The organism is Kordiimonas aestuarii, from assembly GCF_025574465.1.
Classification (GTDB): Bacteria; Pseudomonadota; Alphaproteobacteria; order Sphingomonadales; family Kordiimonadaceae; genus Kordiimonas; species Kordiimonas aestuarii.
In genome coordinates, this window is record NZ_JAOBPP010000016.1 from 1 (window position 1) to 57,671 (window position 57,671).

Below are 57,671 nucleotides of genomic sequence, written 5' to 3' on the forward strand. Positions count from 1 at the left end.
TAGGTCGTAGACTCATAATTTTTCAACCAGATACAGACTGAAGCCAGTTTTACAGCGGCGAGGAAATTCTCCGGGTTTTTGTCATAGCGCGTTGCAATGCCCCGATAGTGCTTGAGCTTATTGAAGAAACGCTCGACGAGATTACGGTGTCGGTACAGCCATTTACTGAAGGTAAAGGACTGCTTGCGGTTGGCTTTTGGCGGAATATTGGCCCAAGCTCTGCGCGCTGTGGTGAAGGCACGAAGCGCGTCGGTATCATAGGCTTTGTCAGCGAGCAAGATCGCTTCCTCCTTGATGTCCTCAATCAGATCAAGGGCCGGTTTGCTGTCGTGGGTCTGTCCAGCAGTCAGCGAAAGCCTGATCGGCAGACCATCCGCATCGACGAGGGCGTGGATTTTGGTGGTCAGTCCACCCCGGGAACGGCCCATGCAGCCATCGTCCTGATCCCCCTTTTTGCCGTGGCCCCTTGTTGATGCACACGGACACAGCTGCTGTCGATCATAATGATGTCACCGTCATGGGCTTTGCTCACCGCCTCGAACAGTCGGTCCCACACCCCGGCCTTGCGCCAGCGGACAAACCGGTTGTAGCAGGTGGTGTAGGGACCATATCTTTCGGGAATGTCTGCCCACGGCGTTCCCGCCCGAAAGCGCCACAAGATGCCGTTGATCACCCGGCGGTCATCCACCCTAGGCACCCCGCGCGGCTTGTTCGGCAGCAAAGGCTCTATGATCGACCATTCATAATCTGTCAGTTCATACCGGCGGCGGCGCATCAAAACCTCCTCAATGATTTGAGAAGCGTTGAATCATATCTTCGCCTGTTTGGGAATCCCTTTTATGAGTTTACGGCCTAGTGAGATGGGCGATAGTTTGGTATCCTGCCCGTCCGATTGGGGGAGGATTTCCATGCCCGGACCGATGTTGCCGTTGCGCGTGATTATTGTGCTGATGTTCTGTTTGTTTGTGACGGGGTGCACAAGCACTGGCAGCATTTTTTGCGACAGCGAGCATCCAGAGCCGAAAATTGCGAATTTGATGAAGGAAAGCTGCGCGGGCAACCGTCTTGCCGCGTTGCAGCTTGGCCTTTGGTTTGAGGGCCATGAGCAATACCCCGAGGCCGCCCATTACTTTGAGATCGCTTCCACGCCGTCAAGTGGCAGAAACTACCTATATGTACCACCTGCTGGTGACGTGCCGGGTTTCACTATGCCTGTAGACAGCGGTATGCACCAAGATGGTTTGGCCGAAGCTCAGTTCAGGCTGGGGCTTCTATATTTGCACGGCCAAGGTGTTGGGCAAAATGCCAAGAAGGCGGGAAAATATTTCAAGCTGGCGGCGGAGCAGGGGCATAGCGGCGCTGTAAAAGCACTGTCGCAGATCCCGAAAGCGCGTTAGCCTTTTATTGCTTGGGTCTGCAGCTGAAAAGCAATTCGCAGGCGATCGGTTCGTTGAAGAACGACTGCTTGATTTTATCAATTTCACCGGACAGGCGCATTTCCTCCAGCACGGTGCGCAGCTTTTCGACAACGGGTAGCGGCACGTCAGGCGAGGCGACCAGATATTGCTGCGGTGTGGTCCAACGCTGCACCGTATACAGATCACCAACCATGCCGCCCGTGCGCTGATACGCCCAGTTTGCGGGCAGTCCCCGCTGCATCCATAAGGTCACCCGACCTGCGTGCAAAAGCCTGGCGCCAACATCTTCATCTTCAACCAGAGTAATCGCCCTGAAACCCAGTTGGCGGGCGTTGAACTCGGCCGGGGATTCCATGCGTGCGGCAATGGGGAACTCGAGAAGATTATTTACAGGCAGGTTCGCCAGGGCAAGGTTGGTCGTGACAAGCTGCAGGTATGAAATGTTAACCGGGGCGACCCACTGGTAAAATGGCTCACGCTCGTCAAGGCGTGTCAGCGGGGCCATGAAGGCATAACCGCCTTGTTGGACAGCGGCTTGTTCCCGCTTCCAGGGGGCGAAAACAACTTGGTACCTTACTCCTGCGCGTTGGAAGGCGGTTTCAATAATTTCGACGATGAAACCGTTTTGAGTTTCGCTGTCCCCCCATGGTGCGATGTCAGGATGGAAAAGGCGAAAGCTGCGTGCATCCTCGCCTTCGGCAATCGCGCCATTGCTTGTGACGATGCCGAAGATAATCATGACGGCAGCAAGAATATATCGTCCACAACGCGAAATGGCTGTACCTCTTTGTCATTGTGCCGTGGCGCTTCATCCTGCGGGGTTCCGGCGCGGAACGTTGGATGCGGCTCGGTGGGACCTTCCCTTGCACAAAACTATAATATTTTCTGGCGCGATGCACGTGGAAGCTGAACCAGAGTCCGCGAAGGTGCATAATACATCAGCTGACCTGAAGCAACCAATCCCGGAAATTCTGCACTTTTTTCATGACCGCGCGGGCCTCGGCGTAGACGAGATAATAAGCGTTTGTGCTTTTGATGGCCTGCCCAAAGGGGGCGATCAGGCGACCGGCCGCCAGGTCGTTCGCGACATACATGAGCGGCAGCACTGCAACGCCAAGGCCAGAACGTACGGCTTCGATCATCATGGTGAAATTCTCAAACTGTGTGCCGCTGCGTGCCGGGTCGGTGTTGCGGCCCAACCATTCACCCCATGCCTGCGGGCGGGTTCTCATTTGCAGGCGTTCATAATCACCGATGTCTATCTGTTCCTTGCCCTTGAGCAACGCGGGGGAGATAACGGCGATAATCTCCTCATCCACAATCTTGTGAGCTTTGAACCCAGGCCAGGCGCCTGCGCCATATTGTACGGCAACATCCGTATTGGCGACGTGAAAGTCCTCCGGCGTCAGGCCGGTGACAATGTTAAGCTGAATATCCGGGTGGTCTTGCGTGAAGCCGCCAAGCCGGGGGATCAACCAGCGTGAGCCAAAAGTTGGTAACAGGCCCAGCGTCAACACGCGATCGTCGGCGCCCCATGTCATCAATCGCAACGTTTCGCTTTCGATCTGGGCCAGAAGGGGGCCGATGGCTATATCATACTGACGCGCGGCATCAGTAGGCAGCAGACGCTTGCGCTCACGTCGGAACAGGGGCTGTCGCACATAACCTTCTAGGTTCTTGATCTGCCGACTGACAGCGCTTTGGGTCAGATTCAGGCTTTCGGCGGCACGGGTGACATGGCCGGTTTTCATCACGGCTTCGAAACACTCAAGGGCAATCAGGCTTGGTAATTTACGTTTCATGGCACCAGTTCATGACTTTTTGTAATGATTTAAGTCCGAAATGTTACTTTATGCTGCGCCATATTGCTATATACATGCAACAAAATCATTTAAACCGAATGAGCCAAGGGAAGTTTCATGTCGAAGCCGCAATTCAATTGGGAAGATCCGCTGTTCCTTGATGATCAGCTGACGGAAGAAGAACGCATGGTGCGTGACAGCGCGCGGGACTATTGCCAGTCCAAGCTGATGCCGCGCATCCTTGAGGCCAACCGCCATGAAAAATTCGACCGCGAGATCATGACGGAGCTTGGCGAGATGGGCCTTCTGGGCGCGACCTTGCCCGAAGAATTTGGCGGTGCGAATGTCAGTCATGTGGCTTATGGCCTGATCGCGCGGGAAGTGGAACGTGTGGACAGCGGCTATCGCTCCGCCATGTCGGTGCAAAGCTCGCTCGTGATGTATCCGATTTTTGCCTATGGCACTGACGAGCAGCGAAAAAAATACCTGCCTAAACTGGCGTCGGGTGAGATGGTTGGCTGTTTTGGTCTTACCGAGCCTGACCATGGCTCCGACCCGGGCGGCATGCGTACGCGTGCCGAGAAGGTGGACGGCGGTTATAAGCTGAGCGGCACCAAGATGTGGATCACCAACAGCCCGATCGCCGACGTGGCGGTTGTGTGGGCCAAGCTTGACGGCAAGATCCGCGGTTTCATCGTGGAGCGCGGCACCGAAGGTTTCTCCACCCCAAAGATCGAAGGCAAGATGAGCCTGCGCGCCTCCATCACCGGTGAGATCGTGCTTGATGGGGCCGTGGTGCCGGAAGAAAATCTGCTGCCAAACGCATCCGGCCTTGGCGGGCCGTTTGGTTGCCTGAATAAAGCGCGCTTTGGTATTGCATGGGGCGCGCTGGGCGCAGCTGAGTTCTGCTGGCACGCGGCGCGGCAATATACGCTTGACCGTAAGCAGTTTGGCCGTCCGCTGGCACAGAACCAACTGGTACAGAAGAAGCTCGCCGACATGCTGACGGAAATCACCCTTGGTTTGCAAGCCTGCCTGCGGGTTGGCCGCCTGCTCGATGAAGGCCGTTCGGCGCCCGAGAATATTTCTCTCATCAAACGCAACAGCTGCGGCAAGGCGCTTGATATCGCGCGCATGGCCCGAGATATGCACGGCGGCAATGGCATCTCTGATGAGTTCCATGTCATCCGTCATATGGTGAACCTTGAAACGGTGAATACCTATGAGGGCACCTATGACATCCACACCCTGATCCTTGGCCGCGCGCAGACCGGCCTTCAGGCCTTCATGTAAGGCCTGGTGATTTATGGCAGGCCCCTTAAGCGGTATCCGCGTTCTTGATCTAAGCCGTGTTCTCGCGGGTCCATGGGCCTCGCAGTGCCTGGCGGACCTTGGCGCGGAGGTGATCAAGGTTGAGAACCCGAACGGTGGCGATGATACCCGCACCTGGGGCCCGCCATTTTTTGATGAAGGTGAGGCTCCGCTCTCTGCCTATTTCATGTGCGCCAACCGGGGGAAGCACTCTGTCACCATAGATATTGCCAAGCCGGAAGGGCAGGCGCTGGTAAAGCGGCTGGCGGCTGAAAGCGATATTGTGATCGAAAACTTCAAGGTTGGTGGCCTGAAAAAATATGGCCTTGATTACACCAGCCTCGCCGAAATTAACCCCGGCCTGATCTACTGTTCCATCACCGGCTTTGGCCAGACAGGGCCTTATGCCAACCGTCCGGGCTATGACCTGCTAATTCAGGCACTTGGCGGGCTGATGAGTATCACCGGTGAGGCAGATGAGCTGCCGGGCGGTGGCCCGCAGCGCGCGGGTGTTGCCGTGACAGACCTGTTTACCGGCCTTTATAGCACTGTGGCCATCATGGGCGCGCTCTATCACCGTGAAAAGGCAGGCGAGGGCCAGCATATCGATATGGCGCTTCTGGATACGCAGGCCGCGATGCTTGCCAATCAGGGGTCGTATTTCCTTGTGTCAGGTAATGCACCAAAAAGGCAGGGTAATTCCCATCCCACTATCGTGCCGTACCAGAGCTTTGCCACCAAGGATGGCCACATGATTTTGGCTGTCGGTAATGACGGCCAGTTTGCTCGTTTTTGCGCGGCGGCGGGTATGCCGGCACTGGCAGAAGACGATCGCTTCCGTACCAATCCGTCCCGCGTGGCACACCGCGACGTTCTGGTGCCGATTGTCGCTGGTATCATTGCCGGGCGCACAACGGATGAGTGGGGTGATGTGCTGGAAGCCGCAAATGTGCCCGGCGGCCCGATCAACACCATTGACCGGGTGTTTGCCAATGAGCAGGTGAAGGCGCGGGGAATCGAACTGGCGCTGAAAGCCAAAGACGGCACGCTGATGCCGTCGGTGGCCAACCCGATCCGTTATTCGAAGTCAGGTATTGAATATGGCAAGGCACCGCCGATGCTGGGCGAGGACACGGACGCTGTGTTGAGCGACGTTTTGGGCCTGAGCCAGCAAGAGCTTGCGCTGGCGCGCACCGGTAAGGTTTTGGGGTAGGTAAAAGGGCCCCGCAGGGCCCTTTCCGTCTGAATTATTCACCGCAGCTTATTACAAAGTGACGTCCACGGACTGCATGGCCGTCAGGTCCAGACCAGCCATGAAAACGCTGGAGCCATCACCGGTGTCGATCATGACACCGGCTTCACCGTCCACGGTTGTTTCCGTGCTGGCGGATATAACATCCCCAAGATTGTCGAAAGCGGCAGCCACGTTGGCAAGGAAGATTGTATCTTCGCTTGCATCAAAGTCGGCGATCACATCCACACCGTGGTTTCCGGCGAAATAGAAGGTGTCCGCGCCTGCGCCACCAGTGAGTTGATCATCACCCAGACCACCATAAATGTGATCGTCTCCTTCTGCTCCGGCGATGATATCTGCGCCGGAACCGCCAAATAGCGCATCATCGCCGCTGCCGCCATCAAGGCTATCAGCGCCAGAGCCTGCAAAGACACCATCATTCCCTGCTCCGCCCATAAGGGTGTCGGCGCCATCGCCAAGACCGCCAAACAGAAGGTCGTTACCGTCTGCTGCTATCACTACATCAGTGCCCACGCCACCCCCAAGGGCATCATTGCCGTCTGCGCCATAAACGATGTCAGAGCCTGTCCCAGCCCAGATGATATTACCCGCGTTGCCTCCGACTGTGGCTTCGCCATCATCGAATGAGCCATTGGCGTTGGCGTCTGTCCAGCCGCCGGCAACCAAGGTGTCATCACCCGCGCCGCCAAACAGCAGGTCAGCGCCCACGTTGCCGGAGGTACCAAACTCATCGCCGACAACCAGGTCGCTCCCTGCACCACCACCGATGATATCGTCACCGGCTCCACCTGAAAACAGGTCGTCATCGTTATCCGTCAAGCCAGCAAAAATAGCGTCATTTCCGGCGTCGCCGCTGATGGTGTCTTTCCCTTGGCCGCCGTTCATGAAGTCATTTCCGCTATCGCCAGAAATCGAGTCGTCGCCATACCCGCCAAAGATGGTGTCGTTTCCATCAAGGCCGGCAGAGATATCCGCCCCTGCATAAGCTGTAATGCGGTCATGACCGTCTGTGCCAATCAGTGTTTCAGCATTGGCTGTACCATTGATAATACTCATCGAACTTCTCCCTTTGAGAGTAAAGCCTGTAGGTTGGTGTTATCCGTCGTCGGAAGATGAATAGTTTAATTCAGGTGAGATTTCTGTTGGCTTCTTGAGCAGCGCTATAAGCGGATCGTAAGAAGAAAAAGGGCGTGCGGGGGCTAAAAAAAGGCAGTCCGGTTATGCCCTTGGGGGAGCAGCAGAAAAATGCTGCGTGTCGACATGGTATTTATGAGTATTTTACATTGTGGAGCGGAGAAACTAGGCGTAACCAGCGGAAAAAAAAAGGGCCCCGGAGGGCCCTTTCGGAATGATTATATCGAACCGGTTAAAGGGTGACGTCCACGTCACTCATTGTCGCCATCGTGAGGCCAGCCATGAAGATGCTGGAGCCATCACCGGTGTCGATCATAACACCTGATGTGCCATCAACCGTCTCTGCAGTGCTTGCATTGATAACATCGTCCATGGACTGGAAGTTCGCGGTAGCGTTCGCGAGGAACAAGGTATCCGAATCCACGTCAAAGTCGGTGATTTCGTCATCACCGTGCGCACCAGCGAAGAAGAAGGTGTCTGAACCGGCACCGCCGCTCAGTTCATCGTCTCCGGTACCACCGTAAAGATAGTCGTCACCGCTGCCACCAGCGACAACGTCGGTTTCGTCACCGCCATAAAGCGTATCGTTACCGTCATCGCCCTGGATATTGTCATCGCCGTCACCACCAAAGACAAGGTCAGCACCGGCACCACCATAAAGGCTGTCGTCGGAGTCAGTGGTACCAGCGTAGAGAATATCGTTACCAGCGTGCCCGAAAATGCGGTCTTCATCGTCGCCACCGCCAATGATGTCTGCACCGGCAGCACCATAGACTGAGTCAGCGCCAGAACCCGCCCAGACGGTGTTTGAGGCAGTACCGTTCACCACGGCCTCGCCTTCGTCAAACTCACCATCAGCATCGGCATCAAGCCAGCTGTCTACCACGATGGCGTCTTCGCCTGCGCCGCCATAAATAACGTCGGAACCAACATCGCCGGTTACCTCGGTCTGCATGTTGTCGCCAATGACAAAGTCATCGCCACCACCTGCGCCAAGGGTATCGTCGCCCGATCCGCCGACAATCATGTCGTCTTCATCGTCGCCTTGGCCAGCAAAGAATGTGTCGTTGCCAAAACCGGCTTGCACAGTGTCTTCGCCTTCGCCACCGGTAATATAGTCGTTACCGCTTTCACCGACGAGATAGTCTGCACCTGCGTTACCGTAAATGCTGTCATGGCCACTCAGACCACTGAGGGTGTCGTCTTCCGACGTGCCATTCAGCGTCAGGTTGCCCACGCTTGGGGTGGTCAGGTCAATGCTGCCGGATACTTCTGCCCATGTCGCATTTTCAACCGTCAGCGAACTACCATCAGGCAGATCAATGTTAAGATCGGTATCTGACTGCGCTGACGCAGACAATACTGCGCTCAATGAGCCAAACCCCAAACCCGACAGGTCAATAAGGTCACCCTCTGTGGCGTCGAAATCCAGAATAACGTTTGTGCTGTTTGCACCAACAAAGAAGGTGTCAGCGCCAACGCCGCCTGTCAGTTCGTTTGAGCCGCTGCCACCAACAATGACATCGGCGCCTGCGCCGCCCTCAAGGGAGTCGTCGCCGTCGCCGCCATAGAGCGAATCATCGCCAGAAGCGCCCAGAAGGGCGTCTGCACCGCCATAAGCATAAATTTCGTCGTCGGAAGTGGTGCCTGCCAGCACATCACCCATCAGTGTACCATGAACTGTACTCATCTCATATCTCCCTTAGTCAAGTCGCGGGGAATTCCGCCCAATCGTCCAATCGTCGTTTTGGCCGTCGTGGGATAAGGCTTACGGCAACTTGCGTGAAGTTTCCGTTGGTATGAGGGCGGCTCAGATCAAAAGCTGATCAAGGACCGGCATGCAACTGCCGATCCTCTATATTCCTTTGATAATGGGGGCGGGGAAAAATACTTGTTATTCAATGGCCTGGCATCCGGGACCGGAGGTAGGGCATTTTTATTATATTTTTAGATTCCGGGTTTGGCCGGTTATGTCCAATCGCCTTCCGTCGGGATGTTCAGTACCACGCCACAGTGTTTACAGTGCACAGCGTCGGGGTCATGACGACTGAGGCCACAGCTGTCGCACTCATGCTGTACCTTGGTCGGGCGGAAGATGGTCTGCACAAGCCGTAAAAACAGCGCGACACCAAACACCATGATGACAACAGCGACCATGCGGCCAAGGGTGTCGTCCATGGTGATGTCGCCAAAGCCGGTGGTTGTCAGTGTGGCAACGGTGAAATAGAGCGCATCAAGATAATTGCCGATGTCGTCGTTGCGGCCTGATTCAAGCACATAAACAATGGCTGTGACCACAAAGATAAAGATCACCAGGTTTACCGATGACTGGATGATTTGCTCGTTCGCCTTGAACCATGAAAACTCGCGCCTCAGTGCATTGAGCATATGATAGGATCTGAGAAGGCGCAGCATACGCACGACCCGAAGGAAGCCAAGGTTATCGAGGAATATCGGTGCGAGAAGCGAAAAGATGACGACAAGGTCGGCCAGGGTGTCGAATTTGAATATAAAGCGCAGCCTTGATTTTGTGATCAACAGGCGCGCCTGAAATTCAAGGAGAAGCACCAGCGCAATGACAACATCTGCCACGCGTACAAGGGGCCCGGACTCCAGCATGGAAGAGAAGATGAAAAACGCAATGGTGATCAGGTCAAAGACAAGAAGGCCAAGGCGAAAACGGTGAGCTTTGTCGCTGTCGCCAAAATATAGAGCCCTGATCTTTTCTTTCACGCTATGTCCTTCCTTTGCGGTTGCCTGTAGGATCAGGCCATTTTGTTAGCGTTAAGTTAACGCCTGACCCCGCATAGTTGCAAAGCACTATATTGGGTGGTTGCCATGTTGGCTTGTTTTGAGCCGTTTATCACATATTGGCAAGGGCTGCGTTCAGGTGCCCTGTTGCCCTCCCGGGAGGATTTTCACCCCTCGGAGGTGCGTGACTTTATGGGGCGCATTGTTATTGTCGAGCGTCTCAGCCGGTCCCACTTTCTTTCGCGTCTTGTTGGAACAGAAATTGTTACCCGACTTGGCCACGAGCACACGGGCAAAGATTTTCTGAACCTTTTGCAAACGCCGGAGAGCCGAGAAAACCAGCTTGCCTTCTATAACGCGATGCTGGACCAGCCGTTCGGTTCGTGCGGGGAACGAGACATCGTCACCAACAAGGGGACTTATCACGCGAAGGTGCTGGTCTTGCCCATTCGTCATGCCGCCAGCCACGCGGGTGAGTTTTTTGCCGTTTTTGAGTTTGATCAATCTCTCTTTCTATTGTCGGGCATTCAATTTGAGCACTTTGGCGCGCTGCGACACCATACCATATTGGATCTGGGTGCTGGCGTACCCGACGCGTACGCGTGTTTGCCTTCAGAGACATTGCCAGCTTAAAGTTCGGTCAGGGCTGGACGCAGCGTAAACTCTCATTATGATGACGGCGTTCGTCTAAAGCAAATATAGACAGTTGAAAAACAAGGGAGCTAAGCATGCAAGTGCTGCGTAAAGTCGCCATGGTTATGGTGGCCTTCTTGGCCTTTACCCATGTAGCAGTGGCCGAGAACAAAGACCCCATCATAATTTATGATACCCAGTTCCACCCCACACTTGCCAAAAATGGCATGGTGGTCAGCCAGGAATATTATGCCAGTGAGGCAGGACTTGAGATTCTGCGTGCCGGCGGTAACGCTGTGGATGCGGCAGTTGCCACCGGTTTTGCGCTTGCGGTGACGCACCCGCAGGCAGGCAATCTTGGCGGCGGTGGTTTCATGATGGTGTATCTGAAGAGCGAGGACCGGGTCATCGCGCTTGATTACCGTGAAATGGCACCCGCGCGGGCGCACAAGGACATGTTCCTTGACGAAGCGGGTAATGTTGACAACAACCGCTCCCGTTTCAGTCTTAAAGCCAGTGGTGTGCCGGGCACTGTGATGGGGCTCACGACCGCACTGGCGACATATGGCTCCATGTCGCTCAAGGACGTGATGGCGCCGGCCATTCGTCTTGCAGGTGAAGGTTTCCCCATGACATGGTCGCTGTATGACAGCCTCGGCCGCTATGAGAAGCGCCTGAAGGCTGACCCGGTCAGTGGTGCCAACTATTTCAAGGCTGATGGTAGCCGCTATGAGCCGGGAGAGACGTTCAAACAACCTGATCTTGCGCATACGCTTTCCCTGATCGCGGACAAAGGCTCCGCAGGTTTTTACGAAGGCCCGGTAGCTGACAAGCTGGTCGCGGCGATGACGGCCGGTGGCGGCATCATCGACCATGAAGACCTGAAGAACTACAAGGCTGTCGAGCGGCAGCCCATCACAGGCACCTACCGTGGCTACAAGGTGGCAACCATGCCGCCGCCCTCCTCGGGAGGGGTACACGTTGTTGAGATGCTCAATGTGCTTGAGGGTTGGGACCTCAAGTCGCTTGGCCATAACAGCGCGGCATACATTCACCGACTGACCGAGACGATGAAATATGCCTACGCGGACCGATCCAAATATCTGGGTGACCCGGATTTTTACCCGGTGCCGGTGAAAGCGCTGACAAGCAAGGATTATGCGGCAGCGATCAGGGCCAAGATAAACCTTGAAAGCGCTACGCCGTCGACCGAGATTGGCCCTGCTCCAGACCTCGACCGCGAAAGCCACGACACCACTCATTTTTCGGTGGCGGATAATCAGGGCAATATGGTTGCCAGCACTTATACGCTGAACTTTACCTATGGCAACGGCAAGTCGGTTGAAGGGGCAGGGTTCCTGTTGAATAACGAGATGGATGATTTCTCTGCCAAGCCGGGCGTGCCAAATGCGTTTGGCCTTCTGGGCGGAGAAGCCAATGCGATCGAGCCAGGTAAACGGCCGTTGAGTTCCATGACGCCGACATTGTTGTTCAAAAATGGCGAGCCTTACATGGCAACCGGCAGCCCCGGTGGGTCGACAATTATCACGGTGGTATTGCAGGCTGTGCTCAACGTCATGGAGTTTGATATGAATGTTCAGGCCGCGATCACGGTTCCCCGTATTCACCACCAGTGGTTCCCGGACCGGCTGTTTATGGAGCCCGGTCATTCCGTCGATACACGCCGTATTCTTGGCAAGATGGGCCACAATGTCAAAACCGACCCGAGGGAAGCCTTTGATAGCGTCCTTGGGTCCGCACAGTCTGTTGTGCGGGGTGAGAACGGCCTTTTGATGGGGGCGGCTGATCCACGCCGTCCGGGGTCACACGCGGCAGGCTACTAAGCCCGGCTTTGCTGCGTTAGTAAAAGAAAAGACCACCAGCTGTGCTGGTGGCCTTTTTTATTGACATGTTTCGGCATGGCTTATTCAGCCGGTGCCTTCTCACCACGGGGGCCAAAGCCGAGAAGCCTTTTAACCCGGTTTTTACCGCCAGCAGCCGCGCGGCCCAGATCATCCCCGATTGAGTAAAGAGCAGGGACCATCAAGAGCGTTACGAAGAAGGCGATCAGGACACCAGATGCCAGCGCAACCACAATGGGCTGCAGGAAGGCCGCCTGGATCGACCGTTCCATCATCATTGGCACAAGACCGACGAAGGTGGTAACGGACGTCAGCAGGATCGGGCGGAAACGTGCAACGCCCGCTTCCACAATCGCCTCGACTGGCGCCATGCCACGTTCGCGCAGCTTGTTGCAGTAATCGACAAGCACCAGGTTGTCGTTCACCACCACACCAGCGGCTGCGGCCACACCAAAGTAACTGAAAATGGCCATGGTCATATCAACTGCGAAGTGACCAAAGATGGCACCCACAAAGGCATAAGGCATAGCTACCATGATTGCGATCGGCTGCCAGTAACTACGGAAGGCAATCGCCAGCATCATGTACATGACAAAGAGCGCCATGCCGTACAGCTTCATGACTTCCGCGATGAAACGTGCTTCACCTTCGGCTTGGCCAATCGCGCCGCGGATGATACCCGGGTACTTTTTCTCCCATTGGGGGAAAAAGTTTGCATTCAGGTCTTCCATCACCTGACCGCGGATATTTTCCTTCATGTCCGCGCTGACGCGAGCCGCGCGATTACCGTTCCAGCGCTGGATACGCTTGATGCCTGGGGCATATTCAAGCTCTGCCACCGCCATCAGCGGGACTTCTGTATTGTCGGCTGTACGAACACGGAAGTCTTTGAGGCTTTCGATCGACCGGCGGCTTTCACGCGGGTAGCGAACCATGACTTTTACGTCCTGGCCTTCACGCGGGATACGCTGCACTTCTTCACCATAATAAGCCTGACGGACCTGCCGGGATACGTCAGCGAGTGTAAGGCCCAGTTTCTCCGTGCCCGGCTTCAGGGTGATGCGGATCTCTTCCGACGCCCCCTCAAGGTTGTTGCGAACATCATAGAGCGCTTCATAGGTGCGCAGTTGGTCTTCCAGTTCACCGACAGCTTCACGCAGCAGGTTGAGGTCCGGATGACGGACCGACAGCTCAAAGCCCGCGTCATTATCGTTCGTGGTATAGCGAACCGAGACTTCCTTCGCGTCAGGAATGTCACCGATCAGCTCCCGCAGGCGGATGGACGCATCCTTGGCCGACATGTCACGCAACTCAGGTGGTGCAAGCTTGACGATCGCCAGTACACTGTCCCTGCGGGACCGGGTATACCAGTTTTCAATCAACTTGCCTTCGCCGCCTGTGCGCTCATTCACTTCGTCAACAAGGGCAAGTTCGCCTTCCTGCAATTGGGCAAGAATGTCGAGAGCCCGATTGTAGGATGCCCCTTCAGGCAGGACCACGTTGACGGTGATTTCATCGGACTCGATCTCCGGCATGAAGCTCTTTTTCACGTAGCCGGTGCTAAAGAGGCCAAAGCCAAAAATCAGAATAGCAATGAAAGCGCTGAAGGTAATGTAGCGGTATCTCACCGCTGCTTGTGCAATGCCGCGATACCGGCGCTGGGCAAAGTTGGTGATGCCGTCTGCGATTTTTTTCTGCAAGCGACCAAACCGGCCCAGCTTTTCACGTGGTTTGAGGTGCGACAGGTGTGCGGGCAGGATCATCAGGGATTCTACAAGCGAGAAGACCAGCGCCATGATTACCACCCAGGTGATGTGGCGGGTAAACTCGGACGTGGAACCATCGATGAAGATCCATGGCAGGAAGGCGATAATCGTGGTCAGGACCGCGAATATCACCGGTTTAGCTACCAGTTGAGTACCAAAGACGGCCGCGGTAATACCGCCGCCTGTGCGTTGGCTTTCGGTGTGGATACTTTCGCCCACCACAATGGCGTCATCCACCACGATCCCCAGTACGAGCAGGAAAGCGAAGGTAGACAGCATGTTGATGGAGATACCAAGGCCCGGCAGCAGGATAAACGCCCCGGCGTATGCCGTGGCAATGCCCATCGCAACCCAGAAGGCTACCTTGGGGCGAAGCGTCAGCATCAGCACGATGACAACAAGGATAAGCCCCATGAAGGCAGATCCGCCAATGGTGCTCATCCGGCTTTGGAAGGCCTCGTTGTTATCGGTCCATAGCGTCAGTTTGGCTCCCTGTGGCAAACTCTCCTGACGGTCGGTGATCCATTTATTGATGGACTCCGACGCCTTGACGATATCCATGCGTTCGGTTGTCATCACCTGCAGAAGGACGGCAGGCTCACCGTTCAAGGTTGCGAGGATTTCATTGTCCTCGAACCCGTCAACCACGTTGGCAACATCGCCCACGCGAATGGTGGCACCACCTTCGGTCTGACGTACGATGATATTGTTAAAGTCCTGCTCGGTATCCGCCATATTGCGCGCAGTAATCTGGTATTCCCCAGCTTCTGTACGGACAGATCCACTCGAGGTATTGAGCGAGTTGGTACGGATCACCGCGGCAACATCGGCAAAGCTCAGGTTATAGCGGCGCAGGGACTCTTCCGATACCTCGATCGAGACTTCCTCACGGCGCACGCCAAAGAGTTCGACGATTGACACGGCAGGTAGTTGCGCTGCTTCGCGCCGCAGCTTTTCTGCCAAACGCTTAAGCTCACGCTCGCCCAGGTCACCGTGTACAGCCACTCGGATAAACTCGTCCCGGTTTACCCACTGGGAAACCCGCGGCGGCTCGATATCGCGTGGCATGCTGGAGATGGAATCAACGCGGATTTTCACGTCATTCATGAACTGGGTGAAGTCGACGCTTTGTTCGGCAAGGATGTAAACTTCCCCGAAGCCCTCGGCAGAGGTCGAACGCACCCATTCGATATTGTCGAGGTCACGCACGGATTCTTCAATCCGGGCGACAACCTGTTCTTCTACTTCCTGTGGGCCAGCGCCCGGCCAGCTAACGGAAATCTCAAGGCCGGGGAAACGGATCTGTGGGTCCATCTCCCGTTCCATTGAGGAGAATCCTGCGATGCCGGCCAAAAAGATACCGACCATCAACAGGTTGGCAGCAACCGCGTTGCGTGCCCACCATTCAATAAGCTTATTCATGGTTGCCTCCCCTAGCGCGAAGCGCTGTCAAGATCGTTTTTGGCGCTACGGGTGATCGGCACTGCCGACATTCCTTCATGTGCGCCACGTACCGGAGAGGTTACAACTTTTTCACCCGCTGCAACACCGGCCGTAACCATGACATGCTCGGCAGATGTTGACAGCACGTCAACAGACCGGATTTCTAGCTTGTCATCCTTGATCACATAGACCTTGTTTTCGCTTCTGAGGGCGTCCCGTGGCATCACGAGAGCGCTTTGTTCCTTCACACCCTCGATTTCGGCGGAAACAAAGAGCCCGACAGCAAGAGGCATGCCGCGAGCGGAGGTTTTACCATACGGGTCTTCGACCTCAGCAACCGCATACATCAGGCGTGTCTGCTTATCGACGGAGGCATGAGTGCGAACGATGCGGCCTTTCCAGACGTGTTCACCGCTACCAAGGTTGGCGCGTACGTTCACTGCCGGTGCGTTGTCGCCCGAGGCAACAAAACCGATCGGCAGGTTCAGTTCAGACAGTTGGCTGTCGGTCAGCGGCAGGCGGATTTCCACTTTGTCTGTCGCAAAGACACGGCCAAGTTTGGCACCAACGGTGACATATTGGCCCACACCTGCGGTGCGTTCCAGAACACGGCCTTTGAACGGAACCTTGATCTTGGTGCGCGACAGATTGAGCTTGGCATTGTCAAGATCAGCTTCAGCAGCCCGCAGTTTGGCCTGGGCTTCGGCTACCTGTGGCTGGTTCAGCGCAAGGGGAGTTGGCTCCCCGTCTTTCACCCAGTCCTGCCACTGCTTGCGCTTGATGCGTGCATCAGCCATTTCCTGCTCAAGCTTCACCTTAGCTTCGGCAAGCCGGGCTTCCGCGCTGGTCACGGTAAGCTGATAGTCGGCGTCCTCGATCTGAATGAGAACCTCATTCGGGGCAAAGCCGGCACCTTCAGCAAATGATTCGGAGATAGAGACGATGCGGCCAGATACCTGCGGCACGAGATCAATCTCTGTTTTAGGGCGAACTTCCCCTTGGGTCCTGACAGAAAGCACGACGTTTTCAGCCCGCACCTCATCCACATAAAGGGAGATGGGACGCGCTACTTCTTCTTTCTTTTCAGGGGCTTCTTTAGCTGCAGCTAGCACCATAACGGAACCAACTCCAGCTGCCAGCACCAGAACGGGTGCGACTAGCTTAAGTATTTTCCTCACTGTCATCCTCGCGTTTTGCTATGTGGCTTTGCCACTTTAGTTCAGTGGCTTAAGCCACTTTTAGTTATCGATACTCGTATATATCAATCCTATATAGTTGTCACGGCCTTATTTTAAAAGGGGTGACCTGAAACCAAAGCTCCATTCGCTGTCTTGGGGATTGTGCAACAAATAAATTTATAAACCTCTAAAGACTGTGGAATTTTGTTCTGTTTTTAGGGCGGATACGGTTTTTTGCGGCGATGAGGTAAATGGGAGGCGAGAACCGCTTAAATAAAATTTTAAGTGTGTTATGGGTGAATAAGGGGAAATTTGTTCATGGCGCTTGGCATCTGCACGAGCGACGTCTTTGGGCATTGCAATTTTGCTTATTAAAACTATGCTTTTAGCCGAATTGCGCTGGGGGCAGCTTAGGGGACAATGTTTTGGGTAGAGATAAGCTGTCTTTACTGAGGAAATCCGCTGACATGAACGGTAAGGAAGCACTGCTGGACGCCCTGGCTGAAGGTGTCATGGTGCGCGATGGTAACCAGTTCGTCTTTGCGAACCAGACCTTGCTCAGGATTCTTGGCTTTACCGATACGATGCAGGCTTTTCTGGCGGGCGGAGTTGACCGGTGGGTTCATCCGGAAGACCAAGCCACCGTGCGAGAATATTATGAAAAGCGTATACATCGCGGCGTAGCGCCCGAGAGTTATGAAGTACGCCTTGTTCGCGAGGACGGTGAAACCCGTTGGGTGACCTGCCGGGCGAGTGTGATTGACTGGGACGGCAAGACCTGTGTGGCGGGATGTTTCTATGATATCACCGAGCAAAAAGCCAAGGATCGCGAGTTTGAGCGCGCAGACAGTATTTTCCGCAATATCTTCCGCCTGACGCCTGAGGTGATGCTCATTTCTCGCCTTGCGGACGGTGAAATTATTGACGTGAACCCGGCGTTCCTCAATGTATTTGGTCGGCGCCGGGATGAGGTTATCGGCCATACAACGTCCGGGCTTGATATCTGGGCGGACCAGACCTTCCTTGGCCGCTTTGTCGAGGAGCTGAAGATGACGGCGTCGATGACCGATGTGCCGACCACCGTCAAAACGCGTGGCAACCTGATCCGCCATTTCCGTATTTTTGCCCAGAAAGTGGATGTTGAGGGGGAGCCGATGCTGCTCCTCATCGGCCGCGACGTGACTGAAGACCTTGTGCAGGCGCAGGAGTTGCAGCGCTCGAAGGATACGGCGGAGCTGGCCAACCGGGCAAAATCTGAGTTCCTCGCGAACATGAGCCATGAGCTCAGGACACCGTTGAATGCCATCCTCGGTTTTGCCGAAATCTTGCGCGATGAGATGGTGGGCCCTCTTGGCAGCCCGCGCTATAAGGAGTATGCGCAGGACATTCATGAAAGTGGCACGCACCTATTGTCTATCATTAATGATATCCTTGATCTCTCGAAGGTTGAGGCCGGGCGGCTTGAGGCTTACCTGACGTGGATCAATCCACTGGAAAGTCTTGAAATGTGCATGACGCTTGTGCAGCAGCGAGCGTTTGAAGCGAGTCTCTCACTTGAACATCACTTTGATCAGACGGTACTGATTGAGGCCGACGAGCGCCTTATCAAGCAGATTGCCCTTAACCTGCTCTCTAACGCCATCAAGTTTACTGAGCCCGGCGGCGGCGTCTCGATGAAACTTGAGAAAACGGGCAACGGGGGTCTGTGCCTCAGCGTCACCGACACGGGCATTGGTATGACGGCAGAGGAGATCAAAATCGCCAAACGTCCGTTTGGTCAGGTGGACAGCAGTCTGAGCCGTCGCCATGAAGGCTCAGGCCTTGGCTTGCCGCTGGTTTCCGCCTTCTCGGAAAAGCTGAATGCGACCATGACGATCGACAGCCGTCCCGGTTATGGTACGCGGGTCAGCATCGTCTTCCCGCCGTTCAAAGTGAAGGCGCGTGAGCAAGACGAGTGAACACTTACCGCAAGTTTACCGCGTGTGTTCAACCTCCACTCGTAGCCTTCTTATATTTTCTACAGTAAGTGGTGGATTTTTCACCTTTCCGCCTTATCGTCATGAACTGGATGAGGAGGAGGGGTATTTATGGCTAATCTTGAGACGGTCACACGACTTTTTACAGATAAATCAGCGCTTGGCACCACGGATATCAACGCGCGCGAGGAAGACCTGGCGCTGGAGCCGGGTGAAATACTGGTTTCGATCGACCGTTTTGGCCTTTCCAGCAACAATATCACCTATGCGGCGCTGGGGGACTGGTTGAAATATTGGAAGTTTTTCCCCACCGGCCAGGAAGGTTGGGGTCATATGCCGGTCTGGGGATTCGCCGACGTTGTGGCTTCGACCGTCGACGGCGTTGCACCCGGTGAGCGTTTTTATGGATACTTTCCGATTGCCAGCCATTTCCGTCTGCGGCCTGACCGTGTCAGCGCGCGTGGCTTCTATGATGGCATGCCACATCGGCAGGAGCTGGTTTCAGCGTATAATTTCTACATGCGCTGCAGCGCGGATGTCGGCTATTCGCCTGATATGGAAGACTATCAGATGCTGTTCCGTCCGCTTTTTATCACCTCGTTCATGCTGGCTGATTTCCTGACAGATAATAGCTACTTTGGCGCGAAGCGCCTCTTGATCTCCAGTGCGTCCAGCAAAACGGCGTATGGCACAGCATATTGCCTTGAAGGGCAGGACGATGTGGAGGTAGTGGCCCTAACGTCGGCCCGCAATGCAGACTTTGTCGAAAGCCTCGGCTGTTATGACAAGGTGGTGTCCTATGATGCGCTTGAGGCGTTAGACAAAAGCGTGCCCACCACCTATGTGGATTTCTCCGGCGACAATGATCTTCGCCTGCGGGTGCATAAATACTTTGGCGGCGGCCTTGTATATGACTGCTTTGCGGGCACGGCAGCGCACGCCGAAACCTTTGACCCGGGCGAAGTGCCGGGACCGGAGCCGCTGTTCTTCTTCGCGCCGGTTCAAATCAAGAAACGCAACAAGGACTGGACCCCGCAGGGCGTGACGGAAAAATACGGAGCGGCGGAACAGGCGTTTTACAAACGTGTCAGCGAGGGCGATAGCCCATGGATGGAACTTGCCAAATACAAAGGCATGGAAGGCGCGCAGGACGTGATAACCACCTTGTTTAACACAGGCGGCGACCCACGGCACGGCATGGTGGTCAGGCTTTAGGCCTTCTCGCGCGCGACCGCCCGCCACCCGATATCGCGGCGACAAAAACCATCAGGCCATGTAATGGTATCCACAGCGGCATAGGCCCGGGCCCGTGCTTCTGTCACGTCTTTGCCGGTGGCTGTCACATTCAGTACGCGCCCTCCCGTTGCCAGCAGTTTCTCTTCCTCGCGTTTTGTACCTGCGTGGAAGATATGCGCCCCGGTTTCAGCCTCAGCTGCGGCCAGGTCGCTGATTTCGGTGCCTTTTTCATATTTGCCGGGATAGCCCTTGGCTGCCATCACTACCGTGAGCGCCGCATTGTCTGACCAATCAGCAGTATGGCCGTCGAGTTCGCCTTTGGCTGCCGCGATCAGAAGCGGGACGATGTCGGACGTCATGCGCGTCATCAGCACCTGGCACTCAGGGTCACCGAAGCGGCAGTTATACTCAATCAGCTTTGGCCCTTCATCAGTGATCATCAGCCCCGCAAAAAATACACCCTTATAGGGGTGCCCCATGTCGGCCATGGCCTTGACAGTGGGGTCAATGATTTCAGTCATTACGCGGTCGCACATGGCGTCGGTCATCACAGGGGCGGGTGAATAGGCACCCATGCCACCGGTGTTGGGGCCGGTATCGCCTTCGCCCACGGCCTTATGGTCCTGTGCGGTTGCAAGCGCGAGGGTGTTTTTACCATCCGACAGGGCAAAGAAGCTGGCTTCCTCGCCGGTCATGAATTCCTCGATCACCACCTCGGCGCCCGCGTCACCAAAACTACCGGCGAACATGTCGTCGATGGCGGCGTGGGCTTCCTCCACGCTTTGCGCGATGATAACACCCTTGCCAGCCGCAAGACCATCGGCCTTGACCACAATGGGAGCGCCTTGTTCGCTGGCATATGCCTTGGCGGCATCTGCGTTATCGAACCGGCCATACGCGGCGGTGGGGATGCCGTATTTGGCGCACACGTCCTTGGTGAAACCTTTGGAGCCTTCAAGCTGCGCCCCGCCCTTGGTGGGGCCGAAAGCCAGGATGCCTTCGTGGTCGAGGTCATCCACAAGGCCCGCGACCAGCGGCGCCTCTGGTCCCACAACCACAAAGTCGATCTCCATCTCGCGGCAGAAACTGATCACAGCGTCATGGTCTCTCATGTCCAGGTCCACGCATGATGCGACGTCCCCGATGCCTCCGTTGCCTGGCGCGCAATAGAGCATGTCCACCATGGGGCTTTGCGCGATTTTCCAGGAAAGGGCATGTTCGCGGCCGCCGGAGCCGAGGACGAGAATATTCATATTTTTCACCTGTCATATGGTGGGTTGCTTGAAGGCTGCTCCCTTGTATCATAGGTTCCCTGTCACTCAAGCCTGAAGTGGCGGGTGCGACAATCGGAATAGGGATCACGCATGTCAGACAATTGGCCGGAAATGCCGGGAAGTGAAACCTCCTCAGCCAGCAATGCCTATGAGTTCACGGTGTGGGAGCTTTCAGGTGCGCTCAAACGCTCGGTCGAGGACCGCTTCGGCCATGTGCGGGTGCGCGCGGAACTGTCGGGGGTTAAGCGTGCGGCATCGGGCCATGTGTATTTTTCGCTCAAGGATGACAGCGCAGTGCTGGACGGTGTGTGTTGGCGCGGCAGCGCGCAGCGGCTCGCTTTTGTGCCTGAAGACGGCCTTGAAGTGATCTGCACCGGCAAGCTGACTACATATCCCGCGCGGTCCAAATACCAGATGGTGGTTGAGAATATGGAACCGGCTGGTGCCGGTGCGCTGATGGCGCTTCTGGAGGAGCGTAAGAAAAAACTGGCGGCTGAAGGCCTGTTCGACCCGGCGCGCAAGCGGCCCATTCCTTTCCTGCCCAAAGTGATCGGCGTGGTGACCTCACCCACTGGGGCGGTGATTCGCGATATTCTGCACCGCTTGAATGACCGTTTCCCGCGTCACGTGCTGGTATGGCCGGTGCTGGTGCAGGGGGAGGGGGCGGCGGCACAAGTCGCAGCAGCCATCAAAGGCTTTAACACGATGGACGGCGGCGGCGCCATGCCAAGGCCGGATGTGTTGATTGTTGCGCGTGGCGGCGGCTCGATTGAAGATCTGTGGGCTTTTAACGAGGAAATAGTGGTGCGTGCGGTAGCGGAAAGCGACATTCCGCTGATCTCCGCCGTGGGGCACGAAACCGATACTACCTTGATTGACTATGCCTCTGACCTGCGGGCACCAACCCCTACGGGTGCGGCGGAAAAAGCTGTGCCGGTGCGCGAGGACTTGCGGGTCTATATCGCTGACCTCGGGCGGCGGCTGTCGGGCCTCAAGGGCGCGATGATCCGCGACCGTGAAGAGCGCTTGCGGGGGCTTGCCCGCGGCCTGCCGAGCCCGAAGGATATTCTTGGGCTTGCGCAGCAGCGCTGGGATGACCTGTCGGAGCGCCTGCCACGCGGCCTTATGGCCGTCGCGCAGATCAAGTCAGCGCAGTTGAACCGGCTGGTGGGTGGCCTGAGTGTGGGACGCCTCCGGCAACTTGCAAGCTATCGCGGTGAGCAGTTGAACGCCAGTGCCAGGCGGCTTGAGCCAGCCTATGCCCGGCGCCTTGACGACCTGAGCCGTCGGCTCGAAGCCTCTGGCCGTATGTTGGAAAGCCTGTCGTATGAGCGTGTGCTGGACCGCGGTTATGCGCTTGTTGAAGACGCCGGTGGTAAACCGGTGACAAAAGCGAGCCAATTGAGTGCAGGTGATCGGGTCAAGGTGCATTTTTCAGATGATGTCAGTGATATGCAGGTCGTGGGAGAAGGCACCGTGCCACCGGCACCGCCGTCCCCCAAGCCAAAGGAAAAAGCTTTCACAAAGCCCAAGCCACAACCCAGGCCGAAAGATGATGGGCGACAGGGAAGTTTGCTCTAAGTCTTTTGAAACACGCCGTAATTTTGCCGCCTTTAACCGCCAGATGGAGTGCTATGAAACAGCTGCTTACACAACTTTTCGCCTTTGTTTTTTTTGTTGCCAGCGTTGGTTTGCCAGCGTCTGCGGTTGAGCTTTCGGGCACTGCTGCGCAAGGTGGCATGCTGTGGGGGCAAGTGAAGCCGGGTGTGAGGGTCAGCCTTGATGGCGAGCGTGTGAAGGTCGGGCCTGACGGCTACTTCGTAATTGGGTTTGGCCGCGACGCGGCGGCCACTGCGACGCTCACCGTCATGCAGGTTGACGGCACCGGTGAAGAACAGGTGATCAAAGTCAAGGCCCGGCAGTTTGATATTGAACGTGTGGATGGCCTGCCGCCGAAAACCGTTACACCACCACCTGAGTGGCGCGAACGGCGTGCGCGCGAGACAGGCATGGTGCGCGAAGCTCGCAGCCACCTGACCGACGCGCTTGCGTGGACAAGAGGTTTTATCCGCCCGGCGGAAGGTCGGTTTTCCGGCTTTTACGGTAGCCAGCGTATCCTGAACGGCGAACCAAGAAGCCCGCACTATGGCCTGGATATCGCCGGATCGGTTGGTACTCCCATTGTGGCGCCGGCGCCCGGGGTCGTGCGCCTCGCGGTCCCAGACTTCCTGCTTGAAGGCGGCATCATCATTATCGACCACGGTTTTGGCGTGACATCAACGCTCTTTCACATGAACAGTGTGGACGTGAAGCTAGGTGATACGGTAGAGCAGGGCGAGCAGATTGGTACCATTGGCCAGACGGGGCGTGCAAACGGCCCGCATGTTGACTGGCGCGTGAACTGGCGCAACGTGCGGCTTGATCCGATGTTGCTGATTGCACCGGAGCCGATGAAAGGCCCATTTTAGGATAGGTAGATGAAGAACATTCTTCTAGGCGCGCTTGCAGCCATATGTTTGAGCCAAGTCTCATTCGCACAGGATGAAAAGCCGTATAGCGTTGATGGCTATGTTGGCGTCACCAGCGATTATCGCGACCGGGGCCTTAGCCTGAGCGATAAGGACCCGACCATCATGGCATCCGTCGGTTTATATCACGATAACGGTTTTTACGTTGGCGGCGGTGTCGCAGCGATCAGTGAAAGTGCGGGTGGTGATGCGAAGGCAAATCTCTACGCAGGGTATAATTTTGATGCGGACGGTTTCACCTACGATCTGTCGGTGGAGCTTGACAGCATCCACGGTGGTGACAGCAGCTATTATCCCGAGATAACAGGCACGGTTTCGCGCGACTTTGGCCTTGCGTTTATTCGCACCGGCGTTACCTACGCCGTTGATGGCCGTTGGAGTGCCCCGGACAGCGACAGCTTTTATGTATTCGCCGACCTTGAGGTGCCGGTGCCGACGATCCCTGAACTGACCATAATCAGCCGCCTTGGTTATGATATGCGGCAGGACCGTGCGAATCTTTGGGACTGGGGGATCGGCCTTTCGGCGTTCATTGACACTTTTGAGCTGACCTTGATGTATGAAGATAGCTCGCTCAATGGTCCGCGAGGCAGTGGGGCCATCATTGGTGGCCTGAAGTTTTACTTCTGATCCGCCTTATGCTCTTGCTGCTTTTCCGCAACGTCGCTGATGGTACGGTCAGCCGGGAATGACAATAGTACCACGGTGCCAACCTTTTTGACCGAACGCAGGATCAGTGAGCCGCCATGTAGCTCCATCAGGCTTTTCACCAGCGGCAGACCAAGGCCTGTGCCCTCATGCGAGCGTGTTGCTGTTGTGCCTGCTTGTCCAAATGGCGTAAGGGCGATTTCAAGCTCTTCAGGGTTCATGCCGATACCGTCGTCTTCAACCTCAATGCAAATACCCCCATTATCCACCTGGAAGGCCCGAAGGTTTATCTTGCCACCCGGCTCGGTGAATTTGACGGCATTGCCCACGATGTTCAGCATCACCTGTTTGCACAGGCGGCTGTCAGCTTTCAGGAGGGGGAAGCCCGGTGGGACATTCGATTTCAAGCTGATGGCCTGTTTGCTCGCGCGCGGCGCAATGAGCCGGGAGACATCCTCAAACAAGGAAGGCAGGGCGATGATCTCATCACGGACAATCAACCGGCCTGATTCAACTTTCGACAGGTCCAGAATGTCGTTGATGATGTCGAGAAGCAGCCGCCCACTTTCGTGGATGTGTGCGATATAGTCTTCATACTGTTTTGCGCCGACATCGCCGTAGACCTTGTGCTGCATCATCTCTGAGAAGCCGAGAATAGCGTTAAGCGGCGTCCTGAGCTCATGGCTCATGTTGGCGAGAAATTCGGATTTGCTTTTGTTTGCCATTTCCGCATGGCGCTTGGCCTCGGCCATGGCCCTGTTGTGGCGCCGCTGCAGGACCAGAAGTGTGGTTGCTCCCGCGGCCACCAGGAACACCAGCGTGAACAACAGCCTGCTATAGGCATTTTCAACGTCCAAGAGGGCGTTTTCGGCTTTCTGTTTTTCGACCATGGTGACAATGCTTGAGCGCATGTCTGTCACGCTGTTCTGGAAGTCCGCGAACTGCGCGTTCAACAGTCCGCGCCGGGCCTTGTTCAATACCTCGAACGCGTCAGCGTGCCGGCCTTCCGCCTGCAGGATATAGGCTTCGGTCAACTGGTCATTGGCTTCAATGCCCTCATATTTCAGGTCCGGGTATTCTTCGTACATATCCAGCACGGTTTTGCGGTAGATGCGCGCTTGTTTTGCGTCTCCCAGCCGGGCGTATCCTGTTGCCAGAAGGTCATAAAATTCCACATCGAAACCGGGCTCGCCTTTGTAGTTGTTGATCGCCTCCAGCGACAGCTTGATGGTCTCATCATAATTTTCCGCGTCGTATGCGAGCCACGCCAGGCCATAAAGAGCGTGATATCGCCCCTCAACGTGGCCGGTTTGTTTTAAGACGACATCAAGCCCCTCATAGTAACGCCGCGCGAGGTCATTCTCGCCGATGTCGCTAAGCGCGCCGGCGATATTGAAGAGGATGGTTTCCCGGTCGAGCGGAATATTGTGCCTTTGGGCAATTTCCAGAGCGCGGGCGTAATTTTCAACAATCTGGTCGATCTCTTCGACGCCGGTATAAATATAGGCCAACGTCAGGTGTGCCAGCAGGCGCATGCGGTTGCCGCGCTCGGTGTCCGGCAGGTCGCTGGCGGCGAGTGTCATGGACAGCAGCCCTTCAAGCAGGTCACCAAGGTCGGGCCCAAGCGCCGCCATCGAGGAATCGGTCAGGAAAACATCAAGGGTGTCGCCCTTTTCCAGCGCAAGTTTTTGCGCCACCTCGATGAGTGTTTTAGCCTTGATGATCTCGCCATTCAGTGAGTGATATTCCGCTTCGCCAAGCAGCCCATAGACCTGAAGTTCGGGATCAGCAATTTTCTCGCCGAAAGCCTGTGCGGACAAGGCGGTGGCCAGCAGGCCGTCCGCGACTCCCGTATCCATATGGTAGAAAATCAGTTCCTTCAGCAGGCGGGCGCGAGTTGCGTCTCTTTCGGCGGCCTGAAGGCCTACCCGGATGTCTGCGAGTCGCAGGTGTGCATCAAGCGTCTGCTCCATAACAAGTGCGGGAAGCAGTGCCATGGCACGTGCGCGGCCAGCGTCACTCAGCCTTGTTGCTGCCGTTGCGGCTGCCGACAAGGTGATCGCGGCAAAAATCACTGCGACAAGGCGCACTAGTCGCCAACGATCAGGTCTAGACATACACCCTACAATCCGTTGCGCCCCCAAAGGATTAAGTAAACCCATATTCCACAAACCAGCGCCGTCGTAAATGGTGTAAAACGGACGTGCATGCCTTGAGCTTTTGTCAGGCGGCGACGTGGCACCATTCAGCCAGCGCGGGTTCCACCCGTTCCATGATAGCGGGTAGCAGGGGAGGGCAGCTTGCCACGATATGATCGTGTAGCGGCTTTTTGCGGTTGAACATCAGGGCCCGGCCTGTGCCGGTGGACAAGTGGCCGCCGGCTTCCGCGATAATCAGGTCCGCAGCCGCAACATCCCAATCGTTTTTAGGGCGCAGGGTCACGCAGCAATCAAACTGTCCGTCGGCAATCTGGCAAATGCGCAGCGCGATGGAATTCGCCTGCTCGGTAAGCATCGTATCGGGCCACGGTGTGGGCCACAGTTTTTTGGATTTGAAGGCGGACGGGTCGCCCATCATGCGGGCGCTTGTCAGGTCGTCCTGTGTCGATACGCGTATATTAAGGCCGTTTTTGGTGGCGCCGCGTCCAGCTTCGGCAAAATAGAAGGCATTTTTCACCGGGGCATAAAAAGCGGCGATGATCGGTTTGCGGTCCTGCACCAGCGCGACTGATATGCCCCAGTCGTCACCACCCGATAGGAACGCCCGCGTGCCGTCGATCGGGTCAACAATCCACAACCGACCACAGCGCAGCCGGTCGGCATGGTCTTCTGTTTCTTCCGACAGCCAACCGTACCCTGTGCGATTTTGCATCAAGGTTGTACGCAGGAACTCGTCAACCGCGAGGTCGGCCTCGGACACAGGGTTGTTGGGTGATTTGTCCCATTGGTGTATGTCACGGGCAAAATAGGAAAGCGCGATACGGCCCGCTTCTTCTGTTACGCGGCGCACAAGACGAGCATCGTCTGCCAAATTCCAGGGGCAGGTTGTCTCGTCAAATGCCTCGGCGCTACTGCTCACCCTTGCCTCATACATCCAGTTCAAGTGTGATGCCGGTTCTTCAGGCCCCGGCGATCATCATGCCATCAATCCGGATTGTCGGCGCGTTGGTGCCGTACCGGAACTCCAAGTCCGATGCTGGCACAAGATGCCTGAACATTTCCTTAAGGTTTCCGGCAATCGTGATTTCGCTAACCGGACCATCAAGCTGGCCATCCTTGATGCGGAAGCCCGCCGCGCCCCGGCTGTAGTCACCGGTGACACCGTTGACGCCCATGCCGATAAGTTCGGTTACATAGAGGCCGTCTTTGATATCCATCATCAGGTCATCGGGGCTCAGTTCACCCGGGTTCATGTAAAAGTTGCTGGTGGAAATGCCGGGCGGAGAGGAGGTGCCACGGCTGGCATGCCCGGTGACCTCAAGGCCCAGTTGTTTGGCGGCGGCCGTATTCAATAGCCAGCTTTTCAGCACGCCATCCTCCACAAGGTTCTGCTTGCTCACCCGCACGCCCTCACCGTCAAACAGCTTGGACTGCAGGCCGCGTTTCCTGAGCGGATCATCGCTGACTGTAACGTCGGGCGCAAAGATTGCCTCGCCCATCTTGCCCTTCAGGAAGCTTGAGCCACGGGCCACACTTGCGCCGTTGATGGCACCGGAAAGATGACCAAGCATTGAATTGGCGACGCGCGGTGAAAACACCACCGGCAACTTGCCGGATGGCATGCGCACAGGGCCAAGGCGGCGTACCGCGCGCTCGCCAGCTTCGCGGCCAACCCAGCTTGCACTCATGATATCGTTGAAATGGCGCGCGGAGGTAAACTCATAATCGCGCTCCATTCCCGTGCCCTCGCCAGCAATGGCGGAGGAAGAGACCGAGAAGCTACTGCCCTGGTAATGGCCCGAGAAACCATGGCTCGTGGCCAGCGTTATGGCCCAGGATGATGCGCTTGCGCCCGCGCCTGCGGAGTTGGTGACGCCGTCCACCGAGCGGGTTGCATCTTCGGCTTCGCGGGCCAGGTCGGTCAATTCTTCCGCACTTACTTCGGTGTCGTCATACAAGTCAAGGTCCGCAAGGGGCCCCCGGTGCAGCCGGTCCTCCGGCGCGAGACCGCAATAATCGTCATCAGGCACAGCTTTCGCCATGGCGATGGTGCGTTCAATAAGCGCCTTGAGGTTTGCCTCGCGGCGATCGCTCGTGGAAACGCTTGCTTGCTTGTGACCGATAATCACCCGCAGACCGATATCCTCGCCCTCTGAACCCTCAACGTCTTCAAGCTTGCCTTCACGCCAGGATACCCCGCGAGACCGGGCATCAACGGCAACTGCGTCGGCTGCGTCGGCTCCGCCTTTTACCGCTTTTGAAACGAGGTCGGAAAGAAGGTCGAGCGTGCTGTCAGTCATGAAGTATCCTGAGGGCAAGAAAGTGAACATACATACGCGCGCCAATAAGCCACAGATGGCGCGTCTGTTCAATGTCTTCTTGGTCTGGCGTCTGCGGCGTCTACTTCAGGTGCTTCTCAAAAAAAGCCAAGGTGCGCGACCACGCAAGTTCTGCTGCCTCGGCGTCATACCGCGGCGTTGTGTCATTGTGAAAGCCGTGGTTTGCGCCGTCATACATATGCATTTCATAGTCTTTGCCATTGGCTTTGAGTGCGGCTTCATATGCGGGCCACCCTGCGTTCACCCGTTCATCCAGTCCGCCAAGATGGATCAGGAGCGGGGCCTCGATGCCGGGTACGTCTTCCGCCGCCACGCCGCCACCGTAGAACGGCACAGCTGCTTTCAGTGTCGGGATTTTGGCGGCTAGGCGGTTTGAGACGCTCCCGCCAAAGCAAAAGCCCACGCAGCCCACGTTGCCGGTGCAGGCCTCATGCTCCTGCAGGAAGCTGACCGCGGCGGCAAAGTCCTCGACCATGTCATCGCGGTCGCGTTCACGCTGCATGGTGCGCCCGTCGTCGTCATTGCCGGGATAGCCCCCCAACGGATAAAGAGCGTCCGGGGCAAAGGCGATATAGCCTGCTACCGCCACCCGGCGCGCAACGTCACGGATATAAGGATTAAGCCCCCGGTTTTCATGGATGACCACCACGCCCGGCTTCTTGTTGGTGGACGATGTGGCAGTGGGCGTGACGAGATAGCCCATCATGTCGCCTGCCCCCATGGGAGAGCGATACGGCACATCCATGGCCGTGATACGCTCGTCTCCGGGTTTTACCTGTTCTGCGAGGGCATAATTGGGCAGCACACTTTCGGCCAGAGCGGCAACAGTGAGCCCGCCGACGGCGTAGGCGCCAAGTTTCTCGAAGAAAGCGCGACGCGACATCAGGCCGTGGGCATATTTGTCGTAGATGTCCAGTACTTCCTGTGATGGTTTGATGATCTGGTGGCTCATGGCACATCCCCCGATTTGCAGATATGGCCTGCAACCTACCATAAAGGCATGGTCTGGCGACAATGACATTCTCGGGAGGTGGCGGCGTGCCCGCTTGACGTTATGGGTGCTGCATCTCATGTTGCTGCGGCTTTCAACTTACAGCACTCAACTATCAGGATATAGTTATTCCATGACAATCACCATTCTTCCTGCTCAAGCACACCATGCCGCTCATCTGCCTGAGGTTGAGCGGTCTGCCGGTGAAGCGTTCGGGCAAGTGCCGGGGCTGGAATGGATTGCGGATGATGCCGTGATGAGTGAGGCCGCGCATAGGTGCGCTATCGAAGCGGGCACCGTGTGGGTGGCCGTTGGCGCTGACGATAAGGTTTTGGGGTTTCTCAATGCAGGGCAACAGGAAGAGATACTGCACATCTGGGAAATTGCGGTTGTGGCCGGCATGCAGGGGCGGGGTATCGGGACGCAGCTCCTGCGTCAGGCCGAAGGGCATGCCCGCTCATTGGGGCTGGTGTCGGTGACCATGACCACTTTCAGGGATGTAACTTTTAACGCACCCTTTTACAGGCGACAGGGGTACAGAGAGTTAGACGCAGATGCGCTGCCAGCGCATCTGGCGGAGATATTGCGCAATGAGGCGGCGGCGGGTCTGCCGGTGAGTCGTCGCTGCGCAATGCAAAAAGCGGTGTGATTAGCGTGCGACATTCTTGCGGGCAATAACGGCCTCTGCCTGGCCTGTCTCGCCGAGCATGGTATAAGCTCTGGCAACACTTTGGCGGAATACTGGCGTTTTGGTTGCCGTGGCAGTTTCATATAAATTCACCACATGCTGCCAAGCCGTCCGGGCCCCGGCTTCATCGCCAGCGCGCATCAGCATGTTGCCCTTGAAGAGATAAAGCTCGCTCGCGTGTTCCAAGGCGCCGGGAACGCTGAGGTAGCTGGTATCCTCTCCTTCAAAATGGGCGGCCGCCTCCCGTAACAAAGCGCTCGCGACATCGGCATCGCCATGCTTGTCGGCAAGCTGTGCTTTCAACAGTCTTGTGCGGTGGGCGCTCAGGCGCCGGTTTGCGCGGCTCATGTCGCTTGAGATCGCACGCATGATCTGGTCATCAGCGATAGCCAGAATGTGACCCGCTCGGGTGAGGTCGGGCGTTTTCATGAGCACGGCGGCATAGTTGCGGTAAACATCTGCGGAGTCCGCAAGCCACATGACATTGGCAGGGTCTTGCGCCGTCAATATATCGAACTGGCGCTTTGATTCTTCCAGCATCTCGATGGCTTTTTCTGTGTTGCCTTGCAGGTCTTCTATCTGGGCCAGCCGCTGCTTGGTCATGGCTGCGCGGCGTATGATGCGATAATTTTGCGGCTCTCTCTCGAGAATGTTGGCGTAGATGGTGAAGCGGTTCAGGAAGGCCTCTTTTGCCTCAACATTCCGGCCTAGGGCGAGATATGTATTGGCCAGGTGGAAATAGCTACTGCCAAGGTTGACCCAGTGTTCTTTGACATCGGGCAGGTTTTCGACCACCAGCCGTCTCAGTGCGACACTGCTCTTGCAGTTTTTAAGGGCTTCTTCCGGTTTGCCGAGCGGGATATATTGAAGATAACAAAGATTCGCCTCTGAATCGGCGACCTCTTCTTCCCAATTATCCTTGCCGAGCACCCGGTGTACATCGACAGAGGATGGTTTGGTTTCCAACCCGATGCGGGTCAACCGAAGGCGCTCGGTGAAATCGCGTTCTGCGGCCAGATAATCACCCTGGCGCTGGCTTAGATAGCCGGTAAAAAACAGGGCAGTCTGATAGCGGCCGATGGCGGTGGCGTCATTGGGGTATTGCTCAAAAAGATCCTTTGCCCAGACTGCGGCGGTATCAAAATACTGCCTGGCACGGGTGCTTTCTCCCTGTCGTTCCAGAACCTGCCCAAGTCGAAGGTAGGACGCAATCAATTCCGCCCGTCGTTTCATGCTCATGTTTTCAAAGCCGATTCCGTTGAGCTGGTCGACAATTTTGGATGACGTGCGTTCCAGCACAGAGAGAGAGCCAGCCGTGAGCAATTCGTCATACACAGCAGACATGATGAAGACAGTAAGGCCTTCGAGTTCTTCCATGGTTTTGCGCGCTTCCGCGCTTTTGAGGTTCGCGAGCTTGAGCGCCTGTTCGGCATCGTCCCGGGCGCGGGACGCCTCAAAGGCGAGCGCTCCCATTGCCGCGAAGCCGAGGGATGCTGCTGCGGCAAAAGCGGTTATGCGGCGGTGCCTGCCCTGGTTTTCCCGGCGCACAAGATCGTTGAGGCCAATGCCAAGCATGCCGGCAACCAGTTTGAACAGTGCCTGACGTTTGCCATCGCCGTCTTCCCGCGCATCGGCTGCCAGGCCTTCGACTGCTAAGCCGCTTCTTTGCCCGCTGGTGGTGAACTTCAATCGCAGAGCTTCGGGGAAACACTCTTCCTCCGGGTTTTCGGCAAAGGGCACGCCAGCCACAATGAGGCACAGGATATTACTTTCGCCGCGCAGGCGCTTGAATTCAGCAATTTCGCGGTTGACCAGCTTGGATTGCGCAGCTTCAGGGGAGCATATAACGATCATGAACTCCGAGTCCGCAATCGCTTCAAAGATATGGTCGGTCATATGGCCCGTTGCAGGCAACTCGTCACGGTCTCGAAAAAAACGCCCAAGGCGCTTCTCAAGCGGCGCGCTCGGATGCTTTTTTCGGATGTGATCCGGAATACGGTAGTTCTCAAGCGCCCGCAACAGCCAGGAAGACCACTCGTCATCTCTATGGCTGTAACTTATGAACGCTCGATATTTGTAACCACTCGTAACACCAGTTGTCATGACAGCCCCCTTGTCATGGAAATCTCTAGGCAACATCGACGGCAGTATCCTCAAACATTCACCGACAATACAAAGCATTGGGTTATTTTTTCGTTACCAAGACGAAATAGGCAACAATTTTCGTATAATTATTGGCTTTTGACTTGAACTAACCGGCCGTTCCCTCCATTTCTGAGTAGAAGGGGTTTAATGACAATATTGCTTCTTTTTGTATTGGGGGTGGTCTGGTGTCTGCTGCTTTGGGTTCTACTGAGGTGGGGGGCAGGGTTTAGCGAAGGCCGCTTCTGGCGTGCCTATGTCATACCCGTGCTGGCGTCCCTCGATGTTTTGCCGTTGTTCACGGAATATCTCACCTATTATGACTTCCAGAAATATTGTGACGTTCATGCTGGGATGGTTGTCAACCGGCCAGTTGTGGCGGATGCCCTGCTTGTAGACGCCTGGTATGAGTTCACGGTGGATATATTCCGGGCCCAAGCTGTGAAAACGGTATTTTGGGAGCCGCGGAATAACGATGGGCCAATTCGTTTTCGGGATACTGCCTGGAAGGCGATTCCAGAACCAAATTTAGCGACGTGTCAGCTCAAGAAATTGGTTAACGGCGCAAAGATGAACTCCTATCTGGAAACCTCATATGAAGCACTAAAGGCCGAGGGTATTTGTCTCATTCCCGCACATTTAAACCGGGTTCCCCGGTATCAACTTGTAGTGAAATTCAATGCGGATCGTTTTATTAAGACAGATGAGTATCTCGATACCCCGAATACGATCGACAGCAAGTTGGTATTAATTGATACGTACTCTGGTCAAACGATGTCTGAATACCGCAACGTTAGCACTCCAACCGGCAGCTTGCTGAAAGGCGTGTTGGGCCGACATTGGTCAAGATATTCCTGTGAAGAGCACACGACTCTCATGGGGGCCATGATTTGGGACAAGCGCCTGCAGGTTACGGAATTTCTCGAAAAAGCGTTGTTACCCTTGCCGGAGGATTGATTCTATTTCCAGATGGGCTTGCCATCACCGGGAATGCCAAGGCTTTCCCACAGCGTGTCTACTTTCGCAACGACAGTGTCTTCCATGAAAATTTCGCGGCCCCATTCGCGGCTTGTCTCATTGCCAACCTTGTTGGTGGCATCCAGGCCCAGTTTGCCGCCGAGGCCTGATTTGGGGCTGGCGAAATCAAGGTAATCGATCGGCGTGTTTTCCACCGTTACGATATCGCGCACCGGGTCCATGCGGGTTGATATTGCCCACATGACATCCTTCCAGTCGCGCGCGTTAATATCGTCATCCACCACGATCACGAACTTGGTGTAGACAAACTGCCTGAGAAAAGACCACACGCCTTGCATCACGCGCTTGGCGTGGCCCGCATACGCTTTTTTCATGCTGACCACCGCGATCCGGTAGCTACAGCCTTCAGGTGGCAGCCAGAAATCGGTGATCTCAGGGAACTGTTGTTGCAAAAGCGGGATAAATACCTCGTTGAGCGCCTCGCCCAAAATGGCGGGCTCGTCCGGCGGGCGTCCGGTATAGGTGGAAAGGTAAATCGGCTTCTCGCGCATGGTGATGGCGCTGATGGTGAAGACCGGGAATTTCTCGACGCTGTTATAATAGCCCGTGTGGTCGCCGTAGGGGCCTTCGTCGCGGTAATCGTCAAGGCTCACATGGCCTTCAAGCACAATCTCTGCGGTCGCCGGCACTTGCAGCGGCACGGTTTTGCAGTCAACCAGCGGGACCTTTTTGCCGCGCAAGAGGCCCGCGAACTGATATTCCGAAAGGGTGTCAGGCACGGGCGTCACGGCAGCGAGAATAGTACCGGGGTCTGCACCGATGACAACTGCCGCGGGGATGGGCTCCCGCTTGATGTCTTTCCAGCGCTGATATTGCTGCGCGCCACCCCGGTGCTTGAGCCAGCGCATCAGGGTCTGGTTTTTGTTCAGCTTCTGCATGCGGTAGATGCCGAGGTTATAATTATCCTCGGCCTTGTCGCTTGGGCCTTTGGTTACCACTAGCGGCCATGTGATCAGTGGTGCGGGTTCGCCCGGCCAACAGGTCTGGATCGGCAGTTTGTGGAGGTCGATATCATCGCCCGTGAGCACCACTTCTTGCACTGGGCCGTGTTTCACCCGCCTCGGCCGCATCGACAGCACCTGTTTCGCCAGCGGCAGCAGGTCAAGCGCATCCTTGATGCCGCGCGGTGGTTCCGGCTGACGCAGGAAGGCAAGGATTTCACCGACCTTCCTCAGCTCATCATGTTCCCGGTTCATGCCCCAAGCGACACGCTCAACCGTGCCAAACAGGTTCACCAGCACCGGCATGTCCGAGCTTTCGCCGCGCTCATTCACCACATTCTCGAACAGGATCGCGGGGCCACCAGCGTGCAACACGCGGGTCTGGATTTCGGTCATTTCAAGCTCGGTTGACACCTGTTCCGTCACGCGGACAAGGCGGCCCTCCTGCTCAAGCCGGTCGATAAAATCTCTGAGTGAATCGTAAGCCATAGAGGCACTTATAGTGTGCACCCTTGTTGCCGCCAAGCGGTTAGTCTCGGCTTGCGGTAAAAATACGCACCGGCATCGCACCGCCGACATAATAGGCCAGTTCGGCAGGCTCTGTGATGTCAAACAGCAGGATGTCTGCGCGCTTGCTAATTTCCAAAGTGCCGCGGTCGTCACCAAGCCTCAGCGCGCGGGCGGCCCCAATGGTGATGCCACGCAGCGCTTCCTCAGGCGTAAGACCAAAAAATGTGCAGCCCATGTGCAACATCAGTTGCAGCGACAGCACGGGGCTTGAACCGGGGTTGGCATCGGTTGCCAGTGCCATTGTCACCCCATGTTTGCGGAGCAGGTCAATGGGCGGCTTTTTGGTGTCCTTCAGGACATAAAACGCTCCGGGCAACAACACGGCAACCGTGCCCGCACGGGCCATGGCGCGCGCGCCTTCATCATTGGTGTGTTCAAGGTGGTCGGCCGACATGCCGCCGAATTTTGCGGAAAGTGCGGCGCCAGAGAGGTCGGACAACTGGTCTGCGTGCAGTTTGACCCTGAGGCCGTTTGCCGTTGCGGCCTCGAATACCCGTGTGGTTTGTTCCGGCGAGAAAGCAATACCTTCACAGAAGGCGTCCACACAGTTGGCGAGTTTTTCGCGTGCCACTGCGGGGATCATCTCATCGCACACAAGGTCGATGTACCCTTCCGGCGCATCCTTATACTCGGGCGGCAGGGCATGCGCGCCAAGGAACGTGGTGTGGATATCCATATCGGCCATTTCGCCCGCACGTTTTGCCGCGCGCAGCATTTTCATCTCATCCTCAAGTGTGAGGCCATAGCCGGATTTAATCTCAACCGTGGTTACGCCCTCCATTTTCAGCCGCGCGAGGCGCTTGGCGGCCGACGCCGCAAGTTCGTCCTCGCTCGCGTCCCGTGTGGCGGTGACGGTGGAGAGGATGCCCCCGCCGCGCTTGGCGATTTCCTCGTAAGTTACACCGTTCAGGCGTTCTTCAAATTCGCGCGCGCGGTTGCCGCCATAGACAATATGAGTGTGGCAGTCGGTAAAGCCGGGCAGGGCCCAGTGGCCGCCTGCATCGATTTCTTCCTGCGTGTCACCGCCGGTAAATTCTTCCGTGGGTCCAACGTATGCGAGTCGCCCGCCTACCGCCGCGATCACCCCGTTAAGGACAGCACCATAGGGCGCGCCGCCTTCCGTCATCGTGGCGATATTCACATTGCGGATGACCAGGTCATACATGGGTTTAGCGTCCTTCCGGCTCATCATGGTCGCGGGTTTATCACATCTGTCGCTTGACAGAAAGTCTCACTTGTACAAACTTGTATATACAAGTTGGAGACAAGCATGCAAAAACATTATTTCAAGGATGGGTTGATCGGGGCTGGCTGGGCGTCGGACATCTGCATGCATGTTGGCGCGGGCGGACTGATCACCAAGCTGGAAACCGGGGTGAAGGCACCGAGCGGTGCCCCCACACACGCCACCGTGCTGCCGGCGATGCCAAACCTGCACAGCCACGCCTTCCAGCGCGCGTTCGCAGGCCTTGCCGAATTCCGGACGCCGGGCGAATCCGACTTTTGGAGTTGGCGGAATGCCATGTATCATTTTGCCGCACACATGACCCCTGAGGCGGTGGAGGTGATCGCCAGCGCGCTTTATATCGAGATGCTGAAGGCGGGATACTCGGCGGTGGGCGAGTTCCACTATCTGCACAATAGCCATGTTGATCAGGCCCTGGCGATGTCGGATGCTATCATTACAGCAGCGAAACAAACTGGTATTGCGCTGACGCACCTGCCAGTTCTCTACCAGACTTCGGACTTTGGCAGCGTGCCAGCAAACAAGAGCCAAGCGCCCTTTCTGCATGCGGACGGGGAGTACGACCGCCTCTTGAAAATTCTCGCGCCACGCCTGAAAGGGCCGCACAGGCTGGGTCTTTGTTTCCACAGCCTGCGTGCGGTGCCAGAGGACGCGTTCGACGCCGCCATTGGGACAATGAACGAATTGGATGATACGGCCCCGATCCATATTCATGTCGCGGAGCAGATGCGCGAGGTTGAAGCCTGTGTGAAGGCAACCGGTAAGCGCCCGGTGGAATGGCTGCTGAACAACCAGCCTGTGGATGAGCGTTGGTGCCTTATCCACGCCACCCATGTTACCGAGGACGAATGGCGGGGTGTAGCTGAACGCGGTGCGGTGGTGGGGTTGTGCCCGGCCACGGAGGCAAACCTGGGGGACGGCATCTTTCCGGCGGCAGGGTTTAGCGCAGTCGGAGGTCGCTTCGGCATCGGGTCCGACAGCCATATCAGTATCGACCCGCGCGAGGAACTGCGCCTCCTGGAATATGGTCAGCGCCTCTCCCGCCATGCCCGCACAGTACTCACAGCTTCTGGCGGTGGCCACACGGGCGAATTCCTGTGGTCACAGGCGACCAAGGGTGGCGCGCAGGCGCTTGGGCAGCCGATTGGAGAGATTGCTGTCGGCAGGCGCGCTGACCTTATTGTGTTGGACCGCACCAGCCCTACATTTGCCGCCAGCACGCTCAGCCAGATGTTGGATGCCTTTGTCTTCGTAGGCCAGCCAAACCCCATCAGCGACGTGATGGTCGCAGGGGAATGGGTGGTGAAAGCTGGCAGGCACGCCAAGGAAGAACATGTTTTTGCGCGTTACAACGACCTCGTCGGTCGTATCGCTGCGAAGATGGAGGACGCGTGATGACCCCGCCGCTGCCACGCTACGAACAGGTCAAGCGCTTTATCATGGACGGCATTGAGGCTGGTTCTTATGTCGCCGGCGACAAGCTGCCGAGCGAGAATGAGTTGGTGCGTGCGCTCGGCGTTTCCCGCATGACGGTGAACCGCGCGCTCAGGGAGTTGACGGAAGAAGGCCACATTCTGCGCCGTGCGGGCATGGGCAGCTTTGTCGCTGACCGCCGTATGCGCGGGCACGCGGCAGATATCCTTAGCATCCGGGACGAGCTTGCCGCGCGCGGTGAGGTATGGTCCGCCGATGTGCTGGCGCTTGAAGCGCGGGCACTGCCGGAAGATATCGCGGCCGAGTTCGGCTGGCAGGAACGGGCGCATGCCTATTACCTGTTGGTGCTGCACAAGGGGGATGGCACGCCGATGGAGCTTGAGGAACGCTGGGTAAACCCCGATGTCGCGCCTGAGCTGATCGCACAGGATTTTACCGCTGAGACACCAACGGATTACCTGCTGGCGGTCGCACCGCTTCTGCGCGCCGAGCATGTGGTGCGTGCGGTGGGTGCCTCTGCCTTTGAGGGCAAACACCTTGAAATTGACCGTGGTAGTCCGTGTCTTGAGATCGGCCGCCGCACATGGACCGGGGAACGGGTCGCGAGTTACGCACGGCTTCTCTACCCCGGTGACCGGTACGAGCTGACGGCGCGTTTTTCGCCCGTTGGTGCCACTAATAACAGTTAGAACACCCGTCAAGAAGGGACAGACGCAAATGAAAAATCGCCCGGATATCCACGCGCCGCATGGTGCAGATCTCACATGCAAAAGCTGGGCAACCGAAGCGCCCATGCGCATGCTGATGAACAACCTCGACCCCATGGTAGCGGAAAACCCGGAGGAACTGGTGGTTTATGGCGGCATCGGCCGGGCCGCGCGCAATTGGGACTGTTATGAGGCGATTGTCTCCACCTTGAGGGGGATGGAAGAAGATGAAACCCTCCTGGTGCAATCCGGCAAGCCGGTCGGCGTGTTCCGCACCCACATCGATGCGCCGCGGGTGCTGATCGCCAACTCCAACCTCGTGCCGGCATGGGCGAACTGGGATCATTTTAATGAGCTCGATAAAAAGGGCCTGATGATGTACGGCCAGATGACCGCGGGTTCGTGGATCTATATCGGCAGCCAGGGCATCGTGCAGGGCACCTATGAAACCTTTGTCGAGATGGGCCGCCAGCACTTTGGTGGCAGCCTCAAAGGCAAATGGATTTTGACCGCAGGCCTCGGCGGCATGGGCGGCGCTCAACCACTGGCGGCCACCATGGCGGGCGCAAGCTGCATGGCGATTGAATGCCAGGAAAGCCGCATTGAATACCGGCTGAAAACTGGCTATCTCGACACCCGCGCGGACACGGTTGAAGACGCTTTGGCGATCATCGAGCGCGCGCACAAGGAAGGTACGTCGGTCTCCGTCGGTGTGCTCGGTAATGCCGCTGCAATCCTGCCGGAAATGGTCAAAAAAGGCATCCGCCCCGACGCGCTGACGGACCAGACCTCCGCTCACGACCCGGTGAACGGCTACCTGCCGATCGGCTGGACAGTTGAAGAATGGTTCACGAAGCGCGAGACTGACCCCAAAGCCGTGGCCGCCGCTTCCAAACCTTCAATGGCGGTGCATGTGCAGGCGATGCTTGATTATCACCGCATGGGTGTGCCGACGGTTGACTATGGCAACAACATCCGTCAGGTCGCGTTTGACGAAGGCATGAAAGACGCCTTCGACTTCCCGGGTTTTGTACCGGCCTATATCCGCCCGCTCTTTTGCCGCGGTATCGGTCCGTTCCGCTGGGCGGCGCTTTCGGGTGACCCGGAAGATATCTACAAGACCGACCAGAAGGTGAAGGAGCTGATCCCCGACAACCCGCACCTGCATAACTGGCTTGATATGGCGCGCGAGCGTATCCAGTTCCAGGGTCTGCCCGCGCGCATCTGCTGGGTGGGGCTTGGTGACCGGCACCGCCTTGGCCTCGCGTTTAACGAGATGGTTAAAAACGGGGAGCTAAAAGCGCCGGTCGTGATTGGCCGTGACCACCTTGATAGTGGCTCGGTCGCGAGCCCGAACCGGGAAACCGAGGCGATGAAAGATGGTTCTGACGCCGTGTCTGACTGGCCCTTACTCAACGCGCTTCTCAATACCGCGTCTGGCGCCACATGGGTCAGCCTGCACCATGGTGGTGGTGTTGGTATGGGCTACAGCCAGCACTCGGGCGTTGTGATCCTGTGTGACGGCACCGAGGCTGCCGCGAAGCGTGTGGGCCGTGTGCTGTGGAACGACCCGGCAACAGGTGTGATGCGCCACGCTGACGCAGGATACGAGATCGCGCAGGACTGTGCACGGGACAAGGGCCTCAACCTGCCAATGCTGACAAAGTAATTTGGCAAAGTAAGAGAGTAGGGCAGTTTATGAGCAAACATCAGATGGTCCGCAAAGCGGGCGAGTTCAGCCTTCAGGACCTGAGGCATATCTATGAGAAACCAACTGAGCTGGCGCTTGACCGGTCTGACCAGGGCCGGATCGAGGAAGCCCGCAAAACGGTGACAGACCTCATCAGCCGAGGTGAAACCGCATACGGCATCAACACCGGCTTCGGCCTGATGGCAAACACGCGCATCAAATCGGCGGATGTGGAACGCCTGCAGGAAAACCTTGTGCTCTCGCACGCCACCGGCACGGGCGAGCCACTGAAGGATGGCGTCGTGCGGCTGGTGCTTGCGCTCAAGTCCACGTCGCTCGCGCAGGGGCACTCGGGCGTGCGGCCCAAGCTGATTGACGCGCTTCTGGCACTCCTTGCTCACGAGGTCTATCCAGTGATCCCGGCGAAAGGGTCTGTGGGCGCGTCGGGTGATTTGGCGCCGCTTGCTCATATGTCTGCGGTGCTGCTGGGCTACGGCGACGTGCGCAAGGACGGCAAGGTGATGAGTGCGAAGGACGGTCTCAAGCTCGCGGGGCTTGCGCCCATGGCGCTGGAGGCCAAGGAAGGCCTCGCGCTTCTCAACGGCACGCAGGTTTCAACCGCACTCACGCTCGCGGGCCTTTTTGAGATCGAGAATGTCTTCGCCTCCGCCATGGTCGCGGGCGCGATGAGCGTGGACGCGATGAAAGGCAGCGATGTGCCCTTTGATGCACGCATCCATGCTGTGCGCCGCCAGCAGGGGCAGATCGACACCGCCGCCACCTACCGCGCGCTGCTCGATGGATCGGAAATTCGCCACAGCCATGATGATTGCGAAAAGGTACAGGACCCTTATAGCTTAAGGTGTCAGCCACAGGTGATGGGGGCAGCGCTTGGTGTGATGCGGCAGGCGGCTGAAACCCTGCTCACCGAAGCAAACGCGGTAACCGACAATCCGCTCATTTTCCCCGAGGAAGGCGATATCCTCTCGGGCGGCAACTTCCATGCCGAACCTGTGGCGATGGCCGCAGACATGCTGGCAATCGCGGTATGCGAGATCGCGTCCATCTCCGAACGCCGCACCAGCCTGCTCGTCGACCCCAAGATGTCTGGCCTGCCAGCATTCCTCGTCAAGGACGGTGGCCTCAATTCGGGTTTCATGATCGCGCAGGTCACGACGGCGGCGCTCGTAAGCGAAAACAAGACCTACGCCCACCCCGCCAGTGTCGATTCGATCCCGACATCAGCAGGGCAGGAGGACCATGTATCGATGGCGACCTTTGCCGGACGCCGCCTGCATGACATGGCGGAGAACGCGGGCGCAGTGATCGCCATCGAACTTCTCGCGGCGGCGCAAGGGGTTGACTTCCACCGGCCGCTTCGGTCCAGCGAGACGCTTGAGAGCGCGCATGCGCACATTCGGGAACTGGTGGATTTTTATGAGCAAGACAGGTATTTTGCGCCGGATATAGAAGCCGTGCGTCGCTTGGTGGCGGCAGGCACCCTCAACCGATTTGTGGATACCTTGCTGCCTTCGACCCACCTCGGGAGCATACAATTTTGAGTGCCGTTTATACATTGAGCAGGGGGCACAGCCCCCTTATCGTTTCCATGCCGCATAGCGGTGAAGCACTGGGCCCGTTTGCCCCGCGCATGACGGACGCCGCGCATCGGATCGCGGATACAGACTGGCATTTGCCGCGCCTGTACGCCTTTCTGGGTGATATGGGCGCGACGGTGCTGTCCGCGAACTATTCCCGCTATGTGATTGACCTGAACCGCGACCCGTCGGGCAAAAGCCTTTACCCCGGCCAGAATGTGACCGAGCTTTGCCCCACCACCACCTTTGCGGAAGAGCCGATCTACCGGCAAGGCGAAACGCCGGGCGTAGCGGATGTCAGCGAGCGGACCAAAACATACTGGCACCCGTATCACACAGCACTGACGGCAGAGATCGAGCGCGTGAAGGCGGAACATGGTTACGCGCTGTTGTGGGATGCGCATTCCATCCGGTCCCACGTGCCGCGCTTTTTTGAAGGATGTCTGCCAGACTTCAACCTTGGCACCAATGAGGGCGCATCATGCGATGCGGGGCTGGCGCAGCAGGTATACACCGCAGCGAAAGGGGCTGAGAGCTTTACGAGTGTGCTCAACGGTCGTTTCAAGGGCGGTTACATCACCCGGCGGTACGGCAACCCGGCTGAGGATGTGCATGCCATCCAGCTGGAGCTGGCGCAAATTACCTATATGGATGAGAGTTATCCCTTCGCCTACCAGGACGATATTGCGGCCAAGGTTGCGGCCCCCATCCGCCGCATGATGGAAGCCATGCTGGCGTGGCGGCCTGAGGTTGCCCGGCTCAGATCCAGCGCCTGACACGGGCCTTATATGCCAGATAGTCCTCGCCGAACGTCTCGGTCAGCATGCGCTCCTCGCGGCGGATGAAGTAGTGCTGGATAAGGCCAATGAAGACGATGACCGGGATCACCGGCGTCCAGCCGCCGGTAAGCGGCCACAACCCAAGAAGCAGCAACGCCATGGCGACATACATGGGGTTGCGGGTGTAACGGTAAGCACCTTCGGTAACCAGCTTGTGCGACGGCTCGCCCGGAAAGAATGTCGTGCCCGCAGCGATAAAGCGGTTCTTCTCCCGGAACGCCAGCCACACGGCAAAGGCGCATAGCGGCAGGCCGTAAAAATGCGCGAACGACTGCCCCGTCTCCATCCGCCCCAGAGTATGCATCGCAATGGCTGCCAAAATCATCAGATGCGGCGGGAATATGCGGTAGGGGTTGTGGTGTTTGTCAGATGGCATTATTTGTCTCCTCGCTCAACTCGCCCAGAACATTCGCGATCAGCTTGTCCATCAGGCCATGCGCCGCGCCAATATCGCTTGCGGGGATGCCACCAAACAAGGTCTCCAGTAGCGTGGCTTCGGTTTGTTTTATCTGTTCAAAAAGCGCACCGCCCTTGTCGCTGAGCGTAATCAGGTGGGAGCGCCGGTGGGCGGGGTTTGGGCGTTTCTCAATAAAGCCCTTTTCCAAAAGACTGTTCATGCGCACCTGCATGTTCTGCCGGGACACAATAAAAAGACGCGCGAGATCAGGGACGGTGGCGGGGCCCCAACCGCGCAGCCGTTCCAGCATGGCGCGCTCGGCCGCGCTGATGTCAAACTGCTCGCAATACTGATCGCTCAGCGCACCCAGCAGTTTGAAGGCACGGCGCAGTTTCCATGTCAGCAAATAGCGCGGATCCTGATGAATGTCGGTCACGTCTTTCTCCTATATTGACAAATAATATGTCATTATGACAACTTAATTGTCAATATGTATTATGAAGTGATGAGCGCTGATCCGGCGTTGAAGTTGTACCAGCCCCGAAGGGTTGGCAGGACCTTGAGGGTATCAATTCACCTTTGCCTGCAGGGCGTGGGGATCAAGTCAACCGAGCGGTGCGGGGCGAAAAAAATCACGAAACTTGTCCAGCGGTCGCGGCTGTTTCCGTCGATCCGGCGGCCAGGGTCTTCGCCGGAGGACACGGCGCAGGCGATAGCGTCACAGTCCTGAGCGTTGAAATCGCAGATCTCGATTTTCTATTCGTCTAGAGCGCTGCTAAACTCGGGTGCACATAAAGCCCTGGCAGGTGAAACATCCTGCCAGCGTTCCAATTTACCCGGCTTCCTGGTTTGGATAGGAGGTGCCCTACTTGGCGAACAGCTGGCTTTGGTCCTTGAAGGCTTTGAATTCAAGCGCGTTGCCGGCGGGGTCGAGAAAGAACATGGTGGCCTGTTCGCCCACCTCTCCCTCGAACCTTATGCCGGGCTCGATGATGAACTCGACCTCGGCGGCCGCTAGCCGCGTGGCGAGCGCGTGCCAGTCATCCCATTCGAGCACCACACCGTAGTGGAAACTGGGCACGGCTTCGCCGTCCACATCGTTGTGGTCCGGCTGGCCGACGGGCGTGCCAAGGTGCACGACAAACTGATGGCCGAAGAAATCGAAATCCACCCACCGGTCTGACGAGCGGCCTTCAGGGCAGCCCATCAACTCGCCATAGAAGGCCCGTGCGGCTTTGAGGTCATCCACGGGGACGGCAAGATGAAAAGGCTGCACCATGAGGTCTCTCCGTTATTTTTTCATCAGGTCCATGACCGCGATGGTCATGGCTTCAACACCTGCCTTGATTGAAGGCTCGGGCGCGATCTTGAACAGCGGTGAGTGGTGGCCGGAAATCGCAGGTCCGCCTTCCTTGGCTGCGTCGATCCATTCCTGCGGTGTGCCGCCAACATAGAAGTAGAAGCCCGGCACGTCCTCGTCCGTCATGGTGAATTCGGAGAAATCCTCCGCGCCCATGCCGCGCTGTACGTACGGCAGCAACTGGTCTTCGCCCATTTTCTCCTTCAGTGCCTTATCAAGACGGACGGTCAGTTCGTCATCATTCACGGTGGTGGGCGCGCTGGTGAGCGAAAGCTCGACCGTTGGCAGCATGTCCTCTGGCAGGCCTGCCACGCGACCGGTGTTCTCGGCAATGCGCTTGATACCCTGCAGCAGTTTTTCGCGCACGGCTTCGTCGTTCGAACGCACCGTCAGCGTTAGTTTCGCTTCGTCCGAGATGATGTTGTTTTTGGTGCCTGCGTGGAAGGTGCCCACGGTAACCACGCCCGGGTCAAGCGGGGAAATCTCGCGCGAGACGAGGGTCTGCAGCGCATTCACGATCTGCGCGCCAATCACGATCGGATCCTTGCCCATGTGCGGGGAAGCGCCGTGGGTGCCCACGCCGTGCACGGTGATGTGCACGCTGTCCGAGCTTGAGAACATAATGCCGCTTTTGTAGACAACCTTGCCCGCAGGGACACCGGAAGCGACATGCAGCGCCAGCGCGTAATCAGGCGTGCCGAAGCGCTTGAAGATGTCATCCTTGATCATCGCCTTCGCGCCGGAGATCACCTCCTCCGCCGGTTGGCCCACCAGCATCAGGGTGCCCGACCATTCATCCTTGTGCTTCACGAGGCGGCGGGCGGTGCCGATAAGGCTGGTGATATGTACGTCGTGCCCGCAGGCGTGCATCACCGGCCTCTCGATGCCGTGCATATCCACCTGAGTGGCTTTGGACTGGTAGGCAAGCCCGGTGTTTTCCTTCACTGGCAGGCCGTCCATATCGGCGCGGACCATCACCAGCGGGCCGTCACCGTTTTTCATCATCGCGACAAGGCCCGTTTCGGCGACGCCGGTGGTGACATCAAAGCCCAGCGCTGTCAGCTCATCGGCGATCTTGGCTGCCGTGCGTGTCTCGCGGAAGGAAAGCTCCGGATGTTCGTGAAAGTCTACAAACAGCTTTTCAAGGTAGGGGTAATCGTCCGCGACCTCGTTTTCCAGATCAGCGGCGAGCACGGGTGCACTCATGGCTGTGGCCATCAGCAGGGCCGCGGCGTGTTTCAGGTATTTCATGTTTCTGTCCCCCTTGAGCAGGTTTTCTAAAGTCGTCTTCTGTTTGTTGCGTTATTTTTCACTTCCGGGCGATAGTTGTGCATATCCGCCCCCGGCTTGGCAATGGGGCTTCTCGCGCCATGCCGTTTCACAGCTGAATCTAGGGGATTTTCACCGCGCGGCGAATTTTTTTTCAGCCCCGTGAGATTGTGTCGTTGACTCGGGGGGGGCGCTTGGGTATTCACGGCGGCGGAGAGGTGGCCGAGTGGCTTAAGGCGCTCGCCTGCTAAGCGAGTTGGGGCTAACGCCCCTCGCGGGTTCGAATCCCGTCCTCTCCGCCACTTTCCCTATCTGTTAGCAGGCACAGGATACGGGGCACCTCATGCAAAAATGGGGTGTGGTTATTTATCTATGCGCTGCGGCGTCATTGCCCGGCATACCCCACTAGACGGTCAAGCGGATGATAGACTGCGTCGCGGGAATATTTAGCCTGTGCAAAATCGATCATATGTTGTGCGATTTTTGTGCGGTAATTCTCATCGGTCATCAGGCGATAGCTTAAAAGCGCAGCGTCTACCGGAGCACTGAAGCGAAGGGGGGGGATAAGGTCCTCCGCCAGATTTTCCGCGCAGAGGCATGGCAGGCCGTGCCGAGCAAACAAGGCATGTTTGTCGATTGCTTCAATCCCGCTTTCCGGCGGTATAACCGCCATGCAGGCGCTGTTAACCTGCGCATTGATCTGCTCTTCCGATTGCATTGATATCCATTCAACCCCGGCAGCGGGCGCGAGGCCGAGGCTTGAAAAAGCATCGGGCAACCGCAGGACCAGATGCGGGCAAAGTTCAAAGATAACCGGCCATATGGTATCAATGAAACGTGCCGTAACGGCAAGGGTGGCACTATTGGGTTCAAGGCACATCAGCATGCCGGGCCGATCCTTGAACCAGGCGTCAGGCCTGAAGCCTTGTCCGGCGGAAATGCTCTCAACCGGTATGAACGCTTTTCCTGTGTCCCGCGCCGCTGGATACGCATATGGCAGAAGGCACTCTGGCTCGGGGCCAGCATGCTGCTCGGTTGGTGACGCGGAGAAAAATACCAGACCCGATTTCCCGGTGTCGCCGGGCGGTATTGTTTCGGGGTCAAGGTCCGTGTCGGTGAGCACCATGCTGTATTCTTTGGGAAAAATACGGGTGACCGACATATGCTGGTGCCGGCTGGTCCAGGGAAGTAGCCGGATGGAACCGCCAAGGCTCAATTCCCCTGCAGAGAAAGATACCTCGTTGTCCCGTACACTCGCATCAACGGGGATGCCCCTGAAAGCAAAATGGCGCAACAACTTTATAACGCGCCTGCGTTTATGGTTCAGCACGTTGTCCGGCAAAGACTGGAGCAGAAGAAGGGCGTTTTTTTTCATTCCGGTATCTTCTCGGCTTCCAGCGCGTCTTTGAAGGCCACGCGGTCAAAAATCTCGAGATTGCCGCCATGTGTGGCGTTGCGGATAAATCCTCCCTGCAACCGCATGAAAATGTCCGCAGTAAGAAAAGAGTCCGAAATGCTTCTGAGCTCCGGCGGGCTCCACGGTAAGCCCGCCCGGTAGTTTTTGATAAAATGATTACCGTCCCCCATGGCGCTTCTGTTGCGGTCGTCACATTCGCTATCGCGGGAATAGACAAAACGGAAGTCGGTTCCGTACAGATAGAATTTTCGGACGCCCATGTAAAAGGCAAGCTGCATCGCGGCAAAGACACTGGACCCGCCCGCGGTGACATAGGTTGAAGCGTCAGGAGAAAACACCGACGGGAAGCATGCCAGTTGCCTGAGCCAAGTGAAAGGTGCGTCGACCTGTGGTCGGTTGGCACTTGCAAAAAATACCGGGGCAACGGCGTTTTGTGCAATATCTTCGCTGAAATCGATAATCATCTGCTCATCGCCGCACAGGACATAACTTGGTCTGAAATCTGTCTTGTCATAGGCAAGGTGAAGCCGGTTGAAGCCGAAGGTCAACGCGCTGGAAAGCTGCTCGAGATCCTTATGGCGAACACTTGGGCCATTGCCGATAAACCAGGCGGCCTTTCCCTTGTGGATGTCTTTGAAACTTTTTACCCCTGCGTCGCCTTTGCCCGCAAACAGCACGTCCTTGTCGGGAAAACTGATGTTGCAACCCAGGGAATGAAGGGCAACAGGAGCGTTTTTTTCGAAGGTCTTCTTGTTGATGAGAAGATCGCGCCCCTTGATCTCCAACACTCGGCTGTCGGGGGTGGAACTTTGCTGTGATATGCTTGGCTTGTGGAACCACCACAGGACGTCAATGCCCTCGTTCTCGCCACGGGTGGTGGTCAGGATATTGCCTGAGACTATATCGTAATCCGCTCGGGGAGGGGCTGAGTACGTAACCCCATCATGCTTCGGCTTGCGGATGGTCAGCGTAGTATCTTCGGGCTGCGTATCATCAGGTAGAATTGCCATGACCTGAAAGAGAGTCCACGTGCCGTCGCGTGCAAGGCAATCAAAGGATATATTGTCACAAACCCTCCCCGAAGAAGTACACAAAGTGGCTGTAAGGTCATTTGGCTTGATAGCGCCCCAATGGATCAATCGGGCGAGGAAAAAGCGGCTGAGCGGATTGAATACGGCGTGTTTGTCAAGTTGCTCAAAGCCATGCAATGGCCGTGAGCCATGCGCCCCGGCCAAGTCAAGGATGACACCGGCAGCGTCGCCAATTTGCCCTTCGGCAAAACTGATGTGACGATCAAACAAATCGCTGTAGGCGCTAAGGGCGCTATTGGAAGCCGTGGCTTCGTCGTCGTCCTTGGTGAGCAGGCAGAGGCTGGCTCGCGCGAAAGTTTTGCGTATGCTGATAGCCAACGGCAGCAGGCTGGCGTCCAGCAGACAGATCACGGATGGGTTTTCTGCCTCAATCTCACTTGCCAGCCGCTTTTTAAGGGACAGGACTTCAGGCAGGACGCCGGCGTCGCCATAGCGTGCGAGAATTGAATGGCTGAAGGGGTGACACATAGCAAGCCCAACGGGCACCGAATGCGGGAGTAACTCGAAAATCCTGACAGACGCCGCAGTATTGAGTGCCGACCATAATTGACCTGTGTCCTGCTCCGGTCCGCATGCCGGAAATGTCGGGCGGCTGGTCAATAGCAGGATGTTCATAAGGTCAGCAGTCCTTGCTTGCGGTTCAAACCTGATCAGATGTCAACGACGAGCCGCATATATACCAAATACCAGGCGCATTGCCCGCAAGGCATCGTCCGACGTGCCGGATGATACCGGCGTGTCCGTTTTGACGGCCTCCAGGAAAGCTGCCACTTCCAGTTCCCAGCTGTGATCGTCGTCGAAGAAGATTTTTTCCTCTTGCGGCGCCGGGCATAACCCTGTGTTGGCCGTCATGTTTTTTCGGGCATGAACAAGGATTTCCTCACCGTAGGAGCGAGTTGACGAGAGGATGCCCTCAAGATTGATGTAGCCGTCTTCCAGACAAAGCTCCAGGCTGAACTTGTGCCGCCACTGTGTCGCTGATGAATGAAGCATGGCAACTTGCTGCGTGGGTGTGCGCAACAGCGCAAAGGCATTGTCCTCGAGGGATATTTTCCAGTGCATGGTCTGGACAAAACTTTGGATATCGTTGAAGTCACCGCCGAGGAAGTAACAGAAGAGGTCAAGCATATGGATGCCCTGATCCAGTAAAATGCCGCCGCCGGCTTCCTCCGGGTCATTACGCCATATTTGTTCAAAATCGGCGCCTCCCATTTTGCCATAGACACCTCGCGCCCAAAGGACTTTGCCGTAAATCCCGCTGTCGACCATGTTTCTCGCTTCCATGACCGCGTAATGAAAACGGTGATTGAAGCCAAATTGCAGTTTCAGGTGCGGATTTGCCCGCTCGGCAGCCATGATCCGCTCAATATCAGCAATGGTCCGCCCCGGCGGTTTTTCACAAAATACGTGTTTACCATGCTCCAGTGCGGCACAAACGATGTCTGGGGCAAATTTGTTTGTGGTGGCGACAAAAACAACATCAATATCTGGCGCGCTGACCAGCGCATGGTGATCGGTTTCAACCCGGATATCAGGAAAGTCAGCGCACTTTGATGGGTCAATATCTGCGGCGGCCACAAATACAACATCATCCCTGGCGGTCAGCACACGTGCCCGTGTCTTGCCCACCTTCCCCATGCCAATAATGGCGGCACGAAGGGGTAATCTGCTGCGAGAGAACGCAGATGAGGCGGGGGTTGTGTGGCACGTAGGCATCTAGTTTTTAACCCCCACGGCCAGCATATGGGAACTCAGGAGGCTTTTTTGTAAAAAACCCTGAAACTGTTCGCTGGCAAAATCATTGCGATTATTGAGAAAATACTCCGTGAACCTGTCAAGCTTCAGATGTTTTTGAGCCCTGATGCGCTTCACAATCTGGAGGTCTAGGTGTCCTGGCGTGGACAGTTCGCCAACACTAAAACCCGCACGCTCCATAAGTAACGACATGCCTTCCACCGTGAACAGGTTCATATGCTCAGCGGGCTTGAGGTCCGAGTGCTGCCAAAGTGTCAACAGGTCATACCCACTGCCAGAGCGTACCGAGAGTATGAGGTGCCCATTTGTGCTCAGTTGCTGGTAAACCTTGGCAATCGCGGTGCCTGGGTCAGGGAGCCGTTCAAAAATATCGAACGCCGCAGCTATTGCATATTTTCTATCACCTTGAGGGTCGACATCATCATGCCAAGGAGCAGGCTTGGAATGAACCGGGGTGATGGCATCTGCGGCGAGGACCTCGGCCAGCATGGTATGTTTGGGGGCTAACAGCAGAATGCCGTTCTCACGGTGGTCGCTTTTCTGCAACAACGGAATCAGTTTGTCGGCTTGTTTTCTGGCTTGATCCTTTCTGAAGGGGGCAAGCGCTGTTTCGTGGTCTGCGGACTGTATGAACCGGCCATAATCGGATTGCTCATAATATTCATGCAGCATGTTGGCGGTGGGGCGGGGCGACATGTAAAGTGTTTGACAGACTTGGCACGATTGGAAACTGAAGCCTGATCTGGCAAAGGCGAACTCCCGTTTCGCGGCAGCGCAGGCCGGGCAGTTGCTTTGGATAAAATGATTTTGCTGCTTCAGGAGCGAAGCCTCCGCCAACCGCTGTCTGGCGGAAAGCTCCGCGAAAATCTCCGGTGGATGGATAAGGCTTTCATCGGTAATGCCAACAATCGTTGTTCTTTTCACCGTTATCCGCTCCTTTCCTGCCTGTGCTGCTGATTGTGGCTGATGCCAAACAGTGCGGTCGCTACATCCAGGTCTTCCTGTGTCTTGATCACATGCCCTGCCATGCGGTTAACGGGAAAATAGCCGACGCGGCCAGCATAGGTGGCGCATCGTCCCGCCGTATGGGCCGCGAGGAAGGAAGCATACCGCCATCCTGTGATCGCCCATACGATCCGTTGGACAGGGACCAGATCCTGCGAATTTGTCTTTTCGTTGAAACTGAAGTTAACCGGCCTGCCTTCGTGCACACATTCCAGGTTTTCCTCTACCACGCTCATAAACGCATCATGCCCGCCATCTGTCATCGCCACGACGAATTGGCGTATCTCTGCGGCGGTCAGGAGCGGCGCGATGGAATGAACCTGAAACAATAGATCGCACGTGTGATTGTGCAGGAATTCGGCAACGAATTGCTCGCTGGTTGCGTCATTGTCGCCAAGTTGCTGCGGCCGTTTGTGAAACCGCGCACCCTCGGTTTTTGCAACCGGCGCAAAGGCGTCGTCTTCGGAGTTGATCCATACTTCGTCGAAGATGTTGGCTTCCAGACAACGGCGCACAGCCCAACTGATAAGCGGCATGCCATTAAAGGGCTGCAGGTTCTTATGCTTGAGGCGCTGACTACCCATCCTTGCTGGGATCATCGCAATTCGTTTGCTCATTCTTTTGCCTTTCCAGGCGTTTCCATGGTCAGAAAGTGCGTTCTTCAACAAGGGCCAAAGACATTTCCTGATGCCTCAGGTATTGCATGAGTATATGCATGAGAGATTGGTGGATATCTTCAATGATACCATAATTGTCGCAATCAATATGCAGGTTGACGTCAGCGAGGTTGCGGCTTCTCCCGCCGCCAAAGCCGGTCAACGAAATCACTTGGTTTTTCTTCGATTTAGCTACCTTCACGGCACGTACAATGTTCTCTGAATCACCAGATGAACTGACCGTCACCAATATATCAGCGGGGCGCAGCATACTGTCCAGTTGGTACGCGAAGATCTCCTCAAAACCAATGTCATTTCCAATGGCCGTGATGACCGGGCTTGTGCTTGCCAAACTCATGATCCGGGGTGCGAGGCTGGTGTCGGACCTGAGCGTTTTCAGTGCATCGCAACAGAAATGGTTTGAAATTGATGCAGAACCACCGTTACCGCAGACAAAAATCACGCCGCCGTCCCGAATGCAGTCGGACAGGACGGCTGCTGCTTTATCAAGCTGTTCAGGTTTGACGGTGGCTGCGGCTTTTTGATGTTCGTCAAAATAGGCCGAACAATAGGCACCGGCAGTACTGTATTTTTGGGATGGAAACTGTTTCATGGCTGCGCTCTTAAATTATTCAATGAAATTCACCGCATCGATTGCGCTGTCGAGGCCATTGATGGCCGCCCGTCCCATGGCTAGTACGGCTTCTACTGAGCTGCCGCCGATGTGGGGGGTGGCGACGAAGTTGGGTAGTGACAGAAACCGGTCATCATACATTGGTTCCGACGCAAAAACGTCAAACGCGGCTGCGCGCAGCGGGTTTTTTTCAAGTACCTCAAGCAGTGCTTGCTCGTCCACTATTCCGCCGCGCGCCGTGTTGATTAGAATAGAGCTCGATTTCATGGTTTCTAAGACGTCGCGCGAAAACAGGTTACGGGTTGTGTCATTCAGGGGTACATGAAGGCTGATAATATCCGCCTGTTCAACAAGCTGCGCGAGTGACACCTCCCGCGCATCATGCTCTTGGCAAAACTCCCGCCTTTCAGCGATATCATTGACGAGGATACGGCACCCAAAGGGTTGCAACAGCTTGATCAGGTCTTTTCCGACATTGCCGCACCCGACGACCCCCACGGTCTGGCCGGAGAGCAAGCGGCCGCTGTGTTGCCGCCATCGCCCCGCTTTGATTTCACTGGTGGCGTAGGGAATTTGGCGAAGCATCGCAATCGCAAGGCTGATGACAAGTTCCGCGACCGAGCGACGGTTCACACCCGGGGTCCAGCCCAGCCGGATACCGGCATCGGCAAGCGCGTGCAGGTCGATCTTGTCCAGGCCGACACCATATTTTCCAACGACCTTGAGCTTTGGCAGGCGCGCGATAATCTGGGCATTTAGTACTTCAAGGGCAACCACTGCTTTCTCTGCGTTGCCAATAAAGTCGATGAGTTCGTCGCCAGACAGGCTTGCGCCCTCGTCGTTGAACCGGGTGTCCGGGTAACGGGCCAGCAGTTCGGCCCGAAGGACAGGATGGGCCGAAAACGAACGGGAACAGACGGCAACGCTTGTCATATGAGGCATTCTTCGTTGGCGACGGTGGCCCGCAGCAGGTCAGGGCTCCCGGCGGTTACATGCAAGGGGCTGTCAGCGTCTGGCGCGCCACTCACGCGAAAGTCGCCGCGCGCCGCCTTCAAAATCGCGAGGCCCGCAGCAACATCCCACCAGAAAATACCATCCTCATGATAAAAATCTGCACGGCCGGACGCCACATAGGCCAAAGACATGGCGGCCGAGCCGATCATACGAACTTTTTTCCACCTGCCGAGGCCATGTGCAAACCGGGATAGTGAGGTTGAATCAAAGTGTCCACCAACCGGCAGGCCGGTCATCAGGCATGATTGGTCCACCCCACGCGCGCCCGAAACGGTTATGGGGTGGCCGTTACAGCTTGCAGGGCTATTTTCACCGCCCAAATAAATCTCGTTGTGTGCGATGTCGTAAATAGCACCAAAAAGGGGCGTCCTGCCGCAGCACACTGCGACCGCGATACAAAAGGCCGGCTGACCCCGCCAGTAATTATAACTGCCGTCAAGGGGGTCAATAACCCAATACAGGTCAGCTTCAGAGGGTATGCCACCGGTCCACCCGGTCTCTTCACTGAAAGCGGGCATTGTCAAAAGCGTCTGCAGATCGCGCACTAGGTCTGCGTTCAAACTTTGATCAGCTTCCAGTTTGATATCCCGTCCGGCGTTGTAGACCGCCTGGCTCAGCGTTTCCCGCATCCGCATGCAGCGCTTTCCAGCGTTTTGCAGAATGGCCGCAACCGACTGTGAGAATTCTGGGGGGAAATATGTCATCTTGTTGAATTATATTGAGTTAATAGAAAAATTTAACTTAATTCTATCGCATGCTTTATTGGGATGAGGCAAGCGAATACCCTGTCGTTCATAGCTAATTGGGAAATACTCTGATGATGGCGCCAATTTCAGAAAAGCTGGCTGGGCCCTGGTATGACGGTGGGTTCGTTGAATTGGAGCTGGGTGAGAGACCCACGACCCTTTCAGCGGCGGAAATGATGCAGGATCAATTTATAGCCGGGCTCGGTCTGGTCGCTGCGGGCTGGAAGCTTGGGGCGTCTAACATAGCGTCCCAAACTGCGTTGGGCCTGCCGCGACCTTTCTCTGGTTTGCTGCCTGCGGACCGTGTTTTTGCCAGCGGGGCCACCGTCGACGTCTCCGGCTGGCGGCATCGCGGTGTTGAATGTGAGCTGGCGGTGTCGTTGCAGCAGGATATCGAGCCGGGCACCGGAAAAACGTTAGGCCGGGATGAGACTTTGTCCCTGCTTGGGCCTGTGCATCCGGCGCTTGAGATCCCGGAAACACGTTTTAAAACACTGGCAACCACTGAAGGCCCGCTTGCTCTTGTCGCAGATAACGGCGCCAGCGGACGTACAGTGATAGGGCCCGCCAGCGATATCATGCTTGGGCATAAGGGGGTGGACTTCCCGGTGGAGCTGACGGTGAACGACCGCCTGATGGTAACCGGAAACGCTGAGGCGTTGATCGCCGACCCGCTCGACCTTGTCACTGATCATATAAACCGGATGCTGGGGCGAGGCTATCGGCTCAGGCGGGGAGAGTTTGTGCTTTTGGGAAGTCTGACGCCCTATCAAACCATCGATGCCGACGGCGAGATCAAGGCTGATTTCGGTGCGGTTGGCACGGTCCAGATTACGTATTTTGGTGTATCCGGCACACCAGCCAACAGGTGAAGGCTGTGCCCTGTCGCATCACTTGTTTAATTTGACGTCAACAGAACGACGCCATAGACTTCCTGCGACCGTTGCGGTGAGGGCGTGATTTGTACCAACGATCTGAGATTTAAAGGTTTTTTCATATGCAGAACTGGGCCATTGTCTGCGGGGCGATACGTTCACCTATCGAGTTCAATATTACGATCAACGCCGCAATGGAGTTTCGTAAGCAGGGCCTTTTGCATGGCATCATCGTCTCCACATGGAACGATACCTTCCGCGAGATGCAAGGCCTGAAGCAGGATCTGGTCAGCCGGGGCATCATTGTTGTCGAGGTGCCGGGCCTGCGCGAGGGCGGAAACGGACAAACCTTTCGGCAGCACCGGCTTTTTGAGGCTGGCATAACGCACTGCCCGGACGGTGTGGCTGTTTTGAAACTGCGGTCTGACAAAGCGGTGCACCGTCTGCATTATTTTGTCGAGCGTCTCAGGACCGGCCCGGTGCCCACCTTGCCTTGTCAATCGATCTTTCAGGTGATGAAGGCGAAAATATCGGTTCAGGCGGCTTCGGTCTCCATGCCGTTCAATCATGCGGACGTTGTTTTTTTCGGACTGAAGGAAGACCTTCGCCGGCTTTGCCATATGGACCAGTTTTATGAATGGGCTTTTTATCCTGGCAGCATGAACGCGGAGATTCGGTGGTTTTCCCGGCCCTTCCTCCGCGAATTGAAAATATTCCGGCAGTTTTTTGAGTATTTCAACAGCCGGACCATCTCGCGATATGTGATCGAGATGGCGGAGGCTGGCAATTTCGATGCGATTCCCGACATGGTGATGGATGTTATTGCTGCCAACATTTTGTGTGTGTACTTTAATTTCGACATCGCCTCGCCGGATACTGGCAGTGACCGGGTTTCGGTCCGGCAACTCTTCGGTTATGGGGGAAGCTCAACGTCGAAGGTTATTCCCATGACCATGACCAAGCAGGCGGCCTGCTATAGCAACCATGCCATTGAGGCAATGGCTCAGGAACATTTTCCTGACGAGGACGGCGGGAGCCACATGAAGGCTGCGTTCGCCCGGCTGCGAGACGCAGAATATGCCGGCCGGACGATACCGCTCGCCGAGTTGAAGTCTATCCGGCAGATATATTTTCCCGATACAGAATTTGATAATAGCGCGCAGTCCCCCCTGAGGCTGGCCTCTAATGTGACCTGGGTTGATGCTCCCGCGACGGAGGACCCGCTTGCCGTCCATCTGGAGAGGGCTGTGTCCGCAGGAGAACCTGACGAAGACCACGGCTTTGTCCAACGGTTCATTACCGAAAACGCCGTCAAAACAGATCTTGCGACGCTTTATTATACGATCGCTCAAAAATACAGGACAGGAGACGATGTCCCTGTCAGTGAAAGACACGCTCACTATTGGTTGCGCCTGGCGGCGGAGGGGCGCTATCGTCCTGCGGAAAAAGCTTGGGGGGATGTCCAGAAAAGTAGTGGTGAATTTGATTCAGCCGCCCAGTGGTACCACAAGGCGGCCCTTCGCGGAGACGTCGCGGCTCAGAAGGAACTGGCTGTGCTTCTTCGGGATCATAAGATTACGTCTGTCAGCGAAAGCTGGCAGAAGTGGATGGAAGTTTCTCAGCAGAATGGTGGTACCGGTGAGCTGCCATTATAGGTTTTAAACAACAACTAATCATCCGGGCGCAGATGTAATGTTTTCGCCCGGCCGAAGCGATTGAGAGTTATTTTATGAACATGTCAAAAGACGCCTCCCTGGAACGTTATTATGGCTTCAGGGAAGTGGTGGGTTGCACGACCGCCCCACAGGCGGCACTTATGGCCTACTTCCTGAAGGCCTTGAACGACACAGGTGTGCGTGGTGATGTGTTGGAAATCGGCGTTTATCGTGGCCGCTCATCCATGCTGTTTGGCTTGTATCTTCACGGCCGCCGGCGCTTACATCTCGTTGACCCGGGCTTGAAGGGCGATGTGCTTGAGGAGCTTACACGGAACTTGACGGACATCGCACCATCGATGGACTTCGAAAGGGACGTCATTATCGATATGCGCATGTCGCAAGAACTGCAGTATGACTATGCGGTGCAGAACCGCGGCCAGTATGCCTTCATTCATATAGACGGTGGGCACTCCATGCTTGACGTATACAGGGACCTGCAGCAGGCGGAAAAAATGCTTGGCGAGAAAGGCATCGTAATTTGCGACGACTTTTTTGCTGCTGGTCGACCCGCTGTAACGGAGGGGGTGTACAAATACCTGCATGATCATCCCGGCGTATTTAAAATTCTGCTTACCGGTTATAACAAGGCAGTCCTCGCTCGGGCGGACCGGTACGAGGAGTGGTGGGTCAGGATCATCAACAGTCTTGGTGAGTATCTGGAGAGCAATTGGCGACCAGTGCAAATACATCTTTATAACTCTCCTCTTGAGTTTCCAACGCTCGGCCTTTCGGAGCGTACAAAGGAGCAATGCCCATTTGGTGGCTATTTTGAGCGGGAAGAAAGCCATGCCCTGATCGCGGCATTGTCGAAAGCCGTTGGGGCACAGGGTAACAAGTGATCGCATACCGGATCGACTTCACGGGCCGGGTGACCGCCAACACAAAGGATGCGGATTTTCCAGATGCAAAAACGGGATTGCCCCAATTATGTTCTCATTTGCGGGCTGCTACGCGACGAACTTGAGTTCAGGATCACGGTCGCCCAGATGGTCGAGGCAACAACGGAAGGTCTGCTTGACGGTATCGTGGTTTCTACCTGGTTTGGCGAAGTCGATGCCATCCCCGGGTTGCGCGCAGACCTGGCCAGGCTGAGAATTGTCCTGGTTGAAAGTTATCCGCCCAAGTTCAAGATTTCCG

The 57,671-nt window shown here is 56.4% G+C and carries 49 protein-coding genes and 1 tRNA gene (1 of these 50 running past the window's edge); 22 read left to right on the forward strand and 28 right to left on the reverse strand.

Features of this window, described 5'->3' with window-relative positions:
- Positions 1 to 775 (reverse strand): IS5 family transposase gene (locus OEU85_RS04735; protein ID WP_262689381.1). Its coding sequence is split into 2 segments (ribosomal slippage), with 776 coding nucleotides annotated over them: positions 1 to 460 and positions 460 to 775; the frame shifts between segments, so codons are not numbered across the junction. This gene is flagged as partial in the annotation.
- 85 nt (positions 776 to 860) lie between these two features.
- Between OEU85_RS04735 and OEU85_RS04740 the strand changes: the two genes are divergently transcribed.
- The gene (locus tag OEU85_RS04740) at positions 861 to 1,397 is read left to right on the forward strand and encodes a tetratricopeptide repeat protein (RefSeq protein ID WP_262690301.1); all 537 of its coding nucleotides are present in this window, start codon (positions 861 to 863) and stop codon (positions 1,395 to 1,397) included.
- A 4-nt stretch (positions 1,398 to 1,401) separates the two neighbouring features.
- On the opposite strand, the gene OEU85_RS04745 is transcribed toward OEU85_RS04740, so the two are convergent.
- Both OEU85_RS04745 and OEU85_RS04750 read right to left on the reverse strand, forming a co-directional pair.
- Positions 1,402 to 2,157, reverse strand: coding sequence for a substrate-binding periplasmic protein (locus tag OEU85_RS04745; protein ID WP_262690302.1), 756 nt, complete (start codon positions 2,155 to 2,157; stop codon positions 1,402 to 1,404).
- Between the two features lie 199 nt (positions 2,158 to 2,356).
- Entirely contained in the window at positions 2,357 to 3,220 is an 864-nt protein-coding gene (locus tag OEU85_RS04750) for a LysR substrate-binding domain-containing protein (protein ID WP_262690303.1), read from the reverse strand.
- A 117-nt stretch (positions 3,221 to 3,337) separates the two neighbouring features.
- Between OEU85_RS04750 and OEU85_RS04755 the strand changes: the two genes are divergently transcribed.
- Complete coding sequence (locus tag OEU85_RS04755; RefSeq protein WP_262690304.1) at positions 3,338 to 4,513, forward strand: acyl-CoA dehydrogenase; 1,176 nt, start codon at positions 3,338 to 3,340, stop codon at positions 4,511 to 4,513.
- A 13-nt stretch (positions 4,514 to 4,526) separates the two neighbouring features.
- Positions 4,527 to 5,744 carry a CaiB/BaiF CoA transferase family protein gene (locus tag OEU85_RS04760; protein WP_262690305.1) on the forward strand — a complete coding sequence of 406 codons (1,218 nt, stop codon included), beginning with the start codon at positions 4,527 to 4,529 and terminating at the stop codon, positions 5,742 to 5,744.
- A gap of 51 nt (positions 5,745 to 5,795) precedes the next feature.
- Here OEU85_RS04760 and OEU85_RS04765 read toward each other — a convergent pair whose 3' ends face one another.
- The 3 genes from OEU85_RS04765 to OEU85_RS04775 form a co-directional block, all read right to left on the reverse strand.
- Positions 5,796 to 6,842, reverse strand: coding sequence for a calcium-binding protein (locus OEU85_RS04765; protein ID WP_262690306.1), 1,047 nt, complete (start codon positions 6,840 to 6,842; stop codon positions 5,796 to 5,798).
- A 310-nt stretch (positions 6,843 to 7,152) separates the two neighbouring features.
- The gene (locus tag OEU85_RS04770; protein ID WP_262690307.1) at positions 7,153 to 8,610 is read right to left on the reverse strand and encodes a calcium-binding protein; all 1,458 of its coding nucleotides are present in this window, start codon (positions 8,608 to 8,610) and stop codon (positions 7,153 to 7,155) included.
- A gap of 278 nt (positions 8,611 to 8,888) precedes the next feature.
- The gene (locus tag OEU85_RS04775) at positions 8,889 to 9,653 is read right to left on the reverse strand and encodes a potassium channel family protein (RefSeq protein WP_262690308.1); all 765 of its coding nucleotides are present in this window, start codon (positions 9,651 to 9,653) and stop codon (positions 8,889 to 8,891) included.
- 105 nt (positions 9,654 to 9,758) lie between these two features.
- Between OEU85_RS04775 and OEU85_RS04780 the strand changes: the two genes are divergently transcribed.
- Both OEU85_RS04780 and ggt read left to right on the forward strand, forming a co-directional pair.
- Positions 9,759 to 10,304: a PAS domain-containing protein gene (locus OEU85_RS04780; RefSeq protein ID WP_262690309.1), complete on the forward strand. Its 546-nt coding sequence runs from the start codon at positions 9,759 to 9,761 to the stop codon at positions 10,302 to 10,304.
- Positions 10,305 to 10,399: 95 nt separating this feature from the next.
- The gene (gene ggt / locus OEU85_RS04785; RefSeq protein ID WP_262690310.1) at positions 10,400 to 12,148 is read left to right on the forward strand and encodes a gamma-glutamyltransferase; all 1,749 of its coding nucleotides are present in this window, start codon (positions 10,400 to 10,402) and stop codon (positions 12,146 to 12,148) included.
- An 80-nt stretch (positions 12,149 to 12,228) separates the two neighbouring features.
- Here the strand turns inward: ggt and OEU85_RS04790 are convergent, their stop codons facing one another.
- Both OEU85_RS04790 and OEU85_RS04795 read right to left on the reverse strand, forming a co-directional pair.
- Positions 12,229 to 15,354, reverse strand: coding sequence for an efflux RND transporter permease subunit (locus OEU85_RS04790; RefSeq protein WP_262690311.1), 3,126 nt, complete (start codon positions 15,352 to 15,354; stop codon positions 12,229 to 12,231).
- Positions 15,355 to 15,365: 11 nt separating this feature from the next.
- On the reverse strand, positions 15,366 to 16,553 hold the full coding sequence (locus tag OEU85_RS04795; RefSeq protein ID WP_262690312.1) for an efflux RND transporter periplasmic adaptor subunit: 1,188 nt from the start codon (positions 16,551 to 16,553) through the stop codon (positions 15,366 to 15,368).
- A gap of 467 nt (positions 16,554 to 17,020) precedes the next feature.
- On the opposite strand from OEU85_RS04795, the gene OEU85_RS04800 reads away from it, so the two are divergent.
- The gene (locus tag OEU85_RS04800; RefSeq protein WP_262690313.1) at positions 17,021 to 18,511 is read left to right on the forward strand and encodes a PAS domain-containing sensor histidine kinase; all 1,491 of its coding nucleotides are present in this window, start codon (positions 17,021 to 17,023) and stop codon (positions 18,509 to 18,511) included.
- A gap of 129 nt (positions 18,512 to 18,640) precedes the next feature.
- Positions 18,641 to 19,744, forward strand: a complete 1,104-nt coding sequence (locus OEU85_RS04805) for a DUF2855 family protein (protein ID WP_262690314.1) — start codon at positions 18,641 to 18,643, stop codon at positions 19,742 to 19,744.
- On the opposite strand, the gene purD is transcribed toward OEU85_RS04805, so the two are convergent.
- Positions 19,741 to 21,018: a phosphoribosylamine--glycine ligase gene (gene purD, locus OEU85_RS04810; RefSeq protein WP_262690315.1), complete on the reverse strand. Its 1,278-nt coding sequence runs from the start codon at positions 21,016 to 21,018 to the stop codon at positions 19,741 to 19,743. The genes OEU85_RS04805 and purD overlap by 4 nt on opposite strands.
- 111 nt (positions 21,019 to 21,129) lie before the next feature.
- Between purD and xseA the strand changes: the two genes are divergently transcribed.
- From xseA to OEU85_RS04825, 3 genes are read left to right on the forward strand one after another with little or no spacing between them, the layout of a single operon-like run.
- Positions 21,130 to 22,620, forward strand: a complete 1,491-nt coding sequence (gene xseA, locus OEU85_RS04815; protein ID WP_262690316.1) for an exodeoxyribonuclease VII large subunit — start codon at positions 21,130 to 21,132, stop codon at positions 22,618 to 22,620.
- Between the two features lie 53 nt (positions 22,621 to 22,673).
- On the forward strand, positions 22,674 to 23,507 hold the full coding sequence (locus tag OEU85_RS04820; RefSeq protein WP_262690317.1) for a M23 family metallopeptidase: 834 nt from the start codon (positions 22,674 to 22,676) through the stop codon (positions 23,505 to 23,507).
- 9 nt (positions 23,508 to 23,516) lie between these two features.
- The gene (locus OEU85_RS04825; RefSeq protein ID WP_262690318.1) at positions 23,517 to 24,197 is read left to right on the forward strand and encodes a TorF family putative porin; all 681 of its coding nucleotides are present in this window, start codon (positions 23,517 to 23,519) and stop codon (positions 24,195 to 24,197) included.
- On the opposite strand, the gene OEU85_RS04830 is transcribed toward OEU85_RS04825, so the two are convergent.
- The 4 genes from OEU85_RS04830 to OEU85_RS04845 all read right to left on the reverse strand — a co-directional run bounded on the left by OEU85_RS04830 (position 24,188) and on the right by OEU85_RS04845 (position 29,665).
- Positions 24,188 to 26,332: an ATP-binding protein gene (locus OEU85_RS04830; protein ID WP_262690319.1), complete on the reverse strand. Its 2,145-nt coding sequence runs from the start codon at positions 26,330 to 26,332 to the stop codon at positions 24,188 to 24,190. The two genes, OEU85_RS04825 and OEU85_RS04830, sit on opposite strands and share 10 nt — an antisense overlap.
- A gap of 106 nt (positions 26,333 to 26,438) precedes the next feature.
- Entirely contained in the window at positions 26,439 to 27,293 is an 855-nt protein-coding gene (locus OEU85_RS04835; RefSeq protein ID WP_262690320.1) for a 3'(2'),5'-bisphosphate nucleotidase CysQ, read from the reverse strand.
- 40 nt (positions 27,294 to 27,333) lie between these two features.
- Complete coding sequence (locus OEU85_RS04840; RefSeq protein ID WP_262690321.1) at positions 27,334 to 28,674, reverse strand: TldD/PmbA family protein; 1,341 nt, start codon at positions 28,672 to 28,674, stop codon at positions 27,334 to 27,336.
- Between the two features lie 100 nt (positions 28,675 to 28,774).
- Positions 28,775 to 29,665, reverse strand: coding sequence for a dienelactone hydrolase family protein (locus OEU85_RS04845; protein ID WP_262690322.1), 891 nt, complete (start codon positions 29,663 to 29,665; stop codon positions 28,775 to 28,777).
- Positions 29,666 to 29,837: 172 nt separating this feature from the next.
- Between OEU85_RS04845 and OEU85_RS04850 the strand changes: the two genes are divergently transcribed.
- Positions 29,838 to 30,353, forward strand: a complete 516-nt coding sequence (locus tag OEU85_RS04850) for a GNAT family N-acetyltransferase (protein WP_262690323.1) — start codon at positions 29,838 to 29,840, stop codon at positions 30,351 to 30,353.
- Here OEU85_RS04850 and OEU85_RS04855 read toward each other — a convergent pair whose 3' ends face one another.
- Positions 30,354 to 32,495, reverse strand: a complete 2,142-nt coding sequence (locus OEU85_RS04855) for a toll/interleukin-1 receptor domain-containing protein (RefSeq protein ID WP_262690324.1) — start codon at positions 32,493 to 32,495, stop codon at positions 30,354 to 30,356.
- Positions 32,496 to 32,684: 189 nt separating this feature from the next.
- Between OEU85_RS04855 and OEU85_RS04860 the strand changes: the two genes are divergently transcribed.
- The gene (locus OEU85_RS04860) at positions 32,685 to 33,491 is read left to right on the forward strand and encodes a hypothetical protein (RefSeq protein ID WP_262690325.1); all 807 of its coding nucleotides are present in this window, start codon (positions 32,685 to 32,687) and stop codon (positions 33,489 to 33,491) included.
- A gap of 2 nt (positions 33,492 to 33,493) precedes the next feature.
- Here the strand turns inward: OEU85_RS04860 and OEU85_RS04865 are convergent, their stop codons facing one another.
- Complete coding sequence (locus tag OEU85_RS04865; RefSeq protein WP_262690326.1) at positions 33,494 to 35,002, reverse strand: UbiD family decarboxylase; 1,509 nt, start codon at positions 35,000 to 35,002, stop codon at positions 33,494 to 33,496.
- Positions 35,003 to 35,042: 40 nt separating this feature from the next.
- On the reverse strand, positions 35,043 to 36,275 hold the full coding sequence (gene hutI / locus OEU85_RS04870; RefSeq protein WP_262690327.1) for an imidazolonepropionase: 1,233 nt from the start codon (positions 36,273 to 36,275) through the stop codon (positions 35,043 to 35,045).
- A 78-nt stretch (positions 36,276 to 36,353) separates the two neighbouring features.
- On the opposite strand from hutI, the gene OEU85_RS04875 reads away from it, so the two are divergent.
- The 5 genes from OEU85_RS04875 to hutG are packed head-to-tail and all read left to right on the forward strand — an operon-like array spanning position 36,354 to position 42,534.
- Positions 36,354 to 37,724 carry a formimidoylglutamate deiminase gene (locus tag OEU85_RS04875; RefSeq protein WP_262690328.1) on the forward strand — a complete coding sequence of 457 codons (1,371 nt, stop codon included), beginning with the start codon at positions 36,354 to 36,356 and terminating at the stop codon, positions 37,722 to 37,724.
- Positions 37,724 to 38,452, forward strand: coding sequence for a histidine utilization repressor (hutC, locus tag OEU85_RS04880; protein WP_262690329.1), 729 nt, complete (start codon positions 37,724 to 37,726; stop codon positions 38,450 to 38,452). Before OEU85_RS04875 ends, hutC begins: the two co-directional genes overlap by 1 nt.
- Before the next feature lie 28 nt (positions 38,453 to 38,480).
- Positions 38,481 to 40,139, forward strand: coding sequence for a urocanate hydratase (hutU, locus tag OEU85_RS04885; protein WP_262690330.1), 1,659 nt, complete (start codon positions 38,481 to 38,483; stop codon positions 40,137 to 40,139).
- 29 nt (positions 40,140 to 40,168) lie between these two features.
- Positions 40,169 to 41,722, forward strand: a complete 1,554-nt coding sequence (gene hutH / locus OEU85_RS04890) for a histidine ammonia-lyase (RefSeq protein WP_262690331.1) — start codon at positions 40,169 to 40,171, stop codon at positions 41,720 to 41,722.
- On the forward strand, positions 41,716 to 42,534 hold the full coding sequence (gene hutG, locus OEU85_RS04895; RefSeq protein WP_394805384.1) for an N-formylglutamate deformylase: 819 nt from the start codon (positions 41,716 to 41,718) through the stop codon (positions 42,532 to 42,534). The genes hutH and hutG overlap by 7 nt, the downstream gene beginning before the upstream one ends.
- Here hutG and OEU85_RS04900 read toward each other — a convergent pair.
- The 4 genes from OEU85_RS04900 to OEU85_RS04915 form a co-directional block, all read right to left on the reverse strand.
- Complete coding sequence (locus tag OEU85_RS04900; RefSeq protein WP_262690333.1) at positions 42,518 to 42,973, reverse strand: methyltransferase family protein; 456 nt, start codon at positions 42,971 to 42,973, stop codon at positions 42,518 to 42,520. The genes hutG and OEU85_RS04900 overlap by 17 nt on opposite strands.
- A complete protein-coding gene (locus OEU85_RS04905) occupies positions 42,963 to 43,430 on the reverse strand; it encodes a MarR family winged helix-turn-helix transcriptional regulator (protein WP_262690334.1) in 468 nt (155 codons plus the stop codon). Before OEU85_RS04905 ends, OEU85_RS04900 begins: the two co-directional genes overlap by 11 nt.
- Before the next feature lie 429 nt (positions 43,431 to 43,859).
- Positions 43,860 to 44,273 carry a VOC family protein gene (locus tag OEU85_RS04910; protein ID WP_262690335.1) on the reverse strand — a complete coding sequence of 138 codons (414 nt, stop codon included), beginning with the start codon at positions 44,271 to 44,273 and terminating at the stop codon, positions 43,860 to 43,862.
- A 12-nt stretch (positions 44,274 to 44,285) separates the two neighbouring features.
- Positions 44,286 to 45,605, reverse strand: coding sequence for an amidohydrolase (locus OEU85_RS04915; RefSeq protein ID WP_262690336.1), 1,320 nt, complete (start codon positions 45,603 to 45,605; stop codon positions 44,286 to 44,288).
- A 230-nt stretch (positions 45,606 to 45,835) separates the two neighbouring features.
- Between OEU85_RS04915 and OEU85_RS04920 the strand changes: the two genes are divergently transcribed.
- Positions 45,836 to 45,925, forward strand: a tRNA-Ser gene (locus tag OEU85_RS04920).
- A gap of 83 nt (positions 45,926 to 46,008) precedes the next feature.
- Here OEU85_RS04920 and OEU85_RS04925 read toward each other — a convergent pair.
- The 8 genes from OEU85_RS04925 to OEU85_RS04960 are packed head-to-tail and all read right to left on the reverse strand — an operon-like array spanning position 46,009 to position 53,830.
- Positions 46,009 to 46,998 carry a hypothetical protein gene (locus OEU85_RS04925; RefSeq protein WP_262690337.1) on the reverse strand — a complete coding sequence of 330 codons (990 nt, stop codon included), beginning with the start codon at positions 46,996 to 46,998 and terminating at the stop codon, positions 46,009 to 46,011.
- Complete coding sequence (locus OEU85_RS04930; protein WP_262690338.1) at positions 46,995 to 48,746, reverse strand: motility associated factor glycosyltransferase family protein; 1,752 nt, start codon at positions 48,744 to 48,746, stop codon at positions 46,995 to 46,997. The genes OEU85_RS04925 and OEU85_RS04930 overlap by 4 nt, the downstream gene beginning before the upstream one ends.
- Before the next feature lie 42 nt (positions 48,747 to 48,788).
- Positions 48,789 to 49,847: a Gfo/Idh/MocA family protein gene (locus OEU85_RS04935; protein WP_262690339.1), complete on the reverse strand. Its 1,059-nt coding sequence runs from the start codon at positions 49,845 to 49,847 to the stop codon at positions 48,789 to 48,791.
- The gene (locus tag OEU85_RS04940) at positions 49,848 to 50,810 is read right to left on the reverse strand and encodes a class I SAM-dependent methyltransferase (protein WP_262690340.1); all 963 of its coding nucleotides are present in this window, start codon (positions 50,808 to 50,810) and stop codon (positions 49,848 to 49,850) included.
- Between the two features lie 2 nt (positions 50,811 to 50,812).
- Positions 50,813 to 51,508, reverse strand: coding sequence for an acylneuraminate cytidylyltransferase family protein (locus OEU85_RS04945; RefSeq protein WP_262690342.1), 696 nt, complete (start codon positions 51,506 to 51,508; stop codon positions 50,813 to 50,815).
- Positions 51,509 to 51,536: 28 nt separating this feature from the next.
- Complete coding sequence (locus OEU85_RS04950) at positions 51,537 to 52,160, reverse strand: SIS domain-containing protein (protein WP_262690343.1); 624 nt, start codon at positions 52,158 to 52,160, stop codon at positions 51,537 to 51,539.
- A gap of 15 nt (positions 52,161 to 52,175) precedes the next feature.
- Positions 52,176 to 53,114 (reverse strand): phosphoglycerate dehydrogenase, encoded by a 939-nt coding sequence (locus OEU85_RS04955; protein WP_262690344.1) that lies wholly within the window; start codon positions 53,112 to 53,114, stop codon positions 52,176 to 52,178.
- Positions 53,111 to 53,830: an inositol monophosphatase family protein gene (locus tag OEU85_RS04960; RefSeq protein ID WP_262690345.1), complete on the reverse strand. Its 720-nt coding sequence runs from the start codon at positions 53,828 to 53,830 to the stop codon at positions 53,111 to 53,113. Before OEU85_RS04960 ends, OEU85_RS04955 begins: the two co-directional genes overlap by 4 nt.
- 182 nt (positions 53,831 to 54,012) lie before the next feature.
- Here OEU85_RS04960 and OEU85_RS04965 point away from each other — a divergent pair, with 182 nt between their 5' ends.
- From OEU85_RS04965 to OEU85_RS04980, 4 genes are all read left to right on the forward strand, one after another.
- The gene (locus OEU85_RS04965; protein WP_262690346.1) at positions 54,013 to 54,813 is read left to right on the forward strand and encodes a 2-keto-4-pentenoate hydratase; all 801 of its coding nucleotides are present in this window, start codon (positions 54,013 to 54,015) and stop codon (positions 54,811 to 54,813) included.
- A 125-nt stretch (positions 54,814 to 54,938) separates the two neighbouring features.
- Positions 54,939 to 56,471, forward strand: coding sequence for a hypothetical protein (locus OEU85_RS04970; protein ID WP_262690347.1), 1,533 nt, complete (start codon positions 54,939 to 54,941; stop codon positions 56,469 to 56,471).
- 74 nt (positions 56,472 to 56,545) lie between these two features.
- Positions 56,546 to 57,373 (forward strand): class I SAM-dependent methyltransferase, encoded by an 828-nt coding sequence (locus OEU85_RS04975; RefSeq protein ID WP_262690348.1) that lies wholly within the window; start codon positions 56,546 to 56,548, stop codon positions 57,371 to 57,373.
- 63 nt (positions 57,374 to 57,436) lie between these two features.
- Positions 57,437 to 57,671, forward strand: the beginning of a protein-coding gene (locus OEU85_RS04980; RefSeq protein WP_262690349.1) for an SEL1-like repeat protein. Its footprint extends 1,361 nt past the window's final position; only the first 235 of its 1,596 coding nucleotides appear in the window; it begins with the start codon at positions 57,437 to 57,439; the stop codon falls past the right edge of the window.

What these genes read in the sequence shown, in the direction of transcription:
- xseA (WP_262690316.1), top strand. Translation starts at nt 21,130, where the DNA reads ATGTCAGACAATTGGCCGGAAATGCCGGGAAGTGAAACCTCCTCAGCC.
- OEU85_RS04875 (WP_262690328.1), top strand. Translation starts at nt 36,354, where the DNA reads ATGCAAAAACATTATTTCAAGGATGGGTTGATCGGGGCTGGCTGGGCG.
- OEU85_RS04755 (WP_262690304.1), top strand. Translation starts at nt 3,338, where the DNA reads ATGTCGAAGCCGCAATTCAATTGGGAAGATCCGCTGTTCCTTGATGAT.
- OEU85_RS04765 (WP_262690306.1), bottom strand. Translation starts at nt 6,842, where the DNA reads ATGAGTATTATCAATGGTACAGCCAATGCTGAAACACTGATTGGCACA.
- OEU85_RS04825 (WP_262690318.1), top strand. Translation starts at nt 23,517, where the DNA reads ATGAAGAACATTCTTCTAGGCGCGCTTGCAGCCATATGTTTGAGCCAA.
- OEU85_RS04865 (WP_262690326.1), bottom strand. Translation starts at nt 35,002, where the DNA reads ATGGCTTACGATTCACTCAGAGATTTTATCGACCGGCTTGAGCAGGAG.
- OEU85_RS04820 (WP_262690317.1), top strand. Translation starts at nt 22,674, where the DNA reads ATGAAACAGCTGCTTACACAACTTTTCGCCTTTGTTTTTTTTGTTGCC.
- OEU85_RS04945 (WP_262690342.1), bottom strand. Translation starts at nt 51,508, where the DNA reads ATGAGCAAACGAATTGCGATGATCCCAGCAAGGATGGGTAGTCAGCGC.
- OEU85_RS04745 (WP_262690302.1), bottom strand. Translation starts at nt 2,157, where the DNA reads ATGATTATCTTCGGCATCGTCACAAGCAATGGCGCGATTGCCGAAGGC.
- OEU85_RS04860 (WP_262690325.1), top strand. Translation starts at nt 32,685, where the DNA reads ATGACAATATTGCTTCTTTTTGTATTGGGGGTGGTCTGGTGTCTGCTG.
- OEU85_RS04855 (WP_262690324.1), bottom strand. Translation starts at nt 32,495, where the DNA reads ATGACAACTGGTGTTACGAGTGGTTACAAATATCGAGCGTTCATAAGT.
- OEU85_RS04935 (WP_262690339.1), bottom strand. Translation starts at nt 49,847, where the DNA reads ATGCCTACGTGCCACACAACCCCCGCCTCATCTGCGTTCTCTCGCAGC.
- OEU85_RS04840 (WP_262690321.1), bottom strand. Translation starts at nt 28,674, where the DNA reads ATGACTGACAGCACGCTCGACCTTCTTTCCGACCTCGTTTCAAAAGCG.
- OEU85_RS04960 (WP_262690345.1), bottom strand. Translation starts at nt 53,830, where the DNA reads ATGCGGATGCGGGAAACGCTGAGCCAGGCGGTCTACAACGCCGGACGG.
- OEU85_RS04740 (WP_262690301.1), top strand. Translation starts at nt 861, where the DNA reads ATGGGCGATAGTTTGGTATCCTGCCCGTCCGATTGGGGGAGGATTTCC.
- OEU85_RS04975 (WP_262690348.1), top strand. Translation starts at nt 56,546, where the DNA reads ATGAACATGTCAAAAGACGCCTCCCTGGAACGTTATTATGGCTTCAGG.
- hutH (WP_262690331.1), top strand. Translation starts at nt 40,169, where the DNA reads ATGAGCAAACATCAGATGGTCCGCAAAGCGGGCGAGTTCAGCCTTCAG.
- OEU85_RS04790 (WP_262690311.1), bottom strand. Translation starts at nt 15,354, where the DNA reads ATGAATAAGCTTATTGAATGGTGGGCACGCAACGCGGTTGCTGCCAAC.
- OEU85_RS04910 (WP_262690335.1), bottom strand. Translation starts at nt 44,273, where the DNA reads ATGGTGCAGCCTTTTCATCTTGCCGTCCCCGTGGATGACCTCAAAGCC.
- ggt (WP_262690310.1), top strand. Translation starts at nt 10,400, where the DNA reads ATGCAAGTGCTGCGTAAAGTCGCCATGGTTATGGTGGCCTTCTTGGCC.
- OEU85_RS04850 (WP_262690323.1), top strand. Translation starts at nt 29,838, where the DNA reads ATGACAATCACCATTCTTCCTGCTCAAGCACACCATGCCGCTCATCTG.
- OEU85_RS04930 (WP_262690338.1), bottom strand. Translation starts at nt 48,746, where the DNA reads ATGAACATCCTGCTATTGACCAGCCGCCCGACATTTCCGGCATGCGGA.
- OEU85_RS04780 (WP_262690309.1), top strand. Translation starts at nt 9,759, where the DNA reads ATGTTGGCTTGTTTTGAGCCGTTTATCACATATTGGCAAGGGCTGCGT.
- hutU (WP_262690330.1), top strand. Translation starts at nt 38,481, where the DNA reads ATGAAAAATCGCCCGGATATCCACGCGCCGCATGGTGCAGATCTCACA.
- OEU85_RS04900 (WP_262690333.1), bottom strand. Translation starts at nt 42,973, where the DNA reads ATGCCATCTGACAAACACCACAACCCCTACCGCATATTCCCGCCGCAT.
- OEU85_RS04845 (WP_262690322.1), bottom strand. Translation starts at nt 29,665, where the DNA reads ATGAGCCACCAGATCATCAAACCATCACAGGAAGTACTGGACATCTAC.
- hutC (WP_262690329.1), top strand. Translation starts at nt 37,724, where the DNA reads ATGACCCCGCCGCTGCCACGCTACGAACAGGTCAAGCGCTTTATCATG.
- OEU85_RS04950 (WP_262690343.1), bottom strand. Translation starts at nt 52,160, where the DNA reads ATGAAACAGTTTCCATCCCAAAAATACAGTACTGCCGGTGCCTATTGT.
- purD (WP_262690315.1), bottom strand. Translation starts at nt 21,018, where the DNA reads ATGAATATTCTCGTCCTCGGCTCCGGCGGCCGCGAACATGCCCTTTCC.
- OEU85_RS04970 (WP_262690347.1), top strand. Translation starts at nt 54,939, where the DNA reads ATGCAGAACTGGGCCATTGTCTGCGGGGCGATACGTTCACCTATCGAG.
- OEU85_RS04830 (WP_262690319.1), bottom strand. Translation starts at nt 26,332, where the DNA reads ATGTCTAGACCTGATCGTTGGCGACTAGTGCGCCTTGTCGCAGTGATT.
- OEU85_RS04800 (WP_262690313.1), top strand. Translation starts at nt 17,021, where the DNA reads ATGAACGGTAAGGAAGCACTGCTGGACGCCCTGGCTGAAGGTGTCATG.
- OEU85_RS04750 (WP_262690303.1), bottom strand. Translation starts at nt 3,220, where the DNA reads ATGAAACGTAAATTACCAAGCCTGATTGCCCTTGAGTGTTTCGAAGCC.
- OEU85_RS04805 (WP_262690314.1), top strand. Translation starts at nt 18,641, where the DNA reads ATGGCTAATCTTGAGACGGTCACACGACTTTTTACAGATAAATCAGCG.
- OEU85_RS04760 (WP_262690305.1), top strand. Translation starts at nt 4,527, where the DNA reads ATGGCAGGCCCCTTAAGCGGTATCCGCGTTCTTGATCTAAGCCGTGTT.
- OEU85_RS04925 (WP_262690337.1), bottom strand. Translation starts at nt 46,998, where the DNA reads ATGAAAAAAAACGCCCTTCTTCTGCTCCAGTCTTTGCCGGACAACGTG.
- OEU85_RS04915 (WP_262690336.1), bottom strand. Translation starts at nt 45,605, where the DNA reads ATGAAATACCTGAAACACGCCGCGGCCCTGCTGATGGCCACAGCCATG.
- OEU85_RS04770 (WP_262690307.1), bottom strand. Translation starts at nt 8,610, where the DNA reads ATGAGTACAGTTCATGGTACACTGATGGGTGATGTGCTGGCAGGCACC.
- OEU85_RS04965 (WP_262690346.1), top strand. Translation starts at nt 54,013, where the DNA reads ATGATGGCGCCAATTTCAGAAAAGCTGGCTGGGCCCTGGTATGACGGT.
- hutI (WP_262690327.1), bottom strand. Translation starts at nt 36,275, where the DNA reads ATGATGAGCCGGAAGGACGCTAAACCCATGTATGACCTGGTCATCCGC.
- OEU85_RS04955 (WP_262690344.1), bottom strand. Translation starts at nt 53,114, where the DNA reads ATGACAAGCGTTGCCGTCTGTTCCCGTTCGTTTTCGGCCCATCCTGTC.